51 protein-coding genes (1 of these 51 running past the window's edge) are annotated in these 57,671 nt (G+C 58.8%); 28 read left to right on the top strand and 23 right to left on the bottom strand.

Annotated features, from left to right (window positions below):
• The 6 genes from leuS to ABI171_RS14700 form a co-directional block, all read right to left on the bottom strand.
• Positions 1-2,522, bottom strand: partial view of a leucine--tRNA ligase gene (gene leuS / locus ABI171_RS14725; RefSeq protein ID WP_348093296.1) — the 5' portion only. The gene continues 124 nt to the left of window position 1, outside the view; the window shows 2,522 of its 2,646 coding nt (coding positions 1-2,522); the start codon lies at positions 2,520-2,522; its stop codon lies off the left edge, out of view.
• Positions 2,523-2,838: 316 nt separating this feature from the next.
• Complete coding sequence (locus ABI171_RS14720; protein ID WP_348093295.1) at positions 2,839-4,380, bottom strand: DUF535 family protein; 1,542 nt, start codon at positions 4,378-4,380, stop codon at positions 2,839-2,841.
• Between the two features lie 321 nt (positions 4,381-4,701).
• On the bottom strand, positions 4,702-5,130 hold the full coding sequence (locus ABI171_RS14715) for a biopolymer transporter ExbD (RefSeq protein ID WP_348093294.1): 429 nt from the start codon (positions 5,128-5,130) through the stop codon (positions 4,702-4,704).
• Between the two features lie 56 nt (positions 5,131-5,186).
• Positions 5,187-5,879 (bottom strand): MotA/TolQ/ExbB proton channel family protein, encoded by a 693-nt coding sequence (locus tag ABI171_RS14710; RefSeq protein WP_348093293.1) that lies wholly within the window; start codon positions 5,877-5,879, stop codon positions 5,187-5,189.
• Between the two features lie 129 nt (positions 5,880-6,008).
• Positions 6,009-6,815, bottom strand: coding sequence for a 4-hydroxy-tetrahydrodipicolinate reductase (gene dapB, locus ABI171_RS14705; protein ID WP_348093292.1), 807 nt, complete (start codon positions 6,813-6,815; stop codon positions 6,009-6,011).
• A 99-nt stretch (positions 6,816-6,914) separates the two neighbouring features.
• Positions 6,915-7,427: an outer membrane protein assembly factor BamE gene (locus ABI171_RS14700; protein ID WP_348093291.1), complete on the bottom strand. Its 513-nt coding sequence runs from the start codon at positions 7,425-7,427 to the stop codon at positions 6,915-6,917.
• 131 nt (positions 7,428-7,558) lie between these two features.
• On the opposite strand from ABI171_RS14700, the gene fur reads away from it, so the two are divergent.
• Positions 7,559-7,984, top strand: a complete 426-nt coding sequence (gene fur / locus ABI171_RS14695; RefSeq protein ID WP_348093290.1) for a ferric iron uptake transcriptional regulator — start codon at positions 7,559-7,561, stop codon at positions 7,982-7,984.
• Positions 7,985-7,988: 4 nt separating this feature from the next.
• Here fur and ABI171_RS14690 read toward each other — a convergent pair whose 3' ends face one another.
• The 3 genes from ABI171_RS14690 to ABI171_RS14680 all read right to left on the bottom strand — a co-directional run bounded on the left by ABI171_RS14690 (position 7,989) and on the right by ABI171_RS14680 (position 10,232).
• Positions 7,989-8,357, bottom strand: coding sequence for a TfoX/Sxy family protein (locus ABI171_RS14690; protein WP_348093289.1), 369 nt, complete (start codon positions 8,355-8,357; stop codon positions 7,989-7,991).
• Between the two features lie 27 nt (positions 8,358-8,384).
• Positions 8,385-9,407, bottom strand: a complete 1,023-nt coding sequence (hrcA, locus tag ABI171_RS14685; RefSeq protein WP_348093288.1) for a heat-inducible transcriptional repressor HrcA — start codon at positions 9,405-9,407, stop codon at positions 8,385-8,387.
• Between the two features lie 87 nt (positions 9,408-9,494).
• Positions 9,495-10,232, bottom strand: coding sequence for an HAD family hydrolase (locus ABI171_RS14680; RefSeq protein WP_348093287.1), 738 nt, complete (start codon positions 10,230-10,232; stop codon positions 9,495-9,497).
• Positions 10,233-10,353: 121 nt separating this feature from the next.
• Between ABI171_RS14680 and ABI171_RS14675 the strand changes: the two genes are divergently transcribed.
• The 8 genes from ABI171_RS14675 (at position 10,354) to can (ending at position 20,141) form a co-directional block, all read left to right on the top strand.
• The gene (locus ABI171_RS14675) at positions 10,354-11,235 is read left to right on the top strand and encodes an NAD kinase (protein ID WP_348093286.1); all 882 of its coding nucleotides are present in this window, start codon (positions 10,354-10,356) and stop codon (positions 11,233-11,235) included.
• 109 nt (positions 11,236-11,344) lie between these two features.
• Positions 11,345-13,015 carry a DNA repair protein RecN gene (gene recN, locus ABI171_RS14670; RefSeq protein WP_348093285.1) on the top strand — a complete coding sequence of 557 codons (1,671 nt, stop codon included), beginning with the start codon at positions 11,345-11,347 and terminating at the stop codon, positions 13,013-13,015.
• Positions 13,016-13,041: 26 nt separating this feature from the next.
• Positions 13,042-14,148, top strand: a complete 1,107-nt coding sequence (hemH, locus tag ABI171_RS14665) for a ferrochelatase (protein ID WP_348093284.1) — start codon at positions 13,042-13,044, stop codon at positions 14,146-14,148.
• Positions 14,149-14,652: 504 nt separating this feature from the next.
• Positions 14,653-15,192, top strand: a complete 540-nt coding sequence (grpE, locus tag ABI171_RS14660; RefSeq protein WP_348093283.1) for a nucleotide exchange factor GrpE — start codon at positions 14,653-14,655, stop codon at positions 15,190-15,192.
• A 104-nt stretch (positions 15,193-15,296) separates the two neighbouring features.
• Positions 15,297-17,237 (top strand): molecular chaperone DnaK, encoded by a 1,941-nt coding sequence (gene dnaK, locus ABI171_RS14655; RefSeq protein WP_348093282.1) that lies wholly within the window; start codon positions 15,297-15,299, stop codon positions 17,235-17,237.
• A 122-nt stretch (positions 17,238-17,359) separates the two neighbouring features.
• A complete protein-coding gene (gene dnaJ / locus ABI171_RS14650) occupies positions 17,360-18,499 on the top strand; it encodes a molecular chaperone DnaJ (protein ID WP_348093281.1) in 1,140 nt (379 codons plus the stop codon).
• 239 nt (positions 18,500-18,738) lie between these two features.
• Positions 18,739-19,338, top strand: a complete 600-nt coding sequence (locus ABI171_RS14645; protein WP_348093280.1) for a chalcone isomerase family protein — start codon at positions 18,739-18,741, stop codon at positions 19,336-19,338.
• 134 nt (positions 19,339-19,472) lie between these two features.
• Positions 19,473-20,141: a carbonate dehydratase gene (gene can, locus ABI171_RS14640; RefSeq protein ID WP_348093279.1), complete on the top strand. Its 669-nt coding sequence runs from the start codon at positions 19,473-19,475 to the stop codon at positions 20,139-20,141.
• Positions 20,142-20,233: 92 nt separating this feature from the next.
• On the opposite strand, the gene purM is transcribed toward can, so the two are convergent.
• Positions 20,234-21,286, bottom strand: a complete 1,053-nt coding sequence (gene purM / locus ABI171_RS14635) for a phosphoribosylformylglycinamidine cyclo-ligase (protein WP_348093278.1) — start codon at positions 21,284-21,286, stop codon at positions 20,234-20,236.
• Positions 21,287-21,405: 119 nt separating this feature from the next.
• Here purM and ABI171_RS14630 point away from each other — a divergent pair, with 119 nt between their 5' ends.
• From ABI171_RS14630 to panB, 7 genes are all read left to right on the top strand, one after another.
• On the top strand, positions 21,406-22,488 hold the full coding sequence (locus ABI171_RS14630) for an AI-2E family transporter (protein WP_348093277.1): 1,083 nt from the start codon (positions 21,406-21,408) through the stop codon (positions 22,486-22,488).
• A gap of 80 nt (positions 22,489-22,568) precedes the next feature.
• Positions 22,569-23,270 carry a DnaA regulatory inactivator Hda gene (gene hda, locus ABI171_RS14625; RefSeq protein WP_348093276.1) on the top strand — a complete coding sequence of 234 codons (702 nt, stop codon included), beginning with the start codon at positions 22,569-22,571 and terminating at the stop codon, positions 23,268-23,270.
• On the top strand, positions 23,267-23,941 hold the full coding sequence (locus ABI171_RS14620; protein ID WP_348093275.1) for an HAD family hydrolase: 675 nt from the start codon (positions 23,267-23,269) through the stop codon (positions 23,939-23,941). The genes hda and ABI171_RS14620 overlap by 4 nt, the downstream gene beginning before the upstream one ends.
• The gene (gene pcnB / locus ABI171_RS14615) at positions 23,938-25,305 is read left to right on the top strand and encodes a polynucleotide adenylyltransferase PcnB (RefSeq protein ID WP_348093274.1); all 1,368 of its coding nucleotides are present in this window, start codon (positions 23,938-23,940) and stop codon (positions 25,303-25,305) included. Before ABI171_RS14620 ends, pcnB begins: the two co-directional genes overlap by 4 nt.
• 13 nt (positions 25,306-25,318) lie before the next feature.
• A complete protein-coding gene (gene folK / locus ABI171_RS14610) occupies positions 25,319-25,828 on the top strand; it encodes a 2-amino-4-hydroxy-6-hydroxymethyldihydropteridine diphosphokinase (protein WP_348093273.1) in 510 nt (169 codons plus the stop codon).
• Between the two features lie 83 nt (positions 25,829-25,911).
• Positions 25,912-26,559, top strand: a complete 648-nt coding sequence (locus tag ABI171_RS14605) for a deoxynucleoside kinase (RefSeq protein WP_348093272.1) — start codon at positions 25,912-25,914, stop codon at positions 26,557-26,559.
• A gap of 2 nt (positions 26,560-26,561) precedes the next feature.
• Positions 26,562-27,395 (top strand): 3-methyl-2-oxobutanoate hydroxymethyltransferase, encoded by an 834-nt coding sequence (gene panB / locus ABI171_RS14600; RefSeq protein WP_348093271.1) that lies wholly within the window; start codon positions 26,562-26,564, stop codon positions 27,393-27,395.
• 11 nt (positions 27,396-27,406) lie between these two features.
• Here the strand turns inward: panB and ABI171_RS14595 are convergent, their stop codons facing one another.
• The 7 genes from ABI171_RS14595 to ABI171_RS14565 form a co-directional block, all read right to left on the bottom strand.
• Positions 27,407-27,907, bottom strand: coding sequence for a GNAT family N-acetyltransferase (locus ABI171_RS14595; RefSeq protein ID WP_348093270.1), 501 nt, complete (start codon positions 27,905-27,907; stop codon positions 27,407-27,409).
• A gap of 22 nt (positions 27,908-27,929) precedes the next feature.
• Complete coding sequence (locus ABI171_RS14590) at positions 27,930-28,805, bottom strand: peptidase (protein WP_348093269.1); 876 nt, start codon at positions 28,803-28,805, stop codon at positions 27,930-27,932.
• Between the two features lie 128 nt (positions 28,806-28,933).
• On the bottom strand, positions 28,934-29,746 hold the full coding sequence (locus ABI171_RS14585) for a transglutaminase family protein (RefSeq protein WP_348093268.1): 813 nt from the start codon (positions 29,744-29,746) through the stop codon (positions 28,934-28,936).
• Positions 29,747-29,754: 8 nt separating this feature from the next.
• Positions 29,755-30,774: an alpha-E domain-containing protein gene (locus tag ABI171_RS14580; protein ID WP_348093267.1), complete on the bottom strand. Its 1,020-nt coding sequence runs from the start codon at positions 30,772-30,774 to the stop codon at positions 29,755-29,757.
• A 1-nt stretch (position 30,775) separates the two neighbouring features.
• On the bottom strand, positions 30,776-32,191 hold the full coding sequence (locus tag ABI171_RS14575) for a circularly permuted type 2 ATP-grasp protein (RefSeq protein ID WP_348093266.1): 1,416 nt from the start codon (positions 32,189-32,191) through the stop codon (positions 30,776-30,778).
• 293 nt (positions 32,192-32,484) lie between these two features.
• Positions 32,485-32,919 carry a cupin domain-containing protein gene (locus tag ABI171_RS14570; RefSeq protein ID WP_348093265.1) on the bottom strand — a complete coding sequence of 145 codons (435 nt, stop codon included), beginning with the start codon at positions 32,917-32,919 and terminating at the stop codon, positions 32,485-32,487.
• A gap of 27 nt (positions 32,920-32,946) precedes the next feature.
• Entirely contained in the window at positions 32,947-33,600 is a 654-nt protein-coding gene (locus ABI171_RS14565; protein WP_348093264.1) for a glutathione S-transferase family protein, read from the bottom strand.
• Between the two features lie 139 nt (positions 33,601-33,739).
• Between ABI171_RS14565 and phaZ the strand changes: the two genes are divergently transcribed.
• The 4 genes from phaZ (at position 33,740) to ABI171_RS14545 (ending at position 42,065) form a co-directional block, all read left to right on the top strand.
• On the top strand, positions 33,740-34,969 hold the full coding sequence (phaZ, locus tag ABI171_RS14560) for a polyhydroxyalkanoate depolymerase (RefSeq protein ID WP_348093263.1): 1,230 nt from the start codon (positions 33,740-33,742) through the stop codon (positions 34,967-34,969).
• Between the two features lie 75 nt (positions 34,970-35,044).
• Positions 35,045-38,404 carry a transglutaminase family protein gene (locus tag ABI171_RS14555; RefSeq protein ID WP_348093262.1) on the top strand — a complete coding sequence of 1,120 codons (3,360 nt, stop codon included), beginning with the start codon at positions 35,045-35,047 and terminating at the stop codon, positions 38,402-38,404.
• Between the two features lie 170 nt (positions 38,405-38,574).
• A complete protein-coding gene (locus tag ABI171_RS14550; protein ID WP_348093261.1) occupies positions 38,575-41,133 on the top strand; it encodes a circularly permuted type 2 ATP-grasp protein in 2,559 nt (852 codons plus the stop codon).
• Positions 41,133-42,065: a transglutaminase family protein gene (locus tag ABI171_RS14545; RefSeq protein ID WP_348093260.1), complete on the top strand. Its 933-nt coding sequence runs from the start codon at positions 41,133-41,135 to the stop codon at positions 42,063-42,065. Before ABI171_RS14550 ends, ABI171_RS14545 begins: the two co-directional genes overlap by 1 nt.
• 399 nt (positions 42,066-42,464) lie before the next feature.
• On the opposite strand, the gene ABI171_RS14540 is transcribed toward ABI171_RS14545, so the two are convergent.
• Genes ABI171_RS14540 through ABI171_RS14525 form a run of 4 tightly spaced genes read right to left on the bottom strand, consistent with a single transcriptional unit; the run spans position 42,465 to position 47,144 of the window.
• Positions 42,465-44,501, bottom strand: coding sequence for a sodium:solute symporter family protein (locus ABI171_RS14540; RefSeq protein WP_348093259.1), 2,037 nt, complete (start codon positions 44,499-44,501; stop codon positions 42,465-42,467).
• Positions 44,498-44,767, bottom strand: coding sequence for a DUF4212 domain-containing protein (locus ABI171_RS14535; RefSeq protein ID WP_348093258.1), 270 nt, complete (start codon positions 44,765-44,767; stop codon positions 44,498-44,500). The genes ABI171_RS14540 and ABI171_RS14535 overlap by 4 nt, the downstream gene beginning before the upstream one ends.
• Before the next feature lie 33 nt (positions 44,768-44,800).
• The gene (locus tag ABI171_RS14530) at positions 44,801-46,366 is read right to left on the bottom strand and encodes a sensor histidine kinase N-terminal domain-containing protein (protein WP_348093257.1); all 1,566 of its coding nucleotides are present in this window, start codon (positions 46,364-46,366) and stop codon (positions 44,801-44,803) included.
• A 34-nt stretch (positions 46,367-46,400) separates the two neighbouring features.
• On the bottom strand, positions 46,401-47,144 hold the full coding sequence (locus ABI171_RS14525; RefSeq protein WP_348093256.1) for a response regulator transcription factor: 744 nt from the start codon (positions 47,142-47,144) through the stop codon (positions 46,401-46,403).
• Positions 47,145-47,228: 84 nt separating this feature from the next.
• On the opposite strand from ABI171_RS14525, the gene ABI171_RS14520 reads away from it, so the two are divergent.
• From ABI171_RS14520 to trpS, 3 genes are all read left to right on the top strand, one after another.
• Complete coding sequence (locus ABI171_RS14520) at positions 47,229-47,639, top strand: hypothetical protein (RefSeq protein ID WP_348093255.1); 411 nt, start codon at positions 47,229-47,231, stop codon at positions 47,637-47,639.
• A gap of 208 nt (positions 47,640-47,847) precedes the next feature.
• Positions 47,848-48,792, top strand: a complete 945-nt coding sequence (locus tag ABI171_RS14515; RefSeq protein WP_348093254.1) for a Tim44-like domain-containing protein — start codon at positions 47,848-47,850, stop codon at positions 48,790-48,792.
• Between the two features lie 163 nt (positions 48,793-48,955).
• Complete coding sequence (gene trpS, locus ABI171_RS14510; protein ID WP_348093253.1) at positions 48,956-49,990, top strand: tryptophan--tRNA ligase; 1,035 nt, start codon at positions 48,956-48,958, stop codon at positions 49,988-49,990.
• Here trpS and ABI171_RS14505 read toward each other — a convergent pair.
• Positions 49,987-50,910, bottom strand: a complete 924-nt coding sequence (locus ABI171_RS14505; protein ID WP_348093252.1) for a LysR family transcriptional regulator — start codon at positions 50,908-50,910, stop codon at positions 49,987-49,989. The two genes, trpS and ABI171_RS14505, sit on opposite strands and share 4 nt — an antisense overlap.
• A 259-nt stretch (positions 50,911-51,169) precedes the next feature.
• Between ABI171_RS14505 and ABI171_RS14500 the strand changes: the two genes are divergently transcribed.
• From ABI171_RS14500 to ABI171_RS14480, 5 genes are all read left to right on the top strand, one after another.
• Positions 51,170-52,405 (top strand): acyl-CoA dehydrogenase family protein, encoded by a 1,236-nt coding sequence (locus ABI171_RS14500; protein ID WP_348093251.1) that lies wholly within the window; start codon positions 51,170-51,172, stop codon positions 52,403-52,405.
• Positions 52,402-53,466, top strand: coding sequence for a phosphotransferase family protein (locus tag ABI171_RS14495; RefSeq protein ID WP_348093250.1), 1,065 nt, complete (start codon positions 52,402-52,404; stop codon positions 53,464-53,466). The genes ABI171_RS14500 and ABI171_RS14495 overlap by 4 nt, the downstream gene beginning before the upstream one ends.
• Before the next feature lie 41 nt (positions 53,467-53,507).
• Complete coding sequence (locus ABI171_RS14490; protein WP_348093249.1) at positions 53,508-54,215, top strand: histidine phosphatase family protein; 708 nt, start codon at positions 53,508-53,510, stop codon at positions 54,213-54,215.
• Between the two features lie 124 nt (positions 54,216-54,339).
• Complete coding sequence (locus ABI171_RS14485) at positions 54,340-55,110, top strand: SDR family oxidoreductase (protein ID WP_348093248.1); 771 nt, start codon at positions 54,340-54,342, stop codon at positions 55,108-55,110.
• A 24-nt stretch (positions 55,111-55,134) separates the two neighbouring features.
• The gene (locus tag ABI171_RS14480) at positions 55,135-55,971 is read left to right on the top strand and encodes an SDR family NAD(P)-dependent oxidoreductase (RefSeq protein ID WP_348093247.1); all 837 of its coding nucleotides are present in this window, start codon (positions 55,135-55,137) and stop codon (positions 55,969-55,971) included.
• Between the two features lie 56 nt (positions 55,972-56,027).
• Here the strand turns inward: ABI171_RS14480 and ABI171_RS14475 are convergent, their stop codons facing one another.
• Positions 56,028-57,548 carry an aldehyde dehydrogenase family protein gene (locus ABI171_RS14475; protein ID WP_348093246.1) on the bottom strand — a complete coding sequence of 507 codons (1,521 nt, stop codon included), beginning with the start codon at positions 57,546-57,548 and terminating at the stop codon, positions 56,028-56,030.
• Positions 57,549-57,671: the final 123 nt, after the last annotated feature.

Genomic DNA, 57,671 nt, shown 5'->3' with positions numbered 1-57,671 from the left:
TTGGCGACGGTGATGCTGCCGCGCAGTTTGCCGTTCACCTGGATCATCATTTCGATCTCGCTTTGTTCCAGGGCCTTGGCGTCCACCTCCGGCCAGCTGGCGTCGAGCAGATCGCCATGTACCGCGGCAAAGCCGAGTTCCTGCCACAAGGTGTGGGTGATGTGCGGCGCAACCGGATTCAGCACGCGCAGGAAAATCGACAAGCCTTCGGTCAGGACCGCATTGCTGGCCGGCGACTGGTCGAGCTTTGCTGCTTCCAAAGTATTCAGCATTTTCATGCATGCCGAGACCACCGTGTTGTACTGGATGCGTTTCAAGTCATGGTCGGCTTGCTGCAGGATCTTGTGGACTTCGCGGCGCAAGGTTTTTTGCGCATCGTTCAAGTCGGAGAAACTGGATTCCAGGCTTGGCACGATGCTACCCGCACGCGCATAACTGAAGGCCCAGACCCGGCGCAGGAAACGGTTGGCGCCTTCGACGCCGGTGCCCGACCATTCCAGGGTTTGTTCCGGCGGCGAGGCAAACATGGTGAACAGGCGCGCGGTGTCGGCGCCGTACTGGTCGATCTGGGCTTGCGGATCGATGCCGTTGTTTTTCGACTTCGACATCTTTTCAGTACCACCGATTTCTACCGGCGCGCCATCCGACTTCAGGATGGCCGACAGCGGCCGGCCCTTGTCGTCAAAGGTCAGGTCGACATCTTCCGGATTGTGCCAGGTCTTCTTGCCGCTGGCCTCTTCGCGGAAATAGGTTTCATTGAGCACCATGCCTTGCGTCAGCAGGTTGGTGAACGGCTCGTCGAACTTGATCAGGCCGAAGTCGCGCATGACCTTGGTCCAGAAGCGCGCGTACAGCAAGTGCAGCACGGCGTGCTCGATGCCGCCGATGTACTGGTCCATCGGCATCCAGTAATCATTGCGCGAATCGACCATGGCGTCGTTGCTCTTCGGTGAGCAATAGCGCATGTAGTACCAGGATGAATCGACGAAGGTATCCATGGTGTCGGTTTCACGGCGCGCCGGCTTGCCGCATTTCGGGCAGTCTACGTGCAGAAATTTTTCATGCTTGTTGAGCGGGTTGCCACTGCCGTCCGGCACGCAGTCTTCCGGCAAGATCACCGGCAAATCTTTTTCCGGCACCGGCACATCGCCGCAATCGCCGCAATGAATGATCGGGATCGGCGTGCCCCAGTAGCGTTGGCGCGAGATACCCCAGTCGCGCAGGCGATAGGTGATTTTCTTTTCACCCAGGCCGTGCGCGGCAAGGTCGGCGGCAACCGCATCAACCGCCTCTTGGTAGTGAAGGCCGTCATACTTGCCGGAATCGACGCAGACGCCGTTTTCCTTGTCGCCATACCATTCGTGCCAGCTTTCCTCAGAGTAGGTTTTGCCTGGCACCGCGATCACCGGACGAATTGGCAATACGTATTTCTGTGCAAACGCAAAATCGCGCTCGTCGTGCGCCGGCACGCCCATCACCGCGCCGTCGCCGTAGGTGATCAAGACGTAGTTGCCGACCCATACTTCGATTTGCTGGCCGGTCAAAGGATGCGACACGTACAATCCGGTCGGTATGCCTTTCTTTTCCATGGTCGCCATGTCGGCTTCGATCACGCTGCCCAGTTTGCATTCGGCGATGAACTCGGCCAGTTCCGGATTGGTCTTGGCGGCGAAGGTCGCCAGCGCATGTTCCGGCGCCACCGCACAGAAAGTCACGCCCTTGATGGTGTCGGCGCGGGTGGTGAATACCCACAGCTTGCCGTCCTGGATCAGCTTGCCGTCTTCCGCGATCTTGTGCGGGAAAGCGAATCTGACGCCGCTCGACTTGCCGATCCAGTTGGCCTGCATCAGGCGCACGCGTTCCGGCCAGCCCGGCAATTTGGTCTCGACGTGCTCCAGCAATTCTTCGGCGTAATCGGTGATCTTGGCGTAGTACATCGGGATTTCACGCTTTTCGATCAGCGCGCCAGAGCGCCAGCCGCGACCGTCAACCACCTGCTCGTTGGCCAGTACGGTCTTGTCGATCGGATCCCAGTTCACGGTGCCGGTCTTTTTGTAGATGATGCCTTGCTCCAGCATCTTCAGGAACATCCACTGGTTCCACTTGTAGTATTCCGGCGTGCAAGCCGTCATTTCGCGCGACCAGTCAATCGCCAGGCCCATCGCCTGCAACTGCTTTTTCATGTGTGCGATATTGGCGTAAGTCCATTGCGCCGGCGGTACGCCATTCGCCATCGCCGCATTTTCCGCCGGCATGCCGAACGCATCCCAGCCCATCGGCATCAGCACGTTGTAGCCGTTCATGCGCAGGTAGCGGTACATCACGTCATTGATGGTGTAGTTGCGCACATGGCCCATGTGCAGCTTGCCCGAAGGGTAGGGCAGCATCGAGCAGGCGTAGAACTTCTTTTTGTCCTGGCCGTTCTTGTCCTTGGCGTATTCGACGGCCTTGTAGGCGTCTATGGATTGCCAATAATCTTGTGCGGATTTTTCAACGTCGGTCGAGTTATATTTTTCTTGCATGACGGGATGAGGCTAAAAAGGTGAATGTTATTCCGCGCACATCACAAACGACGCAAACGTCGCAAGCGCCATGCTGTCGGCGGTAATGCAGGCCGGGACGAGCGGGGCGGTCTTGATCGTTCATGATGCGAATCGGAATGGGAACTTGCTGAGCCGGTGCTGTGTTTCATCATTTGCGAAACACAGCGCCATTGACTCCGAACCGATGATTATACTGGTTCGGATGCCGCTGTAGCGTATAGGACGCGTGGAGTCACGCGACGCGCGCTGACGGGCGGTAAAATCGGAGCCCGCCGGAGCTGTTGCCGAGCGCGTTTCAGGCTTGCTTGAATCCGCCGGAAAAGCCGTTCAATGCAGCCTGCACCGCGCGTTCGGTCAGGTCAATCCTCTTGCGGGCCTCCGAGCGCTTGCTGGACGGGATCGCCAGCAGGTCGGGCGCCGGAATGTCTTCGCAGGAGAGCTGGTATTCGCCATCCGGACGGCGGACGGCGCCTATTTCTTGCCAAAAATCATCATAATCGGCTAACACCTGACCTATGCGTATTTGATGGAACAGGACGCGATTTTGGTTTCCCACCAGAATCAGTTGTTTGCAACCATAGGCCCGGCCGATTTCTCTCACCAGGCGCACTATCAGGCTCTTGGGCCGCATGCCAAACATGTCGCGTGTAGCGTGGCGCACCCGTTCCTGGGCATCTGTGCCGCGTGGTCCCTGCAGGCAGCCAATGCCGATGCCTGGACTCCCTTCGCTGCCGTTAAACGTGAAAGCAACCGAGAACAAGCGCCGCTCGTCGCTGTACAGGTCTAGCGCCAGCTCACCTTCACGGTCCAGGGTGGCGATCGCCGACAGCCGGATTTCGTAGACGGCGCCGGATTTGCCATTGAAACTGCCCAGCACGTGCGGCGATTGCGCCGCTTGCAGAGTCAGGGAAGCAAGGCCTTGCCGGAAAATAAAATCGTAATGGCTGACCAGCAGGTTCATCCGATCCTGGCTGCGCAGGCGGAGCGACTGATAGGGACGGTAGATTTTTTGCAACAGCCGCGGCGTAGCTTGCGCTAGCTTGGCGTGCATCGGGGTCGCGTTCCAGTAGGCCAGCCAGCGCTGGGTCTGCTGGTAGTGAACCAGCGTGCGGATGCTGAGTTTCAGCTGCTTGGCGTAGTACGACATGCCGCGCGGCGAATGGCGCAGGCAGGTATACAAGGTGATGCGTGGCCTGTCGTGGCGGCGACCGGATTTGATCGGGGCAGGCAATGTCGAGACCAGGCGCGAGATTTCCGACAGCAGCGCCAGGTTTTGCAGGCGGCCGTTGATGAATCTGATCGCACTGTGACTGACTATTTTGCCGTATCTGGAGTTCATGGCCAGCATCATCGCCAGCGAAACCAGTCCGGCGCCGAAGATATCCAGTGGGTAGTGCATGCCGAGAAAGATCTTGGCCCAGCTGACAGCAAGCGACAGCGCGACCAGTAAAATGCCGACCCATTTGATCTTGATGGTGCGTGCGGTCCATAAGGTCAAGCCGGTAGCCAGGATGATTGCGATCGTGACGCTTGGCGTCAGGCAATGTTCGCTTTGGGTGAGGACGGCATAACGATCTTCCGTCATTGGCAGCGCGGCGGCCCACAGCAGCGGCACGATCTTACTGGCCAATACGGCTCCAGCCATGGTCACCACCGCCTTGAGAGACGTAATCCGGGTCTCTCTGCTGCCGCTGATCCACAAGGCTAGCAAGCTGGTCGGCACCAGATATACACCCCATTCAGCGATTGCCAACGCCAGCAGGAATGGCAGGCCGATGAAGCCCGGGTGCCCATTGAATGCCGACCCTAGCAGGTGATGGTAAGAGGACAGTGTCATAAGGTTCGGGCGATCAAAAGGGGGCGTGAAGTGACACAACAATTATTGTTAAATTGAAACTATTTATTGCCATCATTTATTATTGTATTTTTTTGATATATAACGATACAAATGAAAATAGAATGTTACATGTAAAAGCGGCAAGCTGCGCTATTCAATGAAAATTATTAGATTTCCAGGGGGTAAGTGGCGATGTCAGGACGACATGCCGGAATGCCGGGCGCGCTGCGGCAAGCAGCTCGCGCCAGATAACATCACAGGGGGAAGGCAGGAGCCGACATGGCCAGGCGGCCAAATGTCGACATGTAATACTGGCGAATGCTACTTGGCGTCGGTTTTGGCCGGCACGGTGACAAAGCCGATCTTGGCCAGGCCGTTGTTTTGCGCCAGCGCCATCACCTGCGCCAGGATTTCATAGCGGGTATCCTTGTCGGCGCGCAGTTGCAATTCCGGTTGCGGCTTGCTTTGCGCGGCGGCGACGATACGGTCTGCCAGCTCGTTTTCCGTCACTGCATCGTTGTTCCAGAATATCTTGCCGCTGCGGTCGATGGAGAGCGAGACGGTCTCAGGCTTCTCCGGCGCAGGCGCCGATTGCGCGCTAGGCAGGTCGACCTTGATGGCGTGAGTGAATAGCGGTGCGGTGATGATGAAAATCACCAGCAGCACCAGCATGACGTCGACCATCGGCGTGATATTGATATCCGCCATCGGCGCCTGGTTCTGATTGTCGTTGAAGCCGCCAAAAGCCATGATTTTCTCTCTGATCAGTGAAAGTGATTGTTCTTGGAGATGATCGATACAATCCGTTACTTGCCGACCCGGCTACCGGTGGTCAGGTACGCATGCAAGTCATGCGCAAACGCGTCGAGTTCCGCCAGTGTAATCCGGTTGACGCGGGTAAACGCGTTATACGCCAGCACCGAAGGAATCGCCACCACCAGCCCGAGCGCCGTCATGATCAAGGCTTCGCCGACCGGGCCGGCCACTTTGTCGATCTGGATGGTGCCGCTGGAAGACACCGCTTCCAGCGCATGATAAATACCCCAGACCGTACCGAAAAGGCCGACGAACGGTGCGGTCGAGCCTACCGACGCCAGCAAGGTCAGGCCGCTTTCCAGGCGCGACGAAACGCGATTGATTTCGCGGCGCAAGGTGCGGGTAATCAGTTCGCCCGGATCGGACGCTGCATTCAGGGATGCTGCCGGCGTGCCGGGAGCCGGCGGCTTGATTGCCGCCGCATCGGCTGCCTGGCTGGCCAGGGGTGAATAGACGTTTTCGGAATCGAAAGGCTTGATGCCGGCAATCGCCACTTCCAGCGTCGGCGCCTGCCAGAAGTCTTCCAGCGCTTTGGCGCTGCGGCGGATACGCCATGAGCTCCAGGTTTTCGACAGGATATAAAACCAGCTGACAATCGACATCAGCACCAGCACATAGGCCACCGAATGGGAAATGGCGTCAGTTTGCGCCCAGTAGCGGGCTAGTCCGAGAGATTGATCCATGGCGTCGATCCGAGAAGGTAAATCGATGTGACGCCGGTGCGGGGCGTCACAACCTTGTTACAGCAACTTATTCCCTGACGGGCACTAAGTTGGCCAAGACCGCAGTCGCAGCCAGCTCAGGAGAGAAAATCAGCGTAAGCCCAGCACGTCTTGCATATCGTACAAGCCGTTGTTTTTGTCGCTCAGGAAGCGAGCGGCGCGCAGGCTGCCATGCACGTAGGTGACGCGGCTGGAAGATTTGTGGGTGATTTCTATGCGCTCGCCGATGCCGGCAAACAGCACGGTATGATCGCCGACGATATCGCCGCCGCGAATCGCAGAAAAGCCGATCGACGACGGATCGCGTTCGCCGGTGATGCCTTCGCGCGCATAAACGGCGACATCTTCCAGCTTGCGCCCTTGTGCTTCAGCGATCACTTCGCCCATCTTCAGCGCGGTGCCGGACGGCGCGTCGACCTTGTGCCGATGATGCGTTTCGATGATTTCGATGTCGTAGCCGTGGGAAAAACTCTTGGCGGCCAGCTCCAGCAGCTTCATGGTGACGTTGACGCCGACGCTCATGTTGGGAGCGAACATGATGGCGGTTTTCTTGGCCGCTTCAGCGATCGCCGCCTTGCCGGCTTCATCGAAGCCGGTGGTGCCGATAATCATCTTGATGCCATGCGCGGCACAGTATTCCAGATGCTTCAGGGTGCCTTCAGGGCGCGTGAAATCGATCAGGTAGTCGGCATTCGCCAGGCCTTTGGCGAGATCGGCTTCGATCAGGACATTGGCTGGTTTGCCGAGAAAGGCGGCGGCGTCGCTGCCCAGCTCCCGCGCACCGGGTATGCCCAAGGCGCCGACCAGGACCGCGTCATCGGCGTTTTGAATTGCTTCGACCAGCATACGGCCCATGCGTCCCGAGGCGCCTGCAACGGCTATTTTCATCTGAGTCATGTTTAATTCGGCGATCTGAACAAAGGGGCTTCATCAATTGGGGCAAGAGCGACAGGCCGCAGCACGGCATCCGAATGGCTCCCGCCCAAAAAGTGGCTGTTAGTTTTTGGCTGGCGCAGGTGCGCTAGGCACCGACGGTGCAATCTCGACATTCTTGACGCTCTTCTTGGCTTCCGCAGCGCCGCCGGAAATCTGGTCCAGATATTCGTTTTCGGTAGGCAGGTTGCCGCCATCGATACGCGCCAGCAGGTTGCCGTTGAAGAATGCGCTGACCCGGCTGGTAGTGATTTCGCCGTTGCCCTTTTGCAGGCGGAACACATAGTCCCAGCGATTGTCGTGGAACAGGTCGGTGATCAGCGGCGTGCCGAGTGCAAAACGCACTTGTTCGCGCGTCATGCCTTCTTTAACCTGCGCCAGCATTTCCTTGGAGACAAAATTTCCCTGTTGTATATCGATACGATACGGAGAGAAAATGCCCAGGAAGCGGCGATGCTTGACGGTTTGGACGCCGCTGGTGTCGGTGACGACTGTGGCGTCGGCATTGCCGGCAGGCGCAGTGGCCGAATTGTCGGGCAACGGTGTTTTTGAAGCGCAGCCGGCCAAAGCGGCCATGATGACAACTGCAGCGGTCAAAGCGGAGGTACGTACAGGGGAGAGCAACATTCGCATAAGGATCTCAATTGATTGAGCAACTGTGCTAAAACGCTATATGATAAAGCAGATCATCCATTTGTGACCAAAACATGCCGAACAATCCATCCGAACTAAAAGCCAGCGGCCTTAAAGCCACATTGCCACGCCTTAAAATCCTGGAAATCTTCCAGAATAGCGAGGTGCGCCACCTGAGCGCCGAAGACGTCTACAAGATCTTGCTGAGCGAGAATCTTGATGTCGGTCTGGCAACTGTATACCGCGTGCTGACGCAATTCGAGCAAGCGGGCCTGTTGCAACGCAACCACTTTGAAACCGGCAAAGCCGTGTTCGAGCTCAACGAAGGCTCGCATCACGACCATCTGGTCTGCCTGGATTGCGGCCTGGTTGAAGAGTTTTACGACGAAGAAATCGAAAAGCGCCAGAAAATCGTCGCCAAGGAACATGGCTTTGAAATTGCCGATCACGCCTTGGCGTTGTATGGGCATTGCCGCGATTGCAAGAAGAAGAAAGGCTAAGCGCCTATTTTTTCACCGTGCGCGGCTTACGCACAGGCTTGGCGTTGGCCTTGCGTACCGCCGCAGCGTAAGCAAGCCGGGCCCACGGCGTCATCGCAGCGGCCGAATCCATTGCCTCTTCAGGCGTCGACCAGTAACTCATTTCGACACGCTTCCCTTTACTTTCGTAGATGAAAGGCGCGCAGCCGGCGGCCTTGAATTGAGGCCGGGTTTCTTCGTCGGTCTTGAGAAAAAGAGCGCCATCAATAACGATGCAGATCATCAAGCCATCGTGATAGACGCCATGGCCGCCGAACATCTTGCGCGCGCTTGTCGCGCCGAGCGGCGCGAGCAGTTCGCGTATGTATTCGATCAATCCGTCGTCCTGGTGCATGTCGGGAATGTGCCTTGTCAACAGGCCTTAGTTCTGGCTTAGCGCATTCGACAACAATTTTGCGGTGATATTCACGATCGGAATCACACGTTCGTAGGCCATCCGGGTCGGCCCGATCACTCCCAGCGTGCCGACGATCTTGCCGTTGACTTCATACGGCGCAGTCACCACACTCATCTCGTCCATCGGCACCAGCTGCGATTCGCCGCCGATAAAGATCTGCACGCCGGTCGCCTTGCCGGAAATGTCCAGCAACTGCATCAGCCCGGTTTTCTGCTCGAACATGTCGAACAACTTGCGCAAGGAATCCATATTGGACGACAGGTCGGTCACGCTGAGCAGGTTGCGTTCGCCCGAAATCACCACTTCGTCGCTATTGTCGTTCATGGCGTCGCTACCGGCTTCCACCGCTGCCTGCATCAGCCAGGTCATGTCGTCGCGCAGCTTGCGCAGCTCGCTCTGCAGGCGCAGCCGGACGTCGTCCAGGCTGAGGCCGCCGTAATGCTGGTTGATGTAGTTGGCCGCCTGCACCAGCTTGGCCGGGCTGTAGTCGACGTCGGTCAGCAGCAGCCGGTTCTGGACATCGCCGTTGGGGCTGACGATCACCAGCAGGATGCGTTTCTCGGAAAGCCGCAGGAATTCGATCTGCTGGAAGATCGATTCGCGCCGCGGGCTCAGCACCACGCCGGCGAAATGCGATAAAGATGACAACACCTGCGCCGCATTGGCGATGATTTTCTGCTGTGAATTGGGCTGCAGGCGCGCCTGCATCTTCGATTCCAGCGCGGATTCGTCGATCGGCTCGACCGTCAGCAGGGTATCGACAAACATACGATAGCCGCGCGGCGTCGGCACCCGGCCGGCGGAGGTATGGGGACTGGCGACGAAGCCCATCTCTTCCAGGTCCGCCATGATGTTGCGGATGGTCGCCGGCGACAGTTCCAGCCCGGAGATCTTGGACAAGGCCCGCGAGCCGACCGGCTGGCCGTCGGCGATATACCGTTCGACCAGGGCTTTGAGCAGGGTTTGAGCACGATTATCTAGTTGCATATAGGTCTATTTTAGCGAGCGCCGCGCCAAGTGCAAAACGCAACGCTTACTTGGCAAAGGCTTATGAAGCACTTATACACTGTTTTTTCAGCGAACTGCAGTTTGTTCCAGCCAGGCTTCGAGTTCATGCAAGCTGGTGCAACTGGCTTGCGGCCGGACCTCCACCGGCAGCGTGCGGCCGAAACGGTTGAGCCAGACCGCCTGTAAGCCGGCCTGCTGGGCGCCGACCACGTCCAGCAAGGGATCGTCGCCGACATACAGGGCTTCGTGCGGCGCCACCTTGAGGGCGGCGCAGGCGGCATGAAAAATTGCCGGATCGGGTTTGGCGCTGCCGAAGCTATGGGCGGCGATCGAAGCCTGGAAGTGATTGGCCAGCCCGATTTTGCCGAGATCGGCAAAGCCGTTCGATACGGTTCCCAGTGGCAGCCGCTGTTGCAAGCTGGTCAATGCCGGCCGCACATCGTCGAACGGCGTCACGGCGTGGCGCGCTTCGGAAAACACCGCCATCGCCGCATCCGCCTTGGCCGGATCTTCGCCAACCTGCTTGAGCGCTTCGGTCAGCGCAGCATGGCGCAACTGCCACAGATCGAACTTGAAAACCGGGTTGGTGGCGACCAGTTCCAGCCGCCGCTGGCGCAGGCTGTCAATCGTGAATTGGCGGCTGACCGCGCCGGCGTTTGCTTGCAGCCATTCAAACACTACTTGTTCGGCGCGTGCGATCACCGGCACGATAGGCCACAGCGTATCGTCGAGATCGAACAGGACCGCTTTGATGCTCCTTGGCTGGACGGGTAGCGAGTCGGGGGAGCGTGTTGAATTATTCATCAGAGCCTTGTGCGTATCCTTCATTGCAAGCCTAAATTATGGTCTAATCGCCAGCATGTGGCCTAAAAAAATACCATCTTCACCTTCTCAAGCGGGTGCGCCAGCGCATTTGCCGGATTCCATGCCGAAAACCATCGCGATCGTCGGCAAATATTTTGCCGCCGGCATTTCCGAATCGTTGACGGAAATCGCCGATTTCCTGCAAGGCAGGGGCCATCACGTGGTGCTGGAAACCGAGACCGCGCAGAATGTCGCACTACCGATCGCCGCCATGACGCCGGAGCAGATAGGGCGCCAGGCCGACGCCGCGATTATCGTCGGCGGCGACGGCACCATGCTGGGCATAGCGCGCCAGCTGGCGCCCTATGACGTGCCCCTGATCGGCATCAACCAGGGCCGGCTGGGGTTTATTACCGATATTTCATTGGAACGCATGCTGCCGGTGCTGGGTGAAATGCTGGACGGGAAGGTCGATTCGGAACGGCGCAGCCTGCTGCAGGGCTCGGTGGTGCGCGACGGCCAGGAAATCTTCAGCGCGCTGGCGTTCAACGATGTGGTGGTGGCGCGCGGCGCCGGCTCCGGCATGGCCGAGCTGATGGTCGAGGTCGATGGCCGCTTCATGTACAACCAGCGCTCCGACGGCCTGATCGTGGCGACGCCGACCGGGTCCACCGCCTATGCCTTGTCTGCCGGCGGCCCGCTGCTGCATCCTTCGCTGGGCGGCATCGTGCTGGTGCCGATTGCGCCGCATGCGCTGTCGAACCGGCCGATCGTGATTCCTGACAGCAGTGAAATCGTGATCGAAATCGTCAACGGCCGCGATCTCAGCGTCAATTTCGACATGCAGTCGCTGGCCAGCCTGCAGCACGGCGACCGCATCCTGATCCGGCGTTCCGAGCATACCATCACCTTTCTGCATCCGGCCGGCTGGAGCTACTACGACACCTTGCGCCAAAAGCTGCATTGGAACGAGTATCCGTCGCGCGACGGGCAGCTGAAGTAAGATACTGGTCATGTAAGCTGTTGCTGTATTTTCCTTGCGACCTGGCTACCGTTGCCGGAAGCCGGTCTGCACTATTCGACATCCATTTTTGAGCCATTCCCAGACTCCCATGCTGCGCACACTTTCCATTCGCGATTTTGTCATTGTCGATGCCATCGAGCTTGAGTTCGCCGCTGGCTTTACCGTATTCACCGGCGAAACCGGCGCCGGAAAATCGATCCTGATCGATGCTTTGGCGCTGGCGCTGGGCGGCCGGGGCGACGCCAGCGTGGTGCGCGAAGGCGCGGCCAAAGCCGACGTAACGGCAGAATTTGTCATGGCCGGCGCTGCCGATGCAGAAGTCGCCAACTGGCTGCAGAGTAATGAATTCGACAACGAAGACGGCGTGATCCTGATGCGCCGCGTGATTGACAATGCCGGCCGTTCGAAAGCCTTCATCAATGGCGTTGCCGCGACTGCCGGGCAATTGCGCGAGTTGGGTGAAATGCTGGTCGACATCCACGGCCAGCACGCCCATCAATCCTTGCTGAAGAACGACGCGCAACGGCTCTTGCTGGATGGGCAAGCCGGTTTGCCGGACGATCTGCTGACGCTGGCCGCCGCCTTCAAAAGCTGGCGCTCGCTGGCGCGCCAGCGCGAAGAATTTGAAACCAACGCCAAGAATGTCTTGTTAGAGCGAGAGCGGCTGGAGTGGCAGGTAGGCGAGCTGGAAAAGCTGGCGGTCAAGCCGGGCGAGTGGGATGAGATCACCAATGAACACAGCCGCCTGTCGCATGCCGCCAGCCTGATCGAGGGCGCGCAGGAAGCGCTCAACGTGATTTCCGAAAACGATGCCGACGACACGCCGCCGATGTTGTCGCAGCTGTCGGCGCTGAACCAGAAAATCGGCAAGCTGGTGGATGTCGACAGCAGCCTCAAGCCGGTGCTGGAAGCGCTGGAGCCGGCCCGCATCCAGTTGCAGGAAGCGGTGTATGCCTTGAACGATTACCTGAGCCGGGTCGAGCTCGATCCGGCGCGCCTGCATCAGGTGGAAGACCGGATGGAAGCGATCCATACGGCCGGCCGCAAGTTCCGCCTGGCGCCGGATGAGCTGCCGCAGGAATTGGAGACGCTGTCGGTGCAATTGCGCCAGCTGGCGGACGCCAGCGACCTCGACGCCATGCGCGCGCAAGAAGAAAAGTTGAAAGCAGGCTATCTGACGCTGGCGCAAAAAATGTCGAAGGCGCGCACCAAAGCGGCGCAGGCGCTGGGCACGGCAGTAACCGCCGCCATGCAGGATCTGAGCATGAGCGGCGGCCGTTTCGCAGTCGCGCTGAATCCTTGCGAGCCGGCCAGCTATGGCGTCGAGCAAGTCGAATTTCTGGTCGCCGGCCATGCCGGCGTCGCGCCGCGGCCGCTGGCCAAAGTGGCCTCCGGCGGCGAACTGGCGCGTATCGCGCTGGCGATTTCAGTGATTACTTCTAGCTCGACCGCCACTCCGACCCTGATTTTCGATGAAGTCGACAGCGGCATCGGCGGCGGCGTTGCTGAAGTCGTTGGGCGCTTGCTGAAGCGCCTGGGCCAGGATCGCCAGGTGTTGTGCGTCACCCATTTGCCGCAAGTCGCCAGCCAAGCCAACCAGCATTTCCAGGTCAGCAAGCAAAGCCAGGGCAACAAGACGGTCTCGGCGATCGACGGCCTCGATGCCAAGAACCGGATCGAAGAAATCGCCCGCATGCTGGGCGGCCTGGAGATCACCGCCACCACGCGCAAGCATGCGCGCGAGTTGCTGGCACTTTAACCCGCTTTTTTTCCGGATATCTGCGCATGGCATTTCTGAAAGAACCAACGTTCGCCCATGGCAAGACCAGCAAGACCGCCGTGTTGCTGGTCAACCTGGGCACGCCGGATGCGCCTACCACCAAGGCGGTGCGGCGCTACCTGAAGCAATTCCTGTCCGATCCGCGCGTGGTGGAAATCCCGCGCGCGATCTGGTGGCTGATCCTGCATTGCGTGATCCTGCCTTTCCGTTCGAGCAAGTCAGCCCATAAATACGCCTCGATCTGGACCAACGACGGCTCGCCGCTGAAAGTTCACACTAGCAAACAGGCCACTCTGTTGCGCGGCTATCTGGGCCAGCGCGGGCATCAGGTGAAAGTGGACTATGCCATGCGTTATGGCAGCCCGGCGATAGGCGAAGTGCTGGAGCAGCTAAAAGCCGACGGTTGCGACCGGGTCCTGGTGCTACCGGCTTATCCGCAGTATTCGGCGACCACCACGGCATCGATCTATGACGCCGTATTCGCCCACTATGCGCAAGTGCGCAACGTGCCGGAACTGCGCTTCATCAAGCATTACCACGATCATGAAGCCTACATCCAGGCTCTGAAAGAATCGGTATTGGCGTATTGGGCGATGCATGGTACGCCGGACAAGCTGATCATGAGTTTTCACGGCGTGCCGAAGCGCACTTTGTTGCTGGGCGATCCTTATCATTGCGAATGCCAGAAGACTGCGCGTTTGCTTGCGCAACAGCTGGGCCTGGGGTCTGAGCAATATCAACTGACCTTCCAGTCGCGCTTCGGCAAGGCCGAATGGCTGCAGCCATATACCGCGCCGACTTTGCAGAAACTGGCGAAACAGGGCGTTGGCCGGGTCGACGTCATGTGCCCGGGCTTCACCAGCGATTGCCTGGAGACCTTGGAAGAGATCGCGATCGAAGCCAAGCAGGATTTCCTGCGCGCAGGCGGCAAGGAATTTCACTTCATCGCCTGCCTGAACCAGGCGCCAAGCTGGATTTCGGCCATAGCGACCATGGTCGAGGAGCAACTGATCGGCTGGCCGACGCATCTGGCGGAGGGGGAGCGGGAAGAGTTGAAGCAGCAGGCAGAAGTGTCAAGAAAACAAGCGCTGAGCCTGGGCGCGAGCCAATAAGCGGGTTTGCCGGCTGCAGAAATTTCAGCTGCAAATGCGCCGCTGGGGCAAGGCGCAACTATAATAAGCGCCCGAATGCAGGGATGAAAAACAAGAAATTGCTTATTTTGCAAGCACCGGCAAGCCTGGTGCAGAATGCAGAATCTAGTACAGCGCCACCAATTGCGAATAGCTGATCATGCCAGCGGCGAGCAAAGTGTAGATCACCAGAAATGCGGAAATTAACGACAGTTTCACGATATTCCCCTTTTTGTTAGTGGGGCATGAACTCTCCCGAAGAGCTCGTTCTTGCTTCTACCACGCTTTCAGGATAGCTCCGATGTGGCGTTGCAGCAAACCCGCTTCTGGTAAATTTTGTTTCAAATTGTTGCCAGAATCCGTATTTAACGGGCGCGCCGCTTTTTATCCGCCGGAAGAGGTTTTTTTAACCCTTGAAAAAGTAAGGGCATAGCCTCATTTGGACTGCTACAGGTTAGTAAGTTATTGATTGTTGGAGATTTTTGAATGGAACACATGGAAAATCAGAACGAGCAGGCACAGACAGAAAAAAACTCTGTTGCCGAAGATGTAACGGTAATTCCTGAGTCGGCGCTGGAAGTACAGCTGTCGGAAGCCCAAGCCAAGATCGCGGAAATGCAAGATGCTTTCCTGCGCGCTAAAGCCGAATCGGAAAACATCCGCCGCCGTGCCCAGGAAGATATTGCGCGTGCGCACAAATTTGCGATCGAAGGTTTTGCCGAAGCGTTGGTGCCGGTCAAGGACAACCTTGAAATGGCACTGAAAATCGAAACCCCTTCGCTGGAATCGCTCAAGGAAGGCGTGGAAATGACGCTGAAACAGCTGTCGTCCGCTTTCGAAAGAAATCGTTTACTGGAAATCTCGCCTGCGGTTGGCGACAAGCTGGATCCGATGAAGCACCAGGCGATTTCGACCGTGCCTGCCGAGCAGGACGCCAACACCGTGGTAACTGTATTGCAAAAGGGCTACACCATTGCCGACCGCCTGCTGCGGCCTGCGCTGGTTGTCGTGGCACAAGGAAAATAGAAAAAAAGCCGCGAGTGAGAGAATTTGCGCTTGAAAGCGCACTTTCCCTCCCTATATTCAGACCATCAAAACATTCATCAGATATTCAGTAAAGGACATACACCATGGGTAAAATTATCGGCATTGACTTGGGTACCACCAATTCTTGCGTTTCAGTGATTGAAAACGGTCAGCCAAAAGTGATTGAAAACTCGGAAGGCGCACGCACTACGCCATCCATCATCGCTTATCAAGAAGACGGCGAAATCCTGGTTGGCGCGCCTGCCAAGCGCCAGGCTGTGACCAATCCGACCAACACGCTGTATGCCACCAAGCGTCTGATCGGCCGCAAGTTCGACGAAAAAGAAGTGCAAAAAGACATCGCGCTGATGCCTTACCAGATCATCAAGGCCGACAACGGCGATGCATGGGTTGGCGTGCGCGACCAGAAACTGGCGCCGCCGCAAATCTCCGCAGAAGTGCTGCGCAAGATGAAGAAGACTGCCGAAGACTACCTCGGCGAAGAAGTCACCGAAGCCGTGATCACGGTGCCGGCTTACTTCAACGACGCACAACGCCAGGCGACCAAGGACGCCGGCCGTATTGCCGGTCTGGACGTCAAGCGCATCATCAACGAGCCGACTGCGGCTGCGTTGGCTTTCGGCCTGGACAAGGCAGAAAAAGGCGATCGCAAGATTGCTGTGTATGACTTGGGCGGCGGTACTTTCGACGTTTCCATCATCGAAATCGCCGATGTAGACGGCGAAAAGCAATTCGAAGTGCTGTCCACCAACGGCGATACATTCCTAGGCGGCGAAGACTTCGACCAGCGCATCATCGATTACATCCTGGACGAGTTCAAGAAGATCAACGGCATCGACCTGAAGAAAGATGCGATTGCGCTGCAACGTATCAAGGCTTCGGCAGAACGCGCCAAGATCGAACTGTCGTCCTCGCAACAGACTGAAATCAACGAACCATACATCGCCATGGCGAACGGTGCACCGATCCATCTGAACCTGAAGATGACCCGCGCCAAGCTGGAATCGCTGGTGGAAGAGTTGATCGCCAAGACTATCGAGCCTTGCCGCATCGCGATCAAGGACGCCGGCGTCAAGGTTTCCGACATCGACGACATCATCCTGGTCGGCGGCATGACCCGTATGCCTAAGGTGCAGGAAAAAGTGAAGGAATTCTTTGGCAAGGACCCACGCAAGGACGTGAATCCGGATGAAGCCGTGGCAGTTGGCGCAGCGATCCAGGGTTCGGTCTTGTCGGGCGACCGTAAAGACTTGCTGCTGCTGGACGTGACGCCTTTGTCCCTGGGTATCGAAACCATGGGCGGCGTGATGACCAAGATGATTCAAAAGAACACCACCATCCCGACCAAGTTCAGCCAGGTGTTCTCGACAGCCGACGACAACCAGCCTGCGGTCACCATCAAGGTGTTCCAGGGTGAGCGCGAAATAGCTGCCGGTAACAAGGGCCTGGGCGAATTCAACCTGGAAGGCATCCCGCCGGCATCGCGCGGCACGCCGCAGATCGAAGTGACCTTCGACATCGACGCCAACGGTATTCTGCACGTCGGCGCCAAAGACAAGGCAACCGGCAAGGAAAACAAGATCACCATCAAGGCCAACTCCGGCTTGACCGAAGAAGAGATCCAGAAGATGGTGCGTGATGCTGAGGCGAATGCCGAGGGCGACAAGCTCTTGAAAGAAGCTGCCGAAGCGCGCAATCAAGGCGATGCGTTGGTCCATTCGACCAAGAAATCGCTGGTTGAATACGGCGACAAGCTGGAAGCCGCCGAGAAGGCAAGCATTGAAGCGGCGATCAAGGAGCTGGAAGAAGCGTTGAAGGGCAGCGACAAGGCTGCCATCGACAACAAGACAGCAGCCTTGACTACTGCGGCGCAAAAGCTCGGTGAAAAGATGTATGCCGACATGCAGGCGCAGCAAGCTGCCGCCGGCGGTGCTGAAGCCGGCGCGGGTGCTGCAGGTGCAGAAGCGAAGCCGAAGGAAGACGACGTCGTTGACGCCGATTTCAAGGAAGTGAAAGACAAGTAAGGTCTTCGTCAGCGATGGCCTGCCAGTGTAAATTGACAAGCCATCGCGAAGACGCGCCGGGCAGATGCCATCCTTAGGATGCTCTGTTCGGCGTTTTCGCTTAAACAACAGGGTGCAAAAAGATGGCGAAGCGTGATTTTTACGAAATACTGGGTGTTGCGAAAAACGCTACTGATGATGACATCAAGAAGGCGTATCGCAAGCTCGCAATGAAGCATCATCCGGACCGCAATCCGGACAGCAAAGGCGCGGAAGACAAGTTCAAGGAGGCGAAAGAAGCCTACGAGATGCTGTCCGACCCGCAAAAGCGCGATGCCTATGACCGTTACGGCCACGCCGGCGTCGATCCCAACATGGGTGGCGGCGGTGGTGGCGGCGCAGGCGGCTTTGCCGATGCGTTCGGCGACATCTTCGGCGATATTTTCGGCGGCGGCGGCGGCGGTGGTGGCCGCGGCGGCCGTGGCGGTGGTCCGCAAGTGTATCGCGGCGCCGATTTGCGCTATAACCTGGAAATCACGCTGGAACAAGCCGCGCACGGCTTCGACACTACCATCCGGGTGCCATCCTGGGACGAGTGCGAACCTTGCCATGGCAGCGGCGCCAAGCCGGGTACCGAGCCGATTACTTGCCCGACCTGTGGCGGTCATGGCCAGGTACGCATGCAGCAAGGCTTTTTCAGCATCCAGCAAACCTGCCCGAAATGCCACGGCAGCGGCAAGATCATTCCCGAGCCTTGCCCGTCTTGCGCCGGCGCCGGCCGCATCAAGCGCAACAAGACGCTGGAAGTAAAGATCCCGTCCGGCATCGACGACGGCATGCGCATTCGCTCTTCCGGCAACGGCGAGCCAGGCATGAACGGCGGCCCGACCGGCGACTTGTACGTGGAAATCCATATCAAGCCGCACGCCGTGTTCCAGCGCGAAGGCGACGACCTGCATTGCGAAATGCCGATCTCGTTTGCCAAAGCAGCCTTGGGCGGCGAGATCGAAGTGCCCACCTTGAACGGCAAGGCCTCCTTCACGATTCCCGACGGCACCCAGTCAGGCAAGACTTTCCGCCTGCGCAGCAAGGGTATCAAGGGCGTACGCTCGGGCTATGCCGGCGACCTGTTCTGCCACGTCGTGGTGGAAACGCCAGTCAAGCTGAGCGACCGCCAGAAGGAATTGCTGCAAGAGTTCGAACAACTGACCAGCGAAGGCGGCGCCAAGCACAGCCCGCAAAGCAAGTCGTGGAAAGACAAGGTCAAAGAGTTTTTTGAGTAAACCCGAGTTGGCTTAGTTTACCTTTCTGACTCTTGACCCCTGAAAAACGCCAGCCCCAAAGCTGGCGTTTTTTTATGGCTGGTCCGCTGACTGGCCGAGCAGGCATGTACTGCCATCATTAACAAATTCTTTATTGCATAATCTTGCGCGGCTCTCTATCCTGTATAGGGTAATAATAAAACGATCGTTCTTTTATTTTCGATCAATACAAACTCCATATACAAACCATAGGAGGAGACATGAAGATAGTTGCTCAATTAAAGCGTGCAACGGCTTGCGCCTGCGTGCTGTCCGGACTGCTGCTGGCGCACAGTGCATTTGCGCTTGACCTGGCCGGCGTCAAGATCGAGGAAACCGCCAAGGTCGCTAACCAGGACTTGAAGCTGAATGGCGCCGGGATACGCTATAAAGTCATTTTCAAAGTCTATACGGCAGCCCTTTACCTGACAGAGAAAAAGACCACCGTACCCGATGTGCTGGCCGCGCCGGGGCCGCGTCGCATCGAGCTGGTCATGCTGCGCGATGTCAGCAGCGAGGATTTCAGCCGCGCTTTCATGGCAGGTATCCAGAACAATGTCGATAAGGGCGACAAAGGCAAGATCATCAATCAGCTTCTGAAATTCGGCGAATTATTTGCCTCGATTCCGGAGTTGAAAAAGGGCGATGTGCTGACCACCGACTGGATTCCCGGCGTCGGCACGCAAATCCATTTCAATGGCAAGCCGGTTTCGGAGACTTTGCCGGATCAGGTTTTCTATAATGCGCTGCTGAAAATCTGGCTCGGCGAGAAGCCGGCCGACAGCAGGCTGAAGCCCCTGCTGCTGGGTCAGCCGGCATAGAACCTGTCTGCACGCATACCCACTATTGGATAAAAGTTGATGAAGAAAGCCGGTTTTCTATAAAATAAGGTCCAGGATGTCGTGCAGGTATTGCTTAAATACCAAGCAGATGGAACTTTATTGAATAGAAAACGATGACAGCAAACAACAAGCAATCCCTGACCCGAGAAGATCTTTTCCAGAGAAACCGTGAGTGGGCGGCGGCCATCACCGCCCGCGATCCGGAGTTTTTCAAAACTCTGGCGTCGCAACAGACGCCTGAATATTTCTGGATCGGGTGTTCCGACAGCAGGGTTCCGGCGAATGAATTGCTGGGCTTGTTGCCGGGTGAGCTGTTCGTGCACCGGAATATAGCCAACGTGGTGGCGCATAGCGATCTGAACTGCTTATCGGTGCTGCAATTTGCGGTCGACGTGCTGAAGGTCAAGCACGTCTTTGTGGTCGGCCACTATGGTTGTTCCGGCGTCCATGCAGCGCTGACCAAGCGCCGTGTCGGCCTGGCGGATAACTGGTTGCGCCATGTTGAAGATGTGCAGCAGAAACACGAGCGTTATCTGGGTGAAGCCTTGCCGGAAAAACTGCGTCATGACCGCCTTTGCGAGCTCAATTCGATGGAGCAGGTGGCCAACATCTGCCGCACCACGATCGTCCAGGACGCCTGGGAACGGGGCCAGCCGCTGACCATCCATAGCTGGGTGTATGGATTGCAGGATGGTTTGCTGCGGGATCTGGGCGTCACCGTCAGCTGCATGTCGGAGCTGACGAATGGCATGGAAACCAGCTTGAAGCGTTATGAGGATTAAACCGATTAAACCGATCGGGAATGATTGGTATGGTTAACAAAAAACGGCCTGCAGATGCAGGCCGTTTTTTTATGACAGATCCAGATGATTGCTTAGATCACGATGGTTTGCGCTTCGCCTTCGGCGCGGGCGCGGATTTCACCGATGATGTTGACGGTCTCGCCGGCAGCGGTCAATTGCGCTACTGCTGCAGCGGCATTTTCCTTGGCCACGATCACTGTCATGCCGATACCGCAGTTGAACACACGGTGCATCTCGGCATCGGCCACCTGGCCGTGCTGCTGCAGCCAGGTGAACAGCGGCGGCATGGTCCAGGAGTCGCTGCGCAGTTCGGCCGTCAGATGATCTTGCAGCACGCGCGGGATATTTTCCACCAGGCCGCCGCCGGTGATGTGCACCATGCCTTTGACTTCCATCGATTCCATCAGCGCCAGCAGCGGCTTGACGTAGATGCGGGTCGGTTCCATCAGCACGTCGGCCAGCTTGCGGCCATGGAAATCGGCATCCAGGTCAGGCTGGGCGACATCGACGATCTTGCGCACCAGCGAGTAGCCATTGGAATGCGCGCCGGAGGAAGCCAGGCCCAGCACTACATCGCCCGGGGTAATCTTGGTGCCGTCAATCAGCTTGGATTTTTCCACCGCACCGACAGCGAAGCCGGCCAGGTCGTATTCGCCATCCGGATACATGCTCGGCATTTCAGCGGTTTCGCCGCCGATCAGTGCGCAGCCGGCCAGTTCGCAACCCTTGGCGATACCCTTGATGACATCGGTGGCGCTCGGCACATCCAGTTTGCCGCAAGCGAAATAATCGAGAAAAAACAGCGGCTCGGCGCCTTGCACCAGGATATCGTTGACGCTCATCGCCACCAGGTCGATGCCGACCGTATCGTGGCGCTTCAGGAGGAAAGCCAGCTTCAGCTTGGTGCCGACGCCGTCGGTGCCGGACACCAGCACCGGTTCCTTGAACTTCTTGCTGATCTCGAACAAGGCGCCGAAACCGCCGATGCCGCCCATCACGCCTTCACGCATGGTGCGTTTTGCGAAGGGCTTGATGGCCTCGACCAAGGCGTCGCCAGCGTCGATGTCGACACCGGCGTCACGGTAAGAGAGGGGCACGTTCGAAACGTTTGAAGAGGAAGTCATGATGTGATTGGCGGCAGAGGCGGTAAAATAGAGGAATTCGGCCACGCATCAGATAAATACGGCCAAATGCGCGGTAAAAGCGGTATTTTATCAAACCGATCCACCAAACTCTCGATTCCATGCCATTTTCTTTTACTGACGAACAAAAACAAACCGCATTGTGGCTGGGAATCGGTCTTCTGCTAGTGGCGTTGATGGTTGCTCTGGGGCCGATCCTGACCCCTTTCATCGCCTCCGCGATCCTGGCCTATGCCCTCAACCCGGGCGTGGACTGGCTGTCGCGCCGGCGCATCGGCAAGTTTCCCTTCCCGCGGGCGCTGGCGGTGCTGATCGTGATACTGCTGCTGGTGTTCGCGATCCTGGCGGTGATCCTGATCGTGATTCCGGTGCTGCGCAAGGAATTGCCTTTATTGCAAAACCAGATTCCGACCTTCCTGACCAAGCTGGACGGCCTGATCGGCCCGCATTTGCAGGACTTCGGCATCAATGTGCGGTTGGATGGCACCGGCATCAAAGAGATGCTGACCAAACAACTTTCCACCAGCGGCGATGAAATCTGGGCTTCGGTGCTGGCCTCGGTCAAGGTTGGCGGCACGGCAGTCCTGGGCTGGTTGGCTACTATCCTGCTGGTTCCTGTGGTGTTGTTTTATTTGTTGCAGGACTGGCATTCGATCGTCGACCGCGTCGGCAAGCTGGTGCCGCGCCGTTGGCAGGGCAAGACCGCCGACATGACCCAAGAGGTGGATAGCCTGCTGGCGCAATATTTGCGCGGTCAATTGCTGGTAATGTTGGTTCTGGCGATTTATTATTCGACCGGGCTGGCGATTGCCGGTTTTGACGTAGCGTTGCCGGTTGGTATTATTACCGGCTTGCTGGTATTTATTCCCTACGTCGGCTTCGGTCTCGGGCTGGTGCTGGCGCTGATTGCGGCGATGCTGCAATTCGACGGCTTGCATGGTTTGATCGCCGTCGCCATCGTCTACGGTATCGGCCAGGTGCTGGAGAGTTTCATCCTGACCCCGCGCCTGGTCGGCGAACGCATCGGCCTGCACCCGCTGGTAGTGATTTTTGCCCTGATGGCTTTCGGCCAGCTGTTCGGCTTCGTCGGCATCTTGCTGGCCTTGCCGTGTTCAGCTGTGATGTCGGTCTTGGTCAAGCATATAAAGGCGCATTACCTCAAGAGCAGTTTTTATCAACATTGATTACTATTAAATAAATTAAAGGGGACTCGAACAACCGTAGCCGGTTGTTCGAGTCCCCATCGCAAGATGAAGAAACGAGCATGAGGCAGTTAACGCTGGACATAACTGCGGAAGAACCGCAGACCCTGGCCACTTTCGTGGTCGGGCAAAATCAAGAAGCCTTACAGTTCTTGCAGCGTTTGGTCGCGCCTACCGCGACAACCCTCACCGCGCCCGGCGATCGTTTCGTCTATCTGTGGGGCGGCGCCGGCGCCGGCAAAAGCCATGTGCTGAACGCTTTGGCCAGCAGCACCGGCGCGCGCCTGATCCGCGGCAGCCAGTACAACGGCGACGTCTTCAATTTTGCGCCGGAAGTACCGGGCTACCTGATCGACGATTGCGACAAGCTGTCGGCCGGCGACCAGATCGAAGCCTTCAACCTGTTCAATCAGATCCGCGAACATGGCGGCTGGCTGGTCACCAGCGGCCAGCTGCCGCCGTCCGAGCTGAGCGTGCGCGAAGATTTCCGCACCCGTCTCGGCTGGGGGCTGATTTACCAGCTGCACGGCCTCAGCGACGAAGAAAAAATCGCTGCATTGACGCACGCGGCGCAAGTGCGCGGCCTGCACCTGTCGAGCGGCGTGTTACCCTATCTCATTACGCATTTCCGGCGCGATATGCGGTCCCTGACCTCCATGCTGAACGAGCTGGACCGCTTTTCGCTGGAGACCCAGCGTCCTATAACGCTGCCTTTGCTGCGCAGCTTGTTGCAACTCGAATCCGAAGATAACAAACCACTATGAACCTGGCTTTATTCGACCTTGACCATACGCTGCTGCCCGTCGATTCCGACTATGAATGGGGGCAGTTCCTGGCGCGCATCGGCGCAGTCGACCCTGACGCTTTCGAAAAGAGCAACGCCGAGTGGTTCGCCCAGTACCAGGCCGGCACGCTGGACCCGGTCAAATATCTGGAATTCGCCTTCGGCACCTTGTCCAAGTTCCCGCGCAAGCAGCTGGATGCCTGGCATGAGCAGTTCATGCAGCAGGTGATCCTGCCGCAGATTACTCCTGCCGCCCGTGCGCTGTTGCAAACGCACCAGGATGCCGGCGACCTGGTGGCGATCGTGACGGCCACCAACAGTTTCGTCACCGAGCCGATCGCCAAGGCGCTGGGGGTCGATTTCCTGATCGCCTCCGACCCGGAAACCACCGGCGACGGCGAGATCACCGGCAAGCTGCTCGATACGCCAACCTACGGCCCTGGCAAAGTCACCCATACCCATGCCTGGCTGGCGACCATGGACATGAACCTGGCCAGCTTCCCGCGCAGTTATTTCTATAGCGATTCGCACAACGACCTGCCGCTGATGGCGCTGGTTACCGACCCCATCGCCACCAATCCGAATGCTCGCCTGAAAGAGCACGCAATTGCCAACGGCTGGCCCATCCTGAATTTATTCGACGCGCAATGATCAAGAAGCTGATTCGCTCCCTCCTTGGGAAAAAGAAAAAAGATCCCACCCAACCGTTGATACTCGGCCCGAAACAGCACGGCATCAATCCGCAACTGGTCTCGCCCAACGCGGTCCGGGTCACCAAGACGCTGCAGGACAACGGCTACAAGGCCTTCATCGTCGGCGGCGCGGTGCGCGATTTGCTGCTGGGGGTCAAGCCTAAGGATTTCGACGTCGCCACCAACGCCACGCCGGAACAGGTCAAGCGCTTGTTCCGTCGTGCTTTCATCATCGGCAAGCGTTTCCAGATTGTGCACGTGATGTTCGGTCAGGAGCTGATCGAAGTCACCACCTTCCGCGGTGCGTCCTCCGACGGTTCGCCGAAAGACGAACATGGCCGGGTGCTGCGCGACAATACCTTCGGCGAACAGCACGAAGATGCAGTGCGGCGCGATTTCACCATCAATGCGATGTACTACGATCCAGCCACCGAAAGCGTGCTGGATTACCACGGCGGCATCGACGATATTCGCGCCAAGACTTTGCGCATCATTGGCGAGCCGGAAGCGCGCTTCCGCGAAGATCCGATACGCATGTTGCGCATCGTGCGCTTCGCTGCCAAGCTTAAATTTACGATCGATCCTGCCACCCGCGCACCGATCCCGGTGATGGCGGCGCTGATCGACAACGTGCCGGCGGCGCGCGTGTTCGATGAAATGCTGAAATTGCTGATGAGCGGCCATGCGCTGGCTTGCCTGCAGCAATTGCGTAAGGAAGGCTTGCATCACGGCTTGCTGCCTTTGCTGGACGTGGTGCTGGAACAGCCGTTGGGCGAAAAATTCGTTACGCTGGCGCTGGCCAACACCGACATCCGCGTGCAGCAAGGCAAGCCGGTTTCGCCGGGCTTCCTGTTCGCCTCGCTGCTATGGCATCAGGTGCTGGAAAAATGGAGTGCCTACAAGGCCGCCGGCGAATTCCCGATTCCGGCGCTGCATCTGGCCGCCGACGATGTGCTGGAAGCGCAAATCGACAAGCTGGCCCTGCAACGCAAGATTGCCTCCGACATGCGCGACATATGGGCTATGCAGCCGCGCTTCGAGCGCCGCGTCGGCAAGGCGCCGTACAAGCTGCTGGAACATCTGCGCTTGCGTGCCGGTTACGATTTCCTGTTGCTGCGTTGCGCCTCGGGCGAGATCGATAGCGAAATGGGCGAATGGTGGACTGCCTTCATGGAAGGCGAGGGCGACGAGCGCGAAGCGCTGCTGGCGCAAAAGCCGAAAGTCGCAGCCGAAGCTGTACCTGCCAAGAAGCGCCCGCGGCGGCGCGGTTCGCGCAGTGGCGCCAAGCCAGTGAACCCGGACAGCCGCGGCAACGACGATTGAGGCAGGTGGTGTTATGACATCGACGGCAATCGTTAATCCGACTGGTCCTCTGGTGACTGCATACATCGGCGTCGGCGCCAATCTCGGCGACGCCGCCTCACAGGTGCAACGCGCCATCCTGCAACTCGGCAAGCTGCCGCATACCAGCCTGGCCCGTCAGTCAAGCCTGTTCCGTACCGCGCCGCTGGATGCCGGCGGCGACGATTACGTCAACGCTGTAGCATGCATCAAGACTGGTTTGAGCGCGCATGACCTGTTGCAAGGTTTGCAGCAGATCGAGCAGGACTTCGGCCGCGAGCGTCCTTACCAGAATGCGCCGCGTACGCTGGACCTGGACCTGCTGTTGTATGGCCAGGAAAACATCAAGGATGAGGTCCTGACAGTGCCGCATCCACGCATGATGCAACGCGCTTTCGTTCTGATTCCCCTGTTGCAGATCGATCCCTTCATCGTCATTCCGAATCACGGCCCGGCGCACCAGTTCGCCCCGCAAGTAGCGGACCAGTTGATCCGCAAACTATAAATCCGCTTTTTCCGGACAGCCTGCCGGATGCGACAGCTTCTGGCACACTGTCATCTTTGCTCACGCGGCATTCACGGCTGAACATGAATCTAGATAGTTATAAATACATCGTGGTAGAAGGTCCGATCGGCGCCGGCAAGACCACGCTGGCCAACAAGATCGCCGCCCATCTGGGCGCCAAGGTCTTGCTGGAACAGCCACAGGCCAATCCTTTCCTGGAAAAGTTTTACCGCGACGCCGCGCGCTATGCGTTGTCGACGCAGATGTTTTTCCTGTTCCAGCGGATTAACCAGTTGCGCGAGATCGCCCAGGACGATCTGTTCGACAGCCCCGGCCATCTGGTCGCCGATTTCCTGTTGGCCAAGGATGCCATTTTCGCCAACCTGACCCTGGCCGACGAAGAGCTCAAGCTGTACCAGCAGATGTATGATCATCTGCGGCCGCAGGCGGCGACGCCGGATCTGGTGATCTACCTGCAAGCCGAACCCGAGACATTGCTGGAGCGCATCAAGAAGCGCGGCATCGACATGGAAACCGGCATTTCGCAGGATTACCTGGCGCGCCTGTGCGAAAGCTACAGCCGCTTCTTTTATCACTATGACGATGCGCCGCTGTTGATCGTCAATAACGAACACCTGGACCTGGCCGGCAGCGATGCCGATTTCAGCCTACTCCTGGCGCGTATCGACAGCATGCGCGGCAGGCGTGAATTTTTCAATCGTGGAGAATGACAATGGCAGCTTATTTACAAGGTAGCGATCCCGCCGCAGCGCGCAGCAAACTGGTGACGATTCCGGCGCTGCAGGCGATGCGGGACAAAGGCGAAAAGATCACCATGCTGACCTGTTATGACGCCAGCTTTGCGGCCTTGATGGACCGCTGCGGCGTCGAGACGCTGTTGATCGGCGACTCGCTTGGCATGGTTTGCCAGGGCCACGGCTCTACCTTGCCGGTGACGGTGCAAGACATCGCGTACCACACTGCCAGCGTCGCACGCGGCAACAAGACAGCGCTGGTGCTGGCCGACCTGCCGTTCGGCGCCTACGCCACGCCGGAAAGCGCTTTTGCCAACGCTGTGCCGGTGATCCAGGCGGGCGCGCAGATGGTCAAGATAGAAGGCGGCACCTGGCTGGCGCCGACCATACGCTTCCTGACTGAACGGGCGGTTCCGGTCTGCGGCCATCTGGGTCTGACGCCGCAATCGGTGCATCAGATGGGCGGCTATAAAGTACAAGGCAAAACCAGCGCAGCGGCTGAACAATTGAAAGCCGACGCCCTGGCCTTGCAGGAAGCGGGCGCAAGTTTGCTGGTGCTGGAAGCGATCCCGGCAGTGCTCGGTAAAGAAATCAGCGAACTGCTGACGATTCCAACCATCGGCATCGGCGCCGGACCGGACTGCTCAGGCCAGGTCTTGGTGATGCACGATCTGATGGGGGTTTTCCCGGGACACAAAGCGCGCTTCGTGAAGGATTTCATGGAAGGCCAGACCAGCATCGATGCGGCTGTGCTGGCGTATGTCCGTGCCGTGAAAGACAAATCGTTTCCGGCGCCGGAACACTGCTTCTGATACGGCGGCTTCTACTGAAGCTGCATCGTCATTTCATGCCAGGCCATGCCGCCATGATCCGACTCTGAAACCTTGACGTAGTTGAAGCCAAGGCTTTCGTAGAGGGAGACGTGGCGCTCCTTGCACATCAGATGGATGCTGGATTTGTGCAAGGCGCGCATGCGGGCGATGAAGTCGTTCATCAATTGCCTGGCAATGCCGCGCCCCTGGAAAGCGGGATGTACCACCACCGACATGATCACCACATGTGGTCCGTCCGGATCGTGGCCGATCAGCTCCTTGAATTCCTCGTTCGACATCTCGACCTCAAAAGCCGAACCGCCGTTGATGAATCCGGCCACCACGCCATCTGTCTCCAGCACGATAAAGCCCTGCGGCCAGGTAGCGATACGGGTGGAGATTTTTTCCTTGGTGGCGGCTTCGTCGCCTTCGTAGGAAACCGACTCGATCTCGTAGCAGCGCTCGAGATCAGCGCTGGTGACGAGACGGATCAAGCTGCTGTATGAGGCCATGTGGGAGTCAAGCAGTCCAGGTTTAGTGTTGCTCTTTACTGTCCGGTCCTTGCGCCAGGGTCTGCAGCGGTACCGGCTGGGCGGGATTGGCATTGGCTGCAGGCGGCGCTTGCACCAGCGGTTCGTTGTGCGAGCCCTTGGCCAGCACCACGTTAGGGACCGTATCCGGATTGGCGTTCCAGACTGGATCGGCGAGGCCGTTAAACACGGCGGTCAGCTGCTTGCCCCAGTTTTCGTGGATCATCTGGAAGTACTGGTTCTTTTCGTCGATGGTAACGAAGCGGGTCACGGCCAGCGTGTCTTCGCCATACAGCAACAGATCGAGTGGCAAGCCGACCGAGATGTTGGAGCGCATGGTCGAGTCCATCGAGATGAGCGCGCATTTTGCCGCCTGGTCCAGCGTCGAAGACGGCTTGACTACGCGATCGAGGATAGGCTTGCCGTACTTGGCTTCGCCAATCTGGAAGTAAGTGTTTTCATTCAGAGATTCGATGAAATTGCCGGCCGAGTAAACCTGGAACAAGCGGCAGCCTTCGCCCTTGATCTGGCCGCCGAAAATGATGCCGACATTGAAATCGATGCCGAATTTTTCCAGTTTCGCAGCTTCGCGGTCATAGATGATGCGCACTGCTTCGCCGACAATCTGCGCCGCTTCATACATCGTGGCGACGGTCCAGATGGTCTTGCCGGCGGCATTCACATACTCGCCGATGACTTGCTTGACCGATTGCGAAATGGAGAGGTTGCCGGCGGTCATGAACACCATCAGGCGCTCGCCCGGGTTCTCGAACACGCTCATCTTGCGCGCCGTAGCGACATGGTCCACTCCGGCATTGGTGCGGGAGTCGGAGAGGAAGACCAGACCGGAGTCCAGGCGCAGAGCGACGCAGTAAGTCATGATATGAGAGAAAAATACAAAGTGGAGATTCTACAGGAAGCAGGAGCCGTTTCCTGACTGCGGCGGTGAATCTGTTGTTGATTATGCGACAAGTCGGGGCGAATATGGAGGCCGCCTTATTGTTCTAATCATTGTTCTGATGGCATTGCGGAAACATTGACCTGCACACTCATTGTCTCTTCGCCACCACCACGGCGCACGCCACGCACGGGCGCAGCCGATTCATAGTCGCGCCCAATTGCCAATCGACAATAGTTGTCACTGGCGAAGCAAGCATGCGTCACATCGATACTGATCCAGCCGGCAAAACCGTTTTCCTCCACCCAGACATCGACCCAGGCGTGGCTTTCGGCATGGCTGGTGTTGCCGGGATCGATATAGCCGGAAACATAGCGCGCCGAAATCCCCAGCGTGTGGCAGCAAGCCAGGAACAGATGCGCATGATCCTGGCAGACGCCCTGGCCCAGCGCCAAGGCATCGTCGGCGCTGGTGGTGACGGCGGTGGAGCCGCTCTGGTACGCAACTGCGCCGCAGATTGCCTGCGCCAGGTCCAGCAGCCGCGTGCTGTCGGCGCCGGCTTGCAGGTGGCGATAGGCGAAATCCATGACCGCCGGCGTCGGCTGCGTCAGCGGCGTCGGCACGGTAAATACCAGCGGCGAAAATTCCCCCGCCTGCGGCAGTCGTCCCTGTTGCAGCGGCGTCACGGCCACCGTTCCTTCGGCGACGATGCGTACCTCGTGATGCGGCTTGGTGACGGTCAGCATGTGGCTCAGGTTGCCGAACGCATCGGTGAACGGATGGCGGCTGCCGGAACTGCTGATATGCCATGCCAGGGTGCGTTGCTGCGCGTCCGCGCGCGGCCACAGCCGCAGTTGCTGGATGGTGTAGGTCAGCGCTGCGGTGTAGTGATAGACAGTTTCATGGCGAATGGTCAGAAGCATGTGGGCTATCAGGTATTGAGCGGCACCAGGAAATCGCGGCTGATGCGATTGCCAAGCTCGAAGATGCGTTCGAAGAAACGCGTCAGGTAATCGTGCAGGCCGGCGTCGAGAATTTCATCGAGCGTGCTGAACTTGAGGTCGGCGTGCAGCTTGCCGGCGAAGCGTTCGGTATCGGCCGACATATCGTTTTGCACATGCTTGAGATTGCCGACCACCTGCGTCATGCAAGACAGCAGCGAGCGCGGCATGTCCGGCCGCAAGATCAGCAAGTCAGCCACGCGCGCCGGCGTAATGACGTCGCGATATACCTTGCGATAGATCTCGAAGCCCGACACCGAACGCAGAATCGCCGCCCAATAGTAGAAATCGATTTGCGGATCGGCGGCGATGGCTTCCTGCGCCTGGCTCTGTTGCTGACCGATGGTCTGGCTTTGCTGCTGGCCGTTCTGGCCCTTCTTGTAAGAGCCTTCCTTGGCGCCGTGGAACTTGACGTCGATAATACGGGCGGTATTGTCGGCGCGTTCGAGGAAGGTGCCGAGGCGGATGAAGTGGAATGCTTCATCCTTCAGCATGGTACCGATGGTGACCCCGCGCGACAAATGCGAACGGTGTTTGACCCACTCGAAAAATTCCGCGGGATTCTGTTCCAGCGCATTGGTTTGCAGGTAGCCCTGCATCTTGATCCAGGTCGCGTTCTGGATTTCCCAGGCTTCCGTGGTCAACGCGCCGCGCACCGCGCGGGCATTCTCGCGCGCCTGCTTCAGGCAAGATGCAATCGACGATGAATTGCTGGGATCGCGCACCATGAAATCGATCACGTCTTTCTGTGTGACCACGCTGTATTTCTTGTCGTAGGCATGGGTCAGCTCGGAAATGCCGAGCACGGCGCGCCAGCCCTTTTCGACATCTTCGACCGACTGCGGCAGCAGCCCGGTTTGCACGTGCACGTCCAGCATGCGTGCGGTGTTTTCTGCCCGCTCGGTATAGCGGGACATCCAGAACAAATGATCGGCGGTACGGCTTAGCATGTTATTTCTCCAGAATCCAGGTGTCTTTGGTGCCGCCGCCTTGGGACGAATTGACCACCAGCGAGCCTTCCTTGAGGGCGACGCGGGTCAGGCCGCCGCGCACCAGCGAGACATTCTTGCCGGACAGGACAAACGGCCGCAGATCGAGATGGCGCGGCGCGATGCCGGATTCGACATAGGTCGGACAGGCCGACAAGGCCAGCGTCGGCTGGGAGATATAACCATCCGGCTTGGCGATCACGCGCTGGCGGAAATCCTCGATTTCCTGCTTGGTCGAAGCAGGGCCGACCAGCATGCCGTAGCCGCCGGCGCCATGCACTTCCTTGACCACCAGGTCCTTGAGATTATCCAGCGTGTATTGCAGATCCTCTTTCTTGCGGCACTGGAAAGTCGGCACGTTGTTCAGGATAGGCTTCTCGGATAAGTAGAATTTCACCATGTCCGGCACGAACGGATACACCGATTTATCGTCGGCGACGCCGGTGCCGATGGCGTTCGCCAGAGTGACGTTGCCGGCACGGTAGACCGACAGCAGGCCCGGTACGCCGAGCGAGGAATCGGGACGGAAGGCGAGCGGATCGAGATAATCGTCATCGATGCGGCGATAGATGACGTCGACCCGTTTCGGCCCGCGCGTGGTGCGCATGTAGACGGCGTTGTCGTTGACGAACAGATCCTGTCCTTCAACCAGTTCCACCCCCATCTGCTGGGCCAGGAAAGCGTGCTCGAAATAGGCCGAGTTGTACATCCCGGGCGTCATCACCACCACGGTCGGATCGGTGACCCCGACTGGCGCCACGGATCGCAGGTTATCCAGCAGCATGTCGGGATAATGGTCGACCGGCGCAATTTTGTGGCGCAGGAAAAGTTCGGGGAACAGCCGCATCATCATCTTGCGGTTTTCCAGCATGTAGGAGACGCCCGACGGCACCCGCAGGTTATCTTCCAGCACATAGAACTCGCCCTCACCGGCGCGGACGATATCGACCCCGGCGATGTGCGCGTAAATGTCAGACGCCACCGAGATGCCTTGCATTTCGGGGCGGTACTGGGCATTGCGGAAAATCTGTTCAGCCGGGATCACGCCTGCCTTGACGATGTTCTGGTCGTGGTAGATGTCGTGGATGAACATGTTGAGCGCCTTGACGCGCTGGATCAGGCCGGCTTCCAGGGTCGCCCATTCTTGCGCATGGATGATGCGCGGAATGATGTCGAAGGGGATCAGGCGTTCGGTGCCTGCATCATTGCCGTAGACGGCGAAGGTGATGCCGACCCGGCGGAATATCAGATCGGCTTCGGCACGCTTGCGCGAGATGGTTTCAGCGGTCTGGGCCTGGAGCCAATTGGAAAATTCGTCATAGTGCGGACGCACCGACGACTTGCCATCGGAGTACATTTCATCGAAAAAATTTGCCATGATCTTGCTTTGCTGTGGTTTGATCGGGAACTATCAAGTAGCTATCAAGAAGCGTGCCTGTAGCACGCTTTATGTTGACGATTAGGCATTTGCTTATTCAAAGATTAACATGCGGCCTCGCATTTTGAACAGGCTTTATTTGCAACAATGTGGCGTCAACTCTTAGCAAATTTTGCATATTTCTGGTGGCGGCCTCCGTCTCGGTACGTGTGAGAATTTTTTCCAGTTGCAGGGCAGCTCGGAATCGGCCCAAAATCGGTTCAGACTCGGTTCAGACTCGGTTCAGACTCGTCTCATGCCCACGGCTTCGGCGCCGGAACGGCGCAGGGCGCCGGCATGTCGATGGAGGTGAACGCAGCGGGGCCAACGATTTCAAGATACTCCATGTCTTCCGAGTAGTCGAATAAAAAATGCACGATGCCGGGGCGCTGGTGCACGCAGTCGCCGGCCTTGACCAGGGTTTCCTGGTCCTCGTACATGAAGCGGGCCCAGCCCTTGAGCATGTAGACGATGTGGAAATCCGCTTCATGGCGGTGCCAGCCGGTGCCGACTTCGGGCGCCATGTTGGCCTTTACCAGATGCGCCACGACCTTGCCGCCGGTGGCGGCGGCGATGCCGAGATCGCGATACTGGAAAAAATCGCGCAGGCCGCCGGATTCGAATTCGGTATCGCCTGCACAGACGTGCGAAAACAGATTGGTTGAACTTGTTTCCTTACTTGCATCCATGGCAGCGCTCCCTTCGTCAAGACCAGGTCAGAATTCCACATCCAGTTCATTGATATCTTCCGGCTCCAGCTTGGCCGCCTTGATCCATTCCTGCATCTCGGGCAGCGCAATGATGCGCTTGCAGTATGCGCTGCAAACCGAATCCAGTTTCACGTCATAGGTCAGGAAGCGGGTCGCCACCGGCGCGTACATGGCGTCGGCCATCGAGCGTTCGCCGAACAGGAACGGCCCGCCGTAGGTCGCCAGGCACTGTTTCCAGATGGTGGTGATGCGTTTGATGTCGGCCTCGGCGCGCGACCACACCTTGAAGTCGGGGAAGCGCGCCTTGATGTTCATCGGCAGGGCGGAGCGCAGGGCGCTGAAGCCCGAATGCATCTCACCGCAGATTGAACGGCAATGGGCGCGTGCCGCGCGGTCGGTTGGCAACAGGCTTGCCTTGGGCCGGATCTCGTGCAGGTATTCACCGATCGCCAGGGTGTCCCAGACCACGATATTGCCGTGGTACAGGCAGGGCACAAGAATCGATGACGACAGTAGAAGGATTTCGGCGCGGGCGTCAGGATCATCAGGCGAGATAATGTTTTCCTGGAATTCCAGGCCGGAAAAGCGAGTCAGCAGCCAGCCGCGCAGAGACCATGACGAATAGTTCTTGCTGGTGATGCTCAAGGTAGTCTTAGGCATGGCAATATCTTCCGTGTTGGTTCGAAAGGGACTTGATTGGCAAACCGTTTCATAAACTCTGAGCAAAGGCCGTGCCAGATCTTGGGCATGGATATTGCAGCTTGTGGCAAAGCCGGCATTCCAATAATAGGGTAGTCCCATGACGAAAATTTACCAGGCATATCAGGGCTATGCGGACCTCAGCGATCCCATGCGCATGTTGGCTGGCGCTACCGCACCGCTATTCGGCGGCAAATGGCCGGGTTGGCCGGATAGTCTGGCGCTGCGCAGGCTGGCGGCAGCCTGTGAAGTGTTTTCATGCACTCGGTTGACGCATAAACGCCCCGCATTCGGGATAAGCAGCGTGGAAGATGGCGGTTGCACAGTTTCGGTGCATGAAGAGGTGGCCGACCAGACGCCATTCTGCACTTTATTGCATTTCCGCAAGGAAACCAAGACCCCGCAACCGCGCATATTGCTGGTGGCGCCGATGTCGGGCCACTTTGCCACTTTGCTGCGCGGCACTGTCAACACTTTATTGCGCGATCACGATGTCTATATCACCGACTGGCACAATGCGCGCGATGTTTCCCTGGACGATGGCCGTTTCGGCTTCGATGAATATGTCGCCCACCTGATCCGTTTTATCGAGAAAATCGGCCCTGGCACCCATCTGGTGGCGGTCTGTCAGCCGACCGTGGCGGCGCTGGTGGCGGTCTCGCTGATGGCGGCAGAAAAGCATCCTGCGCAACCTGCCAGCATGACCCTGATGGCGGGGCCGATCGATACCCGCATCAATCCGACCACAGTCAATCAGTTGGCGAAAAGCAAGCCTATCGCCTGGTTCGAAAAAAACCTGGTGAGCACCGTTCCCGGCCGCTACATCGGCAGCCAGCGCCAGGTTTATCCTGGCTTCCTGCAGCTCACGGCGTTCATGAACATGAATCTGGAGCGCCACATGAAAGCCTTCCAGAATCTGTATAACTACCTGGTTGAAGGGGAGGACGAAAAAGCCGACGCCATCAAGACTTTCTACGCCGAGTACTTCGCCATGTCGGACCTGGCGGCGGAGTTTTACCTGGAAACCGTGCAAAGCGTTTTCCAGGATCATGCACTGCCGCTTGGCGAAATGCAGGCATTAGGGCGTACCATAGAACCGGCGGCGATCCGTCGCACCGCCTTGTTTACCGTCGAAGGAGAGAAGGATGATATTTGTGCAGTAGGGCAAACCGTGGCGGCGCAGGACATGTGCAGCGGCATCCGGCCGTACATGAAATTGCACCACGTGCAAACCGGGGTGGGGCATTATGGCGTCTTTAATGGCCGCCGCTGGGATAATGAAATCTATCCACGCCTGCGCGATTTCATCCATAGCCATCATCAGCAATAATTTTTTTAGCGTTCCTGGCAGTAAAGTACAAGCATTGCTTGATTCACCGATTGTTGATTGTCGCAGAGGATATCCATGTCAATTCACGTTGCACTCAACCATCTCACTACCTACCGCTACGACAAGGCCATCAGCCTCGGCCCGCAGATCATTCGCCTGCGGCCGGCGCCGCATTGCCGTACCCGGATCCTGAGCTACTCGCTGCGGATTTTGCCGCAGCCCCATTTCATCAACTGGCAACAAGATCCGCAGGCCAATTACCTGGCGCGACTGGTGTTCCCGGAAAAGACGACGGAATTCCAGATTGAAGTCGACCTGGTGGCCGAAATGTCGGTCCTCAATCCCTTCGATTTCTTCCTCGAACCGTATGCCGAGAAAGTGCCGTTTACCTATGCGGCGGAATTGCTCAACGAGCTGGAACCGTACCGCAAGAAATTGCCGGTGACGCCGCAGCTGCAAAAATTCCTGGATACGGTGCCGCGCGAAAAGATCCGCACCGAAGATTTCCTGGTCAACCTGAACCAGCAACTGGCGCAACTGATCGGTTACACCATTCGCATGGAGCCCGGGGTGCAAACGCCGGAACAGACTCTGGACCTGGCGTCCGGCTCCTGCCGCGATTCGTCCTGGCTCTTGGTGCAGATCATGCGCCATCTGGGGCTGGCGGCGCGCTTTGTGTCCGGCTACCTGATCCAGCTGACGGCGGACCAGAAATCGCTGGATGGTCCGTCCGGACCACAAGCCGATTTCACCGACCTGCACGCCTGGTGCGAAGTGTATCTGCCCGGCGCCGGCTGGATCGGTCTCGACCCGACTTCCGGCTTGCTGGCCGGCGAAGGCCACATCCCGTTGTCGTGCACGCCCGAGCCATCCTCGGCGGCGCCGGTCAGCGGCATGGTCGAGCCGAGCGAAGTCGAATTCGGTCACGCAATGAGCGTCAGGCGCATCTTTGAATCGCCGCGCGTCACCAAGCCTTACAGCGAGCAGCAATGGGAGCAGATCGAAGAACTCGGCCATGCCATCGACGATGACCTGGACGAGCTCGATGTGCGCCTGACCATGGGCGGCGAGCCGACCTTTGTGGCGCTCGACGACCCCGAAGGCGACGAATGGAATACCGCCGCCATGGGCCCGACCAAGAAGCCTCTGGCGGTGCAACTTTATCATCGCTTGCGCGAGCAATATGCGGCGCAGGGTTTGCCGCATTTCGGCCAGGGCAAATGGTATCCGGGCGAGCAGCTGCCGCGTTGGGCTCTGAACTGTTACTGGCGTAAAGACGGCGAACCGATCTGGAATATACCTGAGCTGATTGCCGATGAAACAAAAAAACAGGCGACCGATGAAGGTGTCGCCGAACGTTTCCTGCATAGCGTCGCTACGCGTCTGACGTTAGAGCGGCAGCACGTCTTTGCCGCCTACGAAGATATCTATTACTACCTGTGGCGCGAGCGCCGGCTGGCGATCAATGTCGATCCTTCCGATGCGCGGTTGGACGACAAGCAAGAGCGGGCGCGGCTGGCGCGGGTATTCTCGCAGGGACTGCGCAAGGTAGCCGGCTATGTCTTGCCGCTGGCCCGCACTGCGGATGAAAAGGCCTGGCAAAGCGGTAACTGGTATTTGCGCGGCGACCATTGCTATCTGCTGCCCGGCGATTCACCGCTGGGTTATCGCTTGCCGCTGGATTCTCAGCCGTGGGTCAAGGCTGGCGATTTTCCCCATGTGCATCAGCCGGATCCTACGCAGAAATTCGAGCCGTTGCCGCCGGCGCGGCAACTACGGCAGAAACTGGCAACGCCGGTTGCTGCCAAAAGCGCAGCCGCAACCACTGATGCGCCGAAATACAGTACCGCCTTCAGTACTGACGCCAGCAGCCCGGCCCGGCTCACCAGCATCCCGGCGCCAGCCGAGTCCGCTGCGCACATCACTCGCACCGCCTTGTGCGCCGAAGTGCGCAACGGCGTGCTGTATCTGTTCATGCCACCGCTCGCGCGCCTCGATGATTACCTGGAACTGGTAGCTGCGATAGAAGCGACCGCGGAAACCTTGCAACAGCCGTTGCTGCTGGAAGGCTATGAGCCGCCTAGTGATCCGCGCCTGAAGAAATTCAGCGTGACGCCGGATCCGGGCGTGATCGAGGTCAACGTCCAGCCTATGCACAGCTGGAGCGAACTGGTCGCCAACACCACTTTCTTGTATGACGTGGCGCGCGAAACCCGCTTGACCACCGAGAAATTCATGCTCGACGGCCACCATTCTGGTACCGGCGGCGGCAACCATCTGGTGCTGGGCGGCGCCACTACCGGCGATTCGCCGTTCCTGCGCCGTCCGGATCTGCTGCGCAGCCTGATCAGCTACTGGAACAACCATCCGGCGCTGTCCTATATATTTTCCGGCATGTTCATCGGCCCGACTTCGCAAGCGCCGCGCGTCGATGAAGCCCGCAACGATTCGGTGGTCGAGCTGGAACTGGCTTTCACCGAGATGGAAAAGCAGATCGCCAAGGAAAGCTGTGCGCCATGGCTGGTCGACCGCCTGCTGCGCAATCTGCTGATCGATGTCACTGGCAACACCCACCGCGCCGAATTCTGTATCGACAAGCTTTACTCGCCGGACAGCAGTACCGGCCGTCTCGGCCTGCTGGAGTTGCGCGCCTTTGAAATGCCACCACATGCGCGCATGAGCCTGACCCAGCAGCTGTTGCTGCGGGCGCTGGTGGCGCGTTTCTGGAAGACGCCTTACAAGCCGCCGCGCCTGGTGCGCTGGGGTACGGAACTGCATGACCGTTTCCTGCTGCCGCATTTTATCTGGCAGGATTTTGGCGACGTCATGGACGACATGCAGCAAGCTGGCTATGCCCTCAAGCCGGAATGGTTCGCACCGCACTTCGAGTTCCGTTTCCCGAAAATCGGCGACTACGCCGTCAACGGCATCGCGCTTGAACTACGCACGGCGCTGGAACCGTGGCACGTGCTGGGCGAGGAAAGCCGTTCCGGCGGCAACGCCCGTTACGTCGACTCCTCGCTGGAGCGGGTGCAGGTGAAGGTAAGCGGGATGGCGCCAGACCGCTATGTGCTGACTTGCAACGGCGTGGCCGTGCCGCTACAGCCGACCGGCAGGGGCGGCGAGTTTGTCAGCGGCATCCGCTACCGCGCCTGGCAGCCACCATCGGCGTTGCATCCGACCATCGGCATCGACTCGCCATTGACTTTCGATCTGGTCGATACCTGGAATGGCCGCAGCCTGGGCGGTTGCCAGTATCACGTGGTGCATCCGGGCGGGCGCAGCTACGATACTTTCCCGGTCAATGCCTTCGAGGCCGAAAGCCGTCGCCTGGGACGTTATTTCCGCCTCAATCACACGCCGGGAACGATGCAAATAAAGCAAGCGATAGCGTCCGTCGAGTTCCCATTTACGTTAGACTTACGTCACTTCTGATCAACCTCGCCAGTCAAGGCTCCTCTAAAACGCTGTCATCCCCGCGAACGCGGGGAGCCAAATTGCCGCCTAAAATGGTTTCCCGCGTTCGCGGGAATGACGCGGCGGAGTTCTTTGATTCCTTGGCGCAGGTTGTCTTTAACCAATTAAAGTGACGCAAGCAACCAACCATGTACCGGCGTTTACTCGAAAGTTATCCTGCTGAAGCCGATCGTTACGACGAGATGCTAGAGGCAGGCGGCCGCTTGCGGCCGCATTGGCGGACCCTGATCGATCAGCTGGAAGATTTGTCCCCGGAGATCCTGCGGCGCCGTGCGCGCGAAGTACGCGAAGCCATCGCCGCCGACGGCGTTACCTACAATGTGTATGCCGATCCGCAAGGCGCCAACCGGCCTTGGGAGCTGGACCTGCTGCCGCAGATTATTTCAGCGGAAGAATGGCAAACGCTGTCCGCGGCAGTCACCCAGCGTGCGCGCTTGCTGAATGCTGTGCTGGCCGATCTGTACGGACCGCAGACTTTACTTTCAGAAGGTTTGTTGCCGCCGGCGCTGGTCTTCGGCCAGCATGGCTATCTGTGGCCTTGCCGTGGCATCGAGCCGCCGGGCGGGATTCACTTGCACCTGTACGCCATCGATCTGGCGCGCTCACCGGATGGCCACTGGTGGGTCATGTCGGATCGCACCCAGGGCCCCTCGGGTGCCGGTTATGCCTTGCAAAACCGCCAGATCATGTCACGCGCCATGCCGGACACGGTGCGCGACATGCATGTGCAATCGCTGCTGAAATTCTTCCATACCCTGCATAACAGCCTGAGCGAGCTGGCGCCGGCCGGGGGCGAACCGCCGCTGGTGGTGCTGCTGACGCCGGGGCCGTATAACGAAACCTATTCCGAGCACGCATTCCTGGCGCATACGCTGGGTTTCCCGCTGGTCGAAGGCGCGGACCTGATGGTGCGCGGCGATATGGTCTACCTGAAAACCCTGAGCGGCTTGCGCCGGGTGCATGCGATCCTGCGGCGGCTGGATGACGACTATTGCGATCCGCTGGAATTGCGCGCCGATTCCGCGCTCGGCATTCCCGGCCTGGTGCAAGCCGCCCGTCTCGGCAATGTGCTGATAGCCAATTCGCTCGGCAGCGGCGTGCTGGAGTCGGGCGCCTTGCACGGCTTTCTGCCGGCCATCAGCGAACGCTTGCTGGGCCAGCCGCTGGCCTTGCCGGCCGTGGCGTCCTGGTGGTGCGGCGAAAAGCCCGCGCTCGAATACACCCTGGCCAATCTTGAACAACTGGTGATCATGCCGGCCTTCCCCTCGATGCGGATGCAGCCGATTTATGGTCACAGCCTGAATGCGCAGTCACGCCAGCGCGTGATTGAAAGCCTGCTGGCTCAGCCGCACGCGTATGTGGCGCAGGAATGGGTGCGTCTGTCGCAAGCGCCGGTGTTGTCGCGCAGCGGCGAATATCGTTTGATGAGCCGCGCCATCAGCCTGCGGGTATTCGTGGTGGCCGCCGCCGATGGCAGTTATCACGTGATGCCGGGCGGGCTGACGCGGGTTGCGCCGCGCCAGCGCAAGGATATCGTTTCAATGCAGCAGGGCGGCGCCAGCAAGGATGTCTGGGTACTGGGGCAGGTGCGGCAGGAGACCGCGGATGCGAATGCGGCGCCGGCAGCCGCGTTTGAAAATCAGGATGGTCGACAGCGCGCCTTGCATACTTCGCTCGATACGATTCGCAGCACGGTGGATATTTCTTCACACGCCGGCGAAAACCTGTTCTGGATGGGCCGCTACGCAGAGCGTTGCGACAACCTTGCGCATTTGCTGCGCGCCACCTTGCAACGCAGTACCGATCTGCAGGGCGAAACGCGCGAGAATTTTTATCAGCTCTGTGAGATTTGCCGAGGTCTCGGGATTGCATTGCCAGACCTGTCAGCTGCAGGAAAGCCAACCATCAACATCTTGCAGCAAGCTTTGATTGCCGCGATTGTCGATCCCGCGGTTGCTACCAGCATCGCCGGCAACCTGCGGCATCTGCATCATTGCGGCTACCAGGTGCGCGAGCATCTTTCGCTCGATAACTGGCATGCCATCAATCGCATGCCCGGTCTGGTGGCGGACAGCGGTGGTCCGGCTGGAACGACGCCGGCGCTGGCGTTGAACATGCTCAATAACGTGATCCAGGCTTGTGTCGGCCTGGCCGGCCATGCGCTGGACGACACCACCCGCGACGAAGGCTGGCATTTCCTGATGCTGGGACGGCATATCGAACGCATGACGCATCTGGCCACTTTGTTCGGGCAGTTTTTGCGCTTGCCGGTGGAGTCGCAGAACAAGACCCTGCCGTGGCTGCTGGAGTCGGCCAATAGCGTGGTCACTTACCGGGTGCGCTACCGGCGTGCGCCGGAGTGGCTGCCGGTATTGCATCTGCTGGTGTTCGACGTCAGCAATCCGCACGGGATCGCATTCCAGTTCCAGATGCTGGAACGTTATCTGAGCGATATCGGCGAGCAGTTGGGAACCCTCAGCATGGATACGCCGGCGCATTTGTCGGCCTTGCTGCGCGAATTTGAATTGCAGGATCTGAGTCATGATTCCTTGTTCGTGGCCGACGCGCATGCGCGTCTGGTGCAACTGATGCGTGATGCGATTACCGGAGCGTTTGCCTTGTCGGATGAACTGGCGCGGCATTTCTTTACGCCTTTGAGTGCGCCGGTCAGCCAGGGGGTGTCGTAATGAGCGAGTACGTTTATCACATCCGTCACGATACGCACTACGCGTATTCGCTGCCGGTGCGGTTGTCGCATCAGATGCTGCGCTTGACGCCGCGTTCGCTGCCTTGGCAAACCTGTACTTCGCATGGCATCGGGATTACGCCGGAGCCGCAGAATTTGCGCTTGCTGCTGGATAGTTTCGGCAATCCCATGCAGTCGTTTTCTTTGGAGATCGATCACACCGATTTGCGCGCCATTGCGGATTCCTGGGTTACCTTGACGCAGCGGCAGTTGTCGCCGTTGACGCCGCCGTGGGAATCGGCGCGCGCCAAATTGTCGTATCAGGCGGGGCAGTTTTTGCTGCCCGATGATCTGGAGGCTACGCGGTATTTGTTCGAGTCGGCGCATGTGCGTATCAAGCGTGAGTTCCTGGCTTATGCGATGGAATCGTTTACGCCGGGGTTGTCTTTGCTGGATGGCGTTCAGAATTTGATGACGCGGATTTTTCGCGAGTTTACTTTTGATCCGCTGGCTACTACTGTTTCGACTCCGGTTACCGAGGTGTTTGCTACTCAGCGCGGGGTTTGTCAGGATTTTGCGCATTTCATGTTGTCTTGCTTGCGGTCGTTGGGGCTGGCGGCGAGGTATGTCAGCGGTTATTTGCTGACTGAGCCGCCGCCGGGGCAGCCGCGTCTGATCGGGGCGGATGCTTCGCATGCTTGGGTGTCGGTGTATTGTCCTGGCATCGACGGCCAGCCGAGCAACTGGATTGATGCGGATCCGACTAATGGGATTTTCCCTGATACCAGTCACATTACACTGGGGTGGGGCCGAGATTTTCTTGATGTTTCGCCTTTGCGGGGTGTCTTGATCGGCGGGGGGCAGCAAACCATGGATGTCGCTGTCACAGTCATGCCGGCAAATGAAGCCCCGGGTTTCGGATTCGCAGTTTGAGTCAATCGTAGTTAAATGGGGTCATAGTTTTTTTACGACAGCTTTATCGTCGTAAATTACTCTGACCCCATTTAACGGGCCACGGAGTACACGCATTTGCATTCGAAACGGCGGTTACTCCGTGGATGCAAGCCGGGGGTAGCCCGGCAGCTAGTTACTTTTTCTTGCTTCGCCAAGAAAAAGTAACTAAAAAGAAGGCGACCGCAAAGCCCTTGCCTTTCCTTCGGTCAGGTCCCCAAAAGCGGTGCGTGCCAGTCGGGTGGGGCACAAACTCGCTTCGCTCAGACATGTGCCCCACAATTCCCGACTGCCACGCGCCTCTTTTGGCAAGTTCTCAATGCGGGGTACTTCAAAAGCAACTGCAACTGCAACTGCAACTTCAAAAGCAACCGCAACCGGTTACGGTGCGCGGATTTGATTTACTAGTGTCAACGCGCGCGGGTCTGGTGGCGGGGTCAGCAGGCTGACCACAATCAGGGCCAGTAATCCGGCGGGCACGCCGAACACGCCGGCCGCCATCGGCGCTATGTGGAACCATTGGCCGCTGGCTGAACCGCCCAGCGCTGGATAGGTATGCAGCATGTAGTACACGCAGGTGGCGAAGCCGACTACGATGGCGGCCATTGCTCCTTCCTGGTTGCCGCGCTTCCAGAATACGCCTAGCGCCAGCACGGGAAACAGGGCGGACGCGGCCAGCGAAAATGCGGCGCCTACCATCGACAGGATGTCGCCGGGCTTCAATGACGCGGTGTAGGCTGCCAGCAGCGCTACCACTAGCAACAGCAACTTGGACACCGTCACCCGCTTGGCGGTCGAGGCTTGCGGGTCGATCATTTTGTAATAGACGTCGTGCGACAGGGCGTTGGAAATCGTCAGCAGCAAACCGTCGGCGGTCGACAGCGCTGCGGCCAGGCCGCCGGCGGCGACCAGGCCTGAGATGTAGTACGGCAGCTTGGCGATCTCCGGCGTCGCCAGCACGATGATGTCGCCGTCCAGCACGATTTCCGAGAGCTGCACGATGCCGTCGTGGTTGATGTCGGTAATGCTGACCAGCGGATGCGCCTTGTCGATATTGGCCCAGTACGAGACCCACTCCGGCAGGTGCGAATAGTCGGAACCCACCAGCGAGGTGTAGATGTAGTATTTCACCAGCACCGCCAGCGCCGGCACCGTCAGGTAGATCAGCAGGATGAAAAACAGGGTCCAGAATACCGATTTGCGGGTTTCCTGCACCGATGGCGTGGTGTAGTAGCGCATCAGGATATGTGGCAGGGCGGCGGTGCCTAGCATCAGGCAAAACACCAGGGCCAGGAAATTGTTGCGCTTGATGTCCGAGGCTTCCGGGCTGCTGGCGGCAAACGGTGTGGCTTGCGGAACCGGCGGTTCGGCGCGCGCCAGGTAGTTTTCCTTCTCCTGCTGCCAGCTGCGCTCGGCTTCTTCCGGCGTTTTGGGATAGCTGCTGAGGGCGCGGCTGGCGGCGCGGATATCGATCAACGAGCCGTTGTTGCGCTTGAGTTTTTCCAGGAACTGTTGCGCTTCGATGCGGCCCTGGTCCCAGGAGGTCGGCAGATTGCGCAGGCGGACATCGTAGGCCTCGGCTTTGGCCTTGAAGATCGCGCGTACCTGCATTTCTTTCGGATCGACATCCAGCTTCTTTTCGATATCGGTAATTTGCGTCAGCACCGAGCCGTAGGAAATCTGCGCCACCGGATTGTGCGTGTGCTGCCCGGACAGCCAGATCACTGGGATCAGATAGGCGAACAAGATGATGATGTACTGCGCGACCTGGGTCCAGGTAATGGCGCGCATGCCGCCCAGGAAGGAACACACCAGGATGCTGGCCAGGCCGAGAAAAATACCGACCGAAAAATCGACGCCGGTAAAGCGCGAAGCGATCAGACCGACGCCATAGATTTGCGCCACCACGTAGATGAAAGAAATCAGTATGGTGGCGATCACTGCCAGGATCCGCACCGGATTGCTGCTGGTGCGGCCGCGGTAACGCGCCGCCAGGAAATCCGGAATGGTGTACTGGCCGAACTTGCGCAAATATGGCGCGATCAGCAAGGCCACAAGGCAATAGCCGCCGGTCCAGCCGATGATGTAGGCGAGGCCGTCAAAGCCTTGCAGGTACAGGCCGCCGGCGAGGCTGATGAAGGTGGCTGCGGATATCCAGTCGGCGGCGGTCGCCATGCCGTTGAACAGTCCCGGCACGCGGCGGCCGGCGACATAGTATTCGGAGACTTCAGAGGTACGGCTCATGATGCCGATGCCGGCGTACAGCACCACGGTGGCAAACATGAACAGGTAGCCGATCCAGGTGCGCGGCAAGCCTTCCTGTTCCAGGATCGCCAGCACCAGCAGCAAGGCGATGAAGCCGCCGGTGTACCAGCTGTAGTAGCGCACCAGTCGCCAGAAGAAGGATTTATCGTTCATCGGTCGCCGTTGCGTTGTACATCGCTTTGATGGCGGCGGTCGATGCTCCGCATTTGCCAGGTATACACTGCGACGATCAGCAGATAACCCAGTGCCAGTCCTTGCGCCGCCATGTAAAACGATAGCGGCCAGCCGAACAAGGTCATGTTTGCCAGTTCACGGGCAAAGAAGATGACGCCGAAAGTCAGGCCGAACCAGACCAGCAACAGCGCCAGGGTCAATCGCCTGGTGCTGCGCCAATGGGTGGGAGGACGGTGTTTGAACATGAGGTTGGCTGGTCCGGAATCAGGATAGGGAAATCAGCGGAAATCCGCTTCGGCGGTCTTCAGCAAATGCAGGCTGACGCGGAACAGGCTGCCAGGCATTTCAGGGTCGGTGCTGCGCGGATTATAGGAAATCGTCACTTCGGCCTCATGCTGCAAGGCTATCTCGCGCACGATTGCCAATCCCAGCCCGCTGCCGCTGCTGCGATTATCGAGGATGCGGTAAAAGCGGTGGAATATCTGGTCGCGCTCGGCCGGCGGGATGCCGGGGCCGGTATCTTCGACTTCAAGGACTGCAAATTCGGCCATGCCGGTTTGCGGTTCCGCGCGCACGCGCACCGTGACGCTGCCTTCGACCGGCGTGTAGTGCAACGCATTGTCGATCAGGTTGCCGAGCAGTTCGCGCAGCATGAGCGGATTGCACAGCACCGGCAGCCGCTGTTCAGCCTGTTCGAAACCGAGATCGATACGCTGGGTGAAAGAAGCCTGGACCCAGTCCTGCACGACGTTACGGGCGAATTCGGAGAGATCGCGCTGCACGAAGGGCGCATTTTCCTGAGACTGGTTTTCCGCCCTGGCCAGCGACAGCAACTGGTTCACCAGCCGGGTGGCGGACTCCGAACTCTTCGCGAGCTGTTCCAGCGAGCGGTGGATATCTTCCTGGCGAGTCTGGCGCAGCGCCAGTTCCGACTGCATGCGCATGCCGGCCAGCGGGGTTTTCATCTGATGGGCGGCGTCGGCGATGAAACGCTTCTGGGTTTGCATCGAAAGCGATAGTCGCGCCAGCATGTCGTTCAGCGAACCCACCAGCGGTGAGATTTCTTCCGGCACCTGGCCCGCTTCGATCGGACTCAGGTCGTCTGGCCGGCGGGCGCGGATCCTTTGCTGCAATTCAGATAGCGGCGATAATCCGCGCGACAGTGCAAACCAGATCAGCGCCAGCACGATCGGCAGGATCAGGAATTGCGGCAGGATTACGCCCTTGATGATGGCGTTCGCCAGCCGCGCCCGCTTTTCCAGGGTTTCCGCGACCTGCACCAGCGCCGTGCGCGGCGCTATTTTTTCCGTCGCCATAGCATTGACCTCGGCGACGCTGCGCAGATCGACATAGGCGTAGGCGACACGGACGTCGGCGCCGTGCAAGATGGTATCCCGATGCTGCACCGTGCCTGGATGGGTAGCGTCATCCAGGGCATTTTCGGGTGGCATGATCAGGTCGCGGTCGCCCTCGATGATACGGCCTTGTGCATCGGTGATCAGGTAATACACATTGTCGATATCGTCGGCGCGCAGAAAATCGCGGGCCGGGCCGTTCAGGCGAGTGGTGACCTTGCCGTTGGTTTCGATGACCTGTTGCGACAACACCATGACGCTGTCGTCAAGGGCCTGGTCGAAAGGCTGGTTGGCGATCGATTTCGCCACCACATAGGTAATCGCGATGCTGATCGGCCACACCAGCAGCAGCGGCACCAGCATCCAGTCGAGGATTTCGCCGAACAGCGAACGCTGTACGCGTTCTTCGGCATGCGCCGGCGGCGCAGTGGCGGAATGGGTGGACGGCAGCGTATCCGGCGAGCGGGCGTCGGGCATAAGGTCGGACATAACCTCGGGCAAAGCGTCGGACATAATACAGGCCTTAGCGGCGGCGCGACGAGTCGAGTGGAGAGAAGGCGACTACGTTGCTTGCCGGGGCGGCCGGGCTGGCCGGCGGTTCGCTGATTTTTTCCAGGCAGTAGCCGAGGCCGCGCACCGTGGCGATCCGCACGCCGCCGATTTCGATTTTCTTGCGCAAGCGGTGGACATACACTTCGATGGCGTTGTTGCTGACTTCTTCGCCCCATTCGCACAGATGGTCGACCAGCTGTTCCTTGGATACCAGGCGGCCGGTGCGTTGCAGCAAGACTTCCAGCAAGCCCAGTTCGCGTGCCGACAGGTCCAGCATCTGTTCATTGATATACGCAATCCGCCCGACCTGGTCATAGCTCAGCGGTCCGTGCTTGATCACCGTTGGCCCGCCACCGGCGCCACGGCGGGTCAATGCGCGTACGCGCGCTTCCAGTTCGGACAGTTCAAACGGCTTGGCCATGTAATCGTCGGCGCCGAGGTCGAGCCCTTTGACTCTTTGTTCGAGCGAATCGGCGGCGGTCAGGATCAGTACCGGCAGGTGCGAATTCCGCGCACGCAGGCGGCGCAGCACTTCCAGCCCGCTCATCTTCGGCAAGCCGAGATCGAGGATCAGCAGATCGAAGTCCTGGGTCGACAAAGCGGAGTCCGCTTCCATCCCGTTCATGACGCAATCAGTCGCATAGCCAGACTGCCGCAGCGAGCGCGTCAATCCATCGGCTAATACACTGTCGTCTTCGGCAAGCAAAATGCGCATGATCGGGGTGTTTCCCTATAGGGTGGATGGAAGCTGCTTGTAGTCTATGGCGTTTCATTCTCATCAGCAAGACCGAATGTCAAATTGGCACGGCTGTTTGGTATAATCAGTGCACTTGATTTCGTCCGGACCTGGTTTACTGCTCTGATGCAACGCTTACTGATCCTTTTGCTGATATTCATACTACCTATGCAAGTCTTTGCAGGCATCCCTGAGTCCCAGGCAGATGCGATGGCGACGCTGTCATATACAGCTATGGTCCAGCAAAATGATTCTGCGATGCAATGCAACGCTGCCGACAGCGGCGGCTTGCAGGACGACGAGAATGGTGCCGCCGACGAGATTGAGATGCATGTTGATCTCGGCGACGAGACGGTGCCCGCATTTCCCTTCATATTTGCCGCCACGGCAATTGCCGCAACCCCCGCGCTGAGTAACGACAAGGCGCGCCAGCCACCGTTTTTGCCGCCGGCCGGACCTCCTCCCAGAGCTTAAGCGCCTTGACGCCGCTCGGATCTTCGATTCGGCGGCAGGCGCATAGCCCATCCCTTGCATCCAATTTTTGCCGATCAGTGCGCTGAGTTGCGTCTTTATGCGCGTCTCGTTTGCGGCATTTGATCGTCACCGCATGCACAGGAAAAATCAGCATTACCAGCAATACCTATGGCCATGTCGGACATGGCGTCAAATCTCAGGAGAAAGCATGAAAAAATTATTCGTCGCGCTGATCGTCGTTGCCATGACGTTCTCAGCCGGTATCGCCACCGTGGAAGCCAAACGCATGGGCGGCGGCAGTTCCTTTGGCAAGAAATCGCAAAGCATGAACCGCCAGGCTACGCCACCGCAAGCCGCCAAACCGGCCGCTGCCGTAGCAGCGCCTGCCGCGGCCGGCGCCGCCGCGGCAGCCAAGCCAAGCATGTGGAAAGGCATGCTGGGCGGCGCATTGCTTGGCCTCGGCCTGGGCGCATTGTTATCCAGCATGGGCCTGGGCGGTGCCATGGCCGGTATGATCAGCAACATGATCATGATCGCCTTGTTCGCGTTTGCCGCCATGTTCATCTACAAGCTGGTGCGCCGCAAAATGGCCAACGGCAGCTCGACCAACAACGGCATGCGCCCGGCATTCGCCAGCGCGGCGCCTTCCAGCTTCACGCCGGAAATCGCTTCGCGCATCGAGCAACCGATGCAACGCAACGCATTTGATGCCGCGCCTGCAACGGCGGCAGTCGGCGCCGGCGCTGCTGCAACAGCTGCAGCCTGGGGCGTACCTGCCGATTTCGATACGGCCGGTTTCCTGCGACACGCCAAGACTTACTTCCTGCGCCTGCAGGCAGCCTGGGACAAGGCCGACAGCAACGACATCCGTGAATTCACGACGCCGGAAATGTTTGCCGAACTGCGCATGCAATTACAAGAGCGCGGCGCTTCGGCAAACCATACCGATGTCGTGACGCTGGATGCCGAATTGCTGGGAATCGACACGATCGATAGCGATTACCTCGCCAGCGTCCGCTTCACCGGCATGATCAAGGAAGACGAAAACGTCGCGGCCGCTCCGTTTGCCGAGATATGGAATCTGTCCAAGCCGACCGAAGGACAGGGCGGTTGGATACTAGCCGGTATCGAGCAGGAAGAAAAAGCCAGCTAAACGATGTCTTTGTCGCCGTTGTAGATTGGGTTAGCGTAGCGTAACCCAACGTAGCGATCCTGAAAAAAAGCCGCCGGAGAGAAATCCCCTGCGGCTTTTCCATGTCAACAGCCCGGCTAGTGGCACAATATGGGGTTTTCAGGATATCGCTAAAGGAATTTCAATGAGTTTGCCAGCCACCGAGTCACCCAAATCCTCAGAATCTGCCGTCATCCTGACCGGCGATCGCCCCACCGGCCCTCTGCATCTCGGCCATTTCGTTGGCAGCCTGCGCAATCGCATCGAATACCAGCACACCTACAAGCAATTCATCATGCTGGCCGACGCCCAGGCGCTCACCGACAATATGGACGATACCAACAAGGTGCACCGCAACGTGGTGGAAGTGGCGCTGGATTACCTGGCGGTCGGCATCGATCCGGCCAAGTCGACCATCCTGATCCAGTCGCAGATTCCCGAGCTGGCGGAATTGACCTTTTATTACCTGAACCTGGTCACCGTGGCACGCCTGGAGCGCAACCCCACGGTCAAGGAAGAAATCCGCCTGCGCGGTTTCGAGCGCGATATTCCAGCCGGATTCCTGACTTACCCGGCCAGCCAGGCCGCCGATATTACGGCCTTCAAGGCGGCGCTGGTGCCGGTCGGCGAAGACCAGATCCCGATGATCGAACAAACCAATGAAATCGTCCGTCGCTTCAACCGCACCGTCGGCCGCGACGTACTGGTCGAGGCGAAGGCGCTGGTGCCGGAAATCGGCCGCCTGCCGGGTATCGATGGCAAGGCCAAGATGAGCAAATCGCTGGGTAACACCATCAATCTTGGCGCCACGGCCGATGAAATCCGCGCCGCCGTCAAACAGGTCTACACCGATCCGCTGCATCTGCGGGTGCAGGATCCTGGTCATCTGGAAGGTAATGTGGCCTTCCTTTACCTGGATGCGTTCGATCAGGATAAAGACGGTCTGGCGGAGATGAAAGCGCACTATGTGCGCGGCGGCCTGGGCGACAGCCTGGTGAAGGCCCGTCTGGAAGCTTGCTTGCAGGACTTGCTGGCGCCGATCCGCGCCCGTCGCGAAGAACTGGCCAAGGACAAGGGCCACGTCATGCAAATTCTCAAAGAGGGCACCGCCAAGGCGCGTGAAGTGGCGGCAAAGACTGCCGATGAAGTCAAGGCAGCGCTCGGCCTGTCTTATTTCTAAGCTGTCATCTCCTGCGCGGGGAATAGCTGGCTCAGCACCCCGCGCAGCCAGCGATTGGCCGGATCCAGCTCGGCATTGTCGTGCCAGTACAAATAGACATCCAACGGCGGCGTCGCCAGCGGCAGCGGGTAGATCCGGTTCGCCAAGTTGACGTTGGCGATTTGCGCGTAGTGCGCCGGCATGGTGGTGAGCAGGTCGGAACTGCTGGCCACCTGGCAGGCCGCATAGTAGTGCTGGCAGCGCAGAGCGATATGGCGCTGGCGGCCGATGCGCGCCAGTTCGACATCTTCCACCCCGGGCCCGGTGCGGCGCGACGACACCAGGATATGGCTTTGCGCCAGATAAGTTTCCAGATCCAGTCCGGCCGCAGTTTGCAGCGCCTGATGATCCTGGCGCGCCACCACCACCAGCGCATCGCGCGACAGCGGCGTGCTGCGTATTTCTCCCGGCCGCTGCAACAAGACATCGACCGCGATGTCTAGCGTGCCTGCCGCCAGCTCGGATTCAAGCTGCCGTCTTTCCACCCGCACTGAATTGATCTCCACCAGTGGCGCCTGCGCTTGCAGCAGTTGCATCAGCGGCGGCAGCAGGCGCGCCTCCAGCACGCCTGGCAAGCCAAGGTTGAAACTGCGCCGTGTCACCATCGGATCGAACTGGTTGCCATGCTTGACGCTGACTTCCAGCGTTTGCAGCGCTTGCCGCACCGGACCGATCAGCGAGCGCGTCATCGGCGTCGGCAGCATGTTGCTGCCTTGCCGGATAAACAAGGGGTCGCCCAGCAAGTCGCGCAAGCGCGCCAGCGCATGGCTGACCGCCGGCTGGGTCAGACTCAGCGCCTTGGCGGCGCGCGTGATATTGCCTTCAGCGTAGATGGTGTCGAGCACCACGAACAAGTTGAGGTCGATGCGGCTTATATGCATGAGATTAATTATGGTCTATGTAAATCATTCATTTGATGAATTATAGTGCTTACGGCACACTTCAACTAATTAGATGATCTCTAAACGTTCAGTCATCCCCGCGTACGCGGGGATCCACGTTTCCGTAAGTATTGGCACGCTAACGTTGGCAATATGGATTCCCGCGTGCGCGGAAATGACTCGGTCGGAAATGACCCGGTCGGGAATGAAGCAATACGCGTTATTTGGGATTCCCTTTCATCACACAGTCGAGGACGCAATGGATTTTTCCTATTCTCCCAAGGCCCGGAAATATATAGCACTGCTCAATGCCTTCATGGCCGAGCATGTGCTGCCCGCCGAAGCCGAGTATTTCAGCCAGCTCAAGCGCGGGCCGTTGCCATGGAATGTGCCGCCAGTGATGCTGGCCTTGAAAGCCAAGGCCAAGGAAGCCGGCCTGTGGAACCTGTTCTTGCCGGATGAAGAGTTCGGAGCAGGACTCAGCAATACCGATTACGCCCCGCTGGCGGAAATCATGGGCCGCTCGTTCATCGCGCCCGAAGTCTTCAACTGCAACGCGCCCGATACCGGCAACATGGAAGTGCTGGCCAAATACGGTTCGCCGGCGCAGCAAGAACAATGGCTGAAGCCGTTGCTGGCGGGCGAATGCCGCTCGGCGTTTTGCATGACCGAACCCGAAGTCGCTTCCAGCGACGCCACCAACATGCGCGCCACGGCGCTGCTCGACGGCGACGAGGTGCTGCTCAACGGCCGCAAATGGTGGAGCACGGGCATTGGCCATCCCAACTGCAAGTTCGTGATTTTCATGGGTCTGACTTATCCGGACGGACCCAAGCATGCGCAGCATTCGATGGTGATCGTGCCGATGGCGACGCCGGGCGTCAAGATCGAGCGCATGCTGCCGGTATTCGGTGCGCTGGACGAACCTTACGGCCACGGTGAAGTCAGTTTCACCAACGTACGGCTGCCGCTGGCCAACATCATCGCCGGACCGGGGCGCGGCTTTGAAATTGCCCAGGGCCGTCTCGGGCCAGGCCGCATCCATCATTGCATGCGTGTGCTCGGCGCGGCGGAAGTGGCGCTGGAAATGCTGTGCAAGCGGGCACTGACGCGTACCGCGTTCGGCAAGCCGCTGGCCGATCTCGGCGGCAATGCCGACATTATCGCCAATGCCCGCATGGCGATTGAGCAATCGCGTTTGCTGACGTTGAAAGCGGCATGGATGATGGATACCGTCGGCGCCAAGGCGGCGATGAGCGAAATCTCGCAAATCAAGGTGGTGGCGCCAAACGTGGCGCAACTGGTGATCGACCAGGCGATCCAGATACACGGCGGCGCCGGCGTTTGCGACGATCTGCCGCTGACGGCGCTGTTTGCCTATGCCCGCGTGCTGCGGCTGGCGGATGGTCCGGATGAGGTGCACCGCGCCTTGATCGCCAAGCTGGAACTGAAAGCGCAAGCGGCCAAGGCGGCGCTGCAAGGAGAGCACGCATGAGCTTGATCGACCAGGCTGGTGCGGTGCGTAGCGGCGAAGAACTGGACCTTGCCAAGATAGACGTTTTTCTGAAAGGCGTCGACGCCAGCCTGGAAGGCACACCGGCGGTAAAGCAGTTTCCGGGTGGCGCTTCCAATCTGACTTATCTTCTTAGCTACACCAATCGCGAGCTGATCCTGCGCCGGCCGCCGTTTGGCGCCAAGGCCAAGTCGGCGCACGACATGCTGCGTGAAGCGAACATCATGGCCGAGCTGAAGCCGGTCTATCCCTATGTGCCGGCGGTCATCGCGACCTGCCAGGACCGCGCCGTGATGGACAGCGATTTCTTTGTCATGGAACGGCTGCGTGGGATTATCCTGCGCGACAAATTACCGGCCGGGCTGACACTGAGCGAAAGCGATACCCGCCAGCTGTGCCTGAATGTCATCGACAAGATGATCGCCTTGCACCAGGTCGATTATCACGCCGCCGGCCTGGCCCATCTGGGCAAGGGCGACGGTTATGTGCAGCGCCAGATTGCCGGCTGGAGCGAGCGCTACCGCAAGGCGCGTACCGACGACGCCGTCGATTTTGAAGACGTGATGCGCTGGCTGGGCGACAAGATGCCGGCCGACGTCGCCACCTGCCTGATCCATAACGATTTACGTTTCGATAACGTGGTGCTGGATCCCGGCAATCCGCTACAAGTCATCGGCGTGCTGGACTGGGAAATGGCGACCCTGGGCGATCCACTGATGGACCTCGGTAACACGCTGGCCTACTGGGTGCAAGCCGACGACGAGCCGCAATTCAAGCAAATGCGCCGCCAGCCGACGCACTTGCCAGGTATGCTGACGCGCAAGGAAGTGATAGCCTATTACGGCGAGAAAACCGGTTACCGCACCGATCATTTCGACTTCTACGAAATCTACGGACTGTTCCGGCTGGCGGTGATCGTGCAGCAGATTTATTACCGTTTCCATCACGGGCAAACCAAGAATCCGCAATTTGCCTTTTTCGTCCACGTCACCAACTATCTTGAACAGCGCTGCAAGAACCTGATCGCGCAATCGACCATATGACCCTAGACCTGCAGATGGCAATCCAACGAGGGCGGCATTGAATGGCCGCGATCTATCTGGTAAGACACGGCCAGGCAAGCTTCGGCGCCGCGGATTATGACCAGTTGTCCGACCTCGGCGTGCGGCAATCCGCCATCCTCGGGCAGTGGCTGGCGCAAAGCGGGCAGGAGATGCCGTTGGTGGTCACAGGTAGCCATCTGCGCCATCAGCAAAGCAGCGCCGCATGTATCGAGGCGCTGGCGGCGCCGGCAGCCGGGCGTCAGCGCCGGATGATACAAGATGAGGGCTTTGACGAATTCGACCACAAGCAAGTGCTGGCGCGTTATATGCCGCAGTTTGCCGATGGCTTGTTCTCCGCCTATCTGGAACAGCAGGACAATCCGGAGCGCGCGTTTCAGCGGGTTTTTGTCAAGGCGGTCGCGCGCTGGGTCGGCGGTGAGCATGACGCCGAATACCACGAACCGTGGCCGGCTTTCAAAGCGCGCTGCAACGGCGCCATGGCCAGGCTGCTTGACCAGGTCGGCAAAGGGCAATCGGCCTGGGTGTTTACCTCGGGCGGTCCGATCAGCGTGATTTGCCAGCAGCTGCTGGGGATTCCAGACCGGCAGATTTTTGATGTGAACTGGGCGCTGGTCAACACCAGCGTGACCAAGCTGCTGTACCGGCCCGGCCGCGTCAGCTTGAGCTACATGAACAATTTTTCGCATCTCGAACGCGCATGCGATCCGACCTTAGTGAGTTACAGATAACGCGCAATTCTAAAAAGCTGTCATCCTCGCGAACGCGGGGATCCAGTTTGTTGCCTACCATGGATTCCCGCGTTCGCGGGAATGACGCGGGGCTTATTTCAGAGTATAAAAGGAGACAGAAAACATGGCAAACGCATCCATTTTTGATCTGAGCGGAAAAATCGCCCTGGTGACCGGCGCCAGCCGCGGCATCGGCGCTTCGATCGCCAAGACACTGGCGCAGCACGGCGCCCATGTGATCGTGTCCAGCCGCAAGGCGGACGCTTGCGAGAAAGTGGTGGCCGAGATCGTGGCTGCCGGCGGTACGGCAGAAGCCATAGCCTGCCATATCGGCGAAATGGTGCAGATCGAAACGTTGTTCCAGGGCATAGCCGGCAAGCACGGGCGGCTGGATATCCTGGTCAACAACGCTGCGGCCAATCCACACTTCGGGCCGATCGTCGAGACCGATGTCGCGGCGTTCCAGAAAACGGTGGACGTCAATATCCGCGGCTACTTCTTCATGTCGTCGTATGGCGCCAAACTGATGGCGCAAGGCGGTGGCGGCGCCATCGTCAATGTCGCCTCGGTGAATGGCGTCACGCCAGGCGTGTTCCAGGGCATTTACTCGATTACCAAGGCCGCGGTGATCTCGATGACCAAAGCCTTCGCCAAGGAATGTGCCGCCAGCGGCGTGCGCGTCAATGCCTTGCTGCCGGGTTTTACCGAAACCAAGTTCGCTGCGGCATTGATGGATAACCCGGCGATCCTGAGCAAGGCGCTGGAGCATATCCCGATGAACCGCGTGGCCCAGCCGGACGAGATGGCGGGCGCGGTGCTGTATCTGGTATCGCCGGCAGCCAGCTACACCACCGGGGTTTGCCTGAATGTCGATGGCGGTTATCTGCTGAACTGAAGCTTGGAACAACGGGAAAATCTCATGAAGAATTTGCATGGCAAGGTCGCGGTCATCACCGGCGCCGCAGAAGGCATCGGCAAAGGTATTGCAGTACGCGCCGCCGCTGAAGGAATGAAACTGGTGCTGGCCGATATCAACGCCTCCAAGCTGGAAGCGACGGTAGCAGAGTTCAAGGAGCAAGGCGTCGAGGTGATCGGCGTGCCTACCGACGTCGCCAAGGAAGAGCAGGTCAACGCGCTGGCGGAGCAGGCTTTCGCCAAATTCGGCAAGGTCCATCTGCTGATGAATAACGCCGGTGTGGCGGTCGCCAAGCCGGCCTGGGAAACCACGCAGAAGGACTGGGACTGGGTCATGGGCGTGAATTTTTACGGCGTTACCCATGCCTTGCGCGCTTTTGTGCCGACCATGCTGAAACACGTTGAGGAAGGGCATATCGTCAATACCGCTTCCATGGCCGGCCTGACCTCACAGCCTAGCCTGGCCAGCTACAACGCCAGCAAGCATGCGGTAGTGACGGTATCGGAGGGCTTGCATCACGATCTGGCATTGCGGCAATCGCTGATCAAGGTCTCGGTGCTGTGTCCGGGATGGGTCAAGACCGGTATCGGGCATTCGGAACGTAATCGCGAAGGTAAATCAGAGCAGGCAGCTTTCGATCCGGTGGCAGCCAAGGTAGGCATGGCGGTGCTGCAAGCGGTGGAGAATGGCATTCCTGTGACGCAGGTAGCGGCCGACGTGTTCGATGCAATCCAGTCGGAGCGATTTTATATCCTGACGCATCCCGAAATGAAACAGGCGATCCAGGTGCGTATGGAAGATATCTTGCAGCAGCGTGCACCGACGTTGTTGAAGATATAAAGAAAAAGGCCGGCTGAGATGGAAATCTCAGCCGGCCTTTTATAATTTATTGTCGCTTAGTCGATATCAAACTTCACGCCCTGCGCCAACGGCAAGGTGCGGCTGTAGTTGATGGTATTGGTGGCACGGCGCATGTAGGTTTTCCAGGAATCCGAACCCGATTCGCGGCCGCCGCCAGTTTCCTTCTCGCCACCGAAAGCGCCGCCGATTTCCGCGCCGCTGGTGCCGATGTTGACATTGGCCAGGCCGCAATCGCTGCCGCTGGCGGACATGAACGCTTCCGCTTCGCGCACATCGTTGGTGAAGATGGCGGAAGACAAGCCTTGCGGCACAGCGTTGTTGAGACGCACCGCATCTTCGAAATCATCGTAACTCAGCACATACAGGATCGGCGCAAAGGTTTCGTGATGCACGATGTCGCTCTGCTGCGGCATGCGCACCAGCGCCGGCCGCACATAGAAGGCATTGCTGTTATCGCCGACCTGTACCCGCTCGCCGCCGGTGACTACGCCGCCTTCAGCCTTGGCTTGCACCAGCGCGGCCTGCATGCTATCGAACGATTGCTGATCGACCAGCGGGCCGACCAGGGTTTCGGCTTCCAGCGGATCGCCCACCTTGACGCTGGCGTAGATACGCTCGATGCGGCTGACCACATCGGCATAGATGCTGCTGTGGACGAACAGGCGGCGCAGGCTGGTGCAGCGCTGGCCTGCAGTACCGACCGCAGAGAAAGTAATCGCACGCAAAGCCAGGCTCAGGTCGGCGGTCGGCGTAACGATCATGCCGTTGTTGCCGCCAAGTTCCAGCAAGCTGCGGCCCAGGCGTTCGGCGACGGTGGTGGCGACCTTGCGGCCCATGCGTACGCTGCCGGTAGCGCTGATCAGCGGCACCAGCGGCGAAGCGGACAAGCTAGCGCCGATTTCGGCGCGGCCCAGCACCACTTGGCACAGGTTGGCCGGCAGCAGGTCCGGACGCGATTGCGAGAAGCGCGCCACGGCTTTTTCATACAGGGCATGGACGGCGAGGGCGACTACCGGCGTCTTTTCCGATGGTTTCCAGATCACGGCATTGCCGCAGACCAGCGCCAGCGCTGCATTCCAGGCCCATACGGCAACCGGGAAGTTGAAAGCGGTGATGACGCCGCAAACGCCCAGTGGATGCCAGGTTTCCATCATGCGGTGGCCGGGGCGCTCGGAAGCGATGGTCAGGCCATACAGCTGGCGCGACAGGCCGACCGCGAAATCGCAAATGTCGATCATTTCCTGCACTTCGCCGATGCCTTCGGACAGGATCTTGCCGGATTCCAGCGTCACCAGCTTGCCCAGCGGCTCGCGATATTCGCGCAGCACTTCACCCAGGATGCGCACCAGCTCGCCGCGCACCGGCGCCGGCACCACGCGCCATTTTTCGTAGGCTTGATGGGCGTTCTTGATGGCGCTCTCGGTTTCTTGCACGCTATGTGCGCGCAGCGAAGCAATCACAGCGCCGTCGCGTGGCGAGCGTGAGTGCAGGTCATTGCCGGCGTGGGCGGAGAAGTCGAAACCGAGTTCAGCGAAGATGGTGGAGATTTGCGTCATTGGCAACCTTTATGATGTTCTAAGACGTCATTCCCGCGAACGCGGGAATCCATTTTACGTAGAAATTTGGATTCCCCACCTAGGTGACCGCGTTCGCGAGGATGACGGCGTTATTAGAGGAGA

Source organism: Collimonas sp. (genome assembly GCF_039923675.1).
Lineage (GTDB): Bacteria > Pseudomonadota > Gammaproteobacteria > Burkholderiales > Burkholderiaceae_D > Collimonas.
Note: the sequence above shows the minus strand (reverse complement) of the source record. Positions and strands in the feature narration are given on the sequence as shown.

Excerpts from the sequence above, each read along its gene's own strand:
- hrcA (WP_348093288.1), bottom strand. The coding sequence starts at position 9,407 with ATGCAACTAGATAATCGTGCTCAAACCCTGCTCAAAGCCCTGGTCGAA.
- ABI171_RS14485 (WP_348093248.1), top strand. The coding sequence starts at position 54,340 with ATGGCAAACGCATCCATTTTTGATCTGAGCGGAAAAATCGCCCTGGTG.
- ABI171_RS14540 (WP_348093259.1), bottom strand. The coding sequence starts at position 44,501 with ATGAACGATAAATCCTTCTTCTGGCGACTGGTGCGCTACTACAGCTGG.
- ABI171_RS14675 (WP_348093286.1), top strand. The coding sequence starts at position 10,354 with ATGCCGAAAACCATCGCGATCGTCGGCAAATATTTTGCCGCCGGCATT.
- ABI171_RS14620 (WP_348093275.1), top strand. The coding sequence starts at position 23,267 with ATGAACCTGGCTTTATTCGACCTTGACCATACGCTGCTGCCCGTCGAT.
- ABI171_RS14590 (WP_348093269.1), bottom strand. The coding sequence starts at position 28,805 with ATGACTTACTGCGTCGCTCTGCGCCTGGACTCCGGTCTGGTCTTCCTC.
- dnaJ (WP_348093281.1), top strand. The coding sequence starts at position 17,360 with ATGGCGAAGCGTGATTTTTACGAAATACTGGGTGTTGCGAAAAACGCT.
- ABI171_RS14525 (WP_348093256.1), bottom strand. The coding sequence starts at position 47,144 with ATGCGCATTTTGCTTGCCGAAGACGACAGTGTATTAGCCGATGGATTG.
- ABI171_RS14490 (WP_348093249.1), top strand. The coding sequence starts at position 53,508 with ATGGCCGCGATCTATCTGGTAAGACACGGCCAGGCAAGCTTCGGCGCC.
- ABI171_RS14570 (WP_348093265.1), bottom strand. The coding sequence starts at position 32,919 with ATGGATGCAAGTAAGGAAACAAGTTCAACCAATCTGTTTTCGCACGTC.
- ABI171_RS14475 (WP_348093246.1), bottom strand. The coding sequence starts at position 57,548 with ATGACGCAAATCTCCACCATCTTCGCTGAACTCGGTTTCGACTTCTCC.
- ABI171_RS14680 (WP_348093287.1), bottom strand. The coding sequence starts at position 10,232 with ATGAATAATTCAACACGCTCCCCCGACTCGCTACCCGTCCAGCCAAGG.
- ABI171_RS14530 (WP_348093257.1), bottom strand. The coding sequence starts at position 46,366 with ATGTCCGACCTTATGCCCGACGCCCGCTCGCCGGATACGCTGCCGTCC.
- can (WP_348093279.1), top strand. The coding sequence starts at position 19,473 with ATGACAGCAAACAACAAGCAATCCCTGACCCGAGAAGATCTTTTCCAG.
- dapB (WP_348093292.1), bottom strand. The coding sequence starts at position 6,815 with ATGACTCAGATGAAAATAGCCGTTGCAGGCGCCTCGGGACGCATGGGC.
- phaZ (WP_348093263.1), top strand. The coding sequence starts at position 33,740 with ATGACGAAAATTTACCAGGCATATCAGGGCTATGCGGACCTCAGCGAT.
- ABI171_RS14535 (WP_348093258.1), bottom strand. The coding sequence starts at position 44,767 with ATGTTCAAACACCGTCCTCCCACCCATTGGCGCAGCACCAGGCGATTG.
- ABI171_RS14495 (WP_348093250.1), top strand. The coding sequence starts at position 52,402 with ATGAGCTTGATCGACCAGGCTGGTGCGGTGCGTAGCGGCGAAGAACTG.
- ABI171_RS14575 (WP_348093266.1), bottom strand. The coding sequence starts at position 32,191 with ATGGCAAATTTTTTCGATGAAATGTACTCCGATGGCAAGTCGTCGGTG.
- panB (WP_348093271.1), top strand. The coding sequence starts at position 26,562 with ATGGCAGCTTATTTACAAGGTAGCGATCCCGCCGCAGCGCGCAGCAAA.
- hda (WP_348093276.1), top strand. The coding sequence starts at position 22,569 with ATGAGGCAGTTAACGCTGGACATAACTGCGGAAGAACCGCAGACCCTG.
- ABI171_RS14505 (WP_348093252.1), bottom strand. The coding sequence starts at position 50,910 with ATGCATATAAGCCGCATCGACCTCAACTTGTTCGTGGTGCTCGACACC.
- ABI171_RS14700 (WP_348093291.1), bottom strand. The coding sequence starts at position 7,427 with ATGGCCGCTTTGGCCGGCTGCGCTTCAAAAACACCGTTGCCCGACAAT.
- ABI171_RS14580 (WP_348093267.1), bottom strand. The coding sequence starts at position 30,774 with ATGCTAAGCCGTACCGCCGATCATTTGTTCTGGATGTCCCGCTATACC.
- trpS (WP_348093253.1), top strand. The coding sequence starts at position 48,956 with ATGAGTTTGCCAGCCACCGAGTCACCCAAATCCTCAGAATCTGCCGTC.
- hemH (WP_348093284.1), top strand. The coding sequence starts at position 13,042 with ATGGCATTTCTGAAAGAACCAACGTTCGCCCATGGCAAGACCAGCAAG.
- ABI171_RS14630 (WP_348093277.1), top strand. The coding sequence starts at position 21,406 with ATGCCATTTTCTTTTACTGACGAACAAAAACAAACCGCATTGTGGCTG.
- recN (WP_348093285.1), top strand. The coding sequence starts at position 11,345 with ATGCTGCGCACACTTTCCATTCGCGATTTTGTCATTGTCGATGCCATC.
- grpE (WP_348093283.1), top strand. The coding sequence starts at position 14,653 with ATGGAACACATGGAAAATCAGAACGAGCAGGCACAGACAGAAAAAAAC.
- fur (WP_348093290.1), top strand. The coding sequence starts at position 7,559 with ATGCCGAACAATCCATCCGAACTAAAAGCCAGCGGCCTTAAAGCCACA.
- ABI171_RS14565 (WP_348093264.1), bottom strand. The coding sequence starts at position 33,600 with ATGCCTAAGACTACCTTGAGCATCACCAGCAAGAACTATTCGTCATGG.
- ABI171_RS14645 (WP_348093280.1), top strand. The coding sequence starts at position 18,739 with ATGAAGATAGTTGCTCAATTAAAGCGTGCAACGGCTTGCGCCTGCGTG.
- dnaK (WP_348093282.1), top strand. The coding sequence starts at position 15,297 with ATGGGTAAAATTATCGGCATTGACTTGGGTACCACCAATTCTTGCGTT.
- ABI171_RS14690 (WP_348093289.1), bottom strand. The coding sequence starts at position 8,357 with ATGCACCAGGACGACGGATTGATCGAATACATACGCGAACTGCTCGCG.
- folK (WP_348093273.1), top strand. The coding sequence starts at position 25,319 with ATGACATCGACGGCAATCGTTAATCCGACTGGTCCTCTGGTGACTGCA.
- ABI171_RS14550 (WP_348093261.1), top strand. The coding sequence starts at position 38,575 with ATGTACCGGCGTTTACTCGAAAGTTATCCTGCTGAAGCCGATCGTTAC.
- ABI171_RS14480 (WP_348093247.1), top strand. The coding sequence starts at position 55,135 with ATGAAGAATTTGCATGGCAAGGTCGCGGTCATCACCGGCGCCGCAGAA.
- ABI171_RS14710 (WP_348093293.1), bottom strand. The coding sequence starts at position 5,879 with ATGGATCAATCTCTCGGACTAGCCCGCTACTGGGCGCAAACTGACGCC.
- ABI171_RS14515 (WP_348093254.1), top strand. The coding sequence starts at position 47,848 with ATGAAAAAATTATTCGTCGCGCTGATCGTCGTTGCCATGACGTTCTCA.
- ABI171_RS14500 (WP_348093251.1), top strand. The coding sequence starts at position 51,170 with ATGGATTTTTCCTATTCTCCCAAGGCCCGGAAATATATAGCACTGCTC.
- pcnB (WP_348093274.1), top strand. The coding sequence starts at position 23,938 with ATGATCAAGAAGCTGATTCGCTCCCTCCTTGGGAAAAAGAAAAAAGAT.
- ABI171_RS14585 (WP_348093268.1), bottom strand. The coding sequence starts at position 29,746 with ATGCTTCTGACCATTCGCCATGAAACTGTCTATCACTACACCGCAGCG.
- ABI171_RS14715 (WP_348093294.1), bottom strand. The coding sequence starts at position 5,130 with ATGGCTTTTGGCGGCTTCAACGACAATCAGAACCAGGCGCCGATGGCG.
- purM (WP_348093278.1), bottom strand. The coding sequence starts at position 21,286 with ATGACTTCCTCTTCAAACGTTTCGAACGTGCCCCTCTCTTACCGTGAC.
- ABI171_RS14545 (WP_348093260.1), top strand. The coding sequence starts at position 41,133 with ATGAGCGAGTACGTTTATCACATCCGTCACGATACGCACTACGCGTAT.
- ABI171_RS14555 (WP_348093262.1), top strand. The coding sequence starts at position 35,045 with ATGTCAATTCACGTTGCACTCAACCATCTCACTACCTACCGCTACGAC.
- ABI171_RS14595 (WP_348093270.1), bottom strand. The coding sequence starts at position 27,907 with ATGGCCTCATACAGCAGCTTGATCCGTCTCGTCACCAGCGCTGATCTC.
- ABI171_RS14605 (WP_348093272.1), top strand. The coding sequence starts at position 25,912 with ATGAATCTAGATAGTTATAAATACATCGTGGTAGAAGGTCCGATCGGC.
- ABI171_RS14720 (WP_348093295.1), bottom strand. The coding sequence starts at position 4,380 with ATGACACTGTCCTCTTACCATCACCTGCTAGGGTCGGCATTCAATGGG.